We start from the raw sequence: 56,233 nt of genomic DNA, 5'->3' as shown, positions 1-56,233 counted from the left end.
ATCGACGAGTTCGCCGTGCAGTCGGGTGCGATCCAGCCGGACTCCCGGCGTACCGTCCTGACGCAGACGCAGCCGTACGAGAACCACAACGGCGGCGACATCAAGTTCGGCCCCGACGGCTACCTCTACATCGCGCTCGGCGACGGCGGCGCGGGCGGCGACCCGCACGGCAACGGCCAGAAGCTCGACACCCTGCTCGGCAAGATCCTGCGGATCGACCCGAGCGGCGGCGAGCCGTACGCCATCCCGGCGGACAACCCGTTCGTGGACGACCCGAACGCGAAGGACGAGATCTGGTCGTACGGGCTGCGCAACCCCTGGCGGTTCTCCTTCGACTCGGGCACGGGCGACCTGCTGATCGGTGACGTCGGCCAGAGCGACTGGGAAGAGATCGACTGGGCCTCGGCGGACAGCGAAGGCGGCGAGAACTACGGCTGGGCCTCGATGGAGGGCACCCACCCCTTCCGGGGCGGCACCGAGCCGGCGAACCACGTGCCGCCGGTCTTCGAGTACGACCGCAACGGGCTGGGCTGCTCGGTGACCGGTGGATACGTCTACCGGGGCGACGCGATCCCGGCGCTCCAGGGGCAGTACCTGTACAGCGACTACTGCGACGGCACCGTGCGCGGTCTGACGATCGAGAACGGCCAGGTGACCGGCCAGAGCGACCTCGGGGTCAACGGCGGCGAGGTCATCTCGTTCGTGGAGGACGGCGACGGCGAGCTGTACGTGCTCGGGCTCGGCGGCACCATCTCCCGTATCGACCCGGCGTAACGGCTCCAGTCGCCGCGGCGGAGCCTCGGCGCGTCAGCACGCGTCAACTGTTCACGGCATCCCGTCCGATCCCTCCGATCGGGCGGGATGCCGTCGTTTCCCCGCACGTGACTGCCCGCACGTCACTGCCCCGTCGCCACCGGCCCGCCGGTCCACAGACGGCAGGAGACGGCCACCACCAGCGGCCACAGAGCCTGTACGAAGGTCACCACCCGCTCCGCGACCCCCGGCGCCTTCCCGCTCCGCAGCTCGAACACGAACCACAGCGCGCACACGCACATCAGCGCGCTCGCGACGACCGCCACCTTGAACCGCAGCCCCCACGGCACCGTCCTCCTGCGTCTCGCGGCCAGCGCCGGCCACAGCGCGAGCAGTACGAAGCCGACGGCTGCCACCGCCCCGTGCCCCAGGGCCCCACCGCTGATGGGCGCGGGCACCAGGGTCAGGGCCATCGCGGACAACCCGCCGCCGGCCAGGGCGATCCGTCCGGCCGGCGCGGCCTCCCGCAGTCCGTGCGCCGTGGCCACGTAACAGGTCCCCAGCACGATCAGTATTCCCGTCATCAACCAGTAGCCGCGGGCGCCGTAGGACGCCAGCACGCTGAGCGTGTCGACCGTGGGGTTGTAACCGGGGCCTTGCAGCAGCTGCGCAATCATCCAGGCACCGACAAGCAGCAGAGGGGCGCCCCCCGAAGAGAGGAGAACCCACCAGGGGGCACGTCGCATCAGCCCACCGTAAACAGCACTCGCCCTCTCTTCCCGGTGACACACCACCACCTGAACCACCCCGCCCCCGCGTCCGTGCCTCCTGTACAGATCCGCGGCTCAGGCCGTCACCCTCACAGGAGAAATCACATGGCCACGGCGCCCCCACCAAAGCCGGAACCGAAACCGGAACCGCCCACGACGTCGAGCAGGGACAAGCCGAGCAAGGACAAGCCGAGCGGGGACAACTGGCTCGCCCGCATGGCGCTGCGCTTCACCGCGTTCACCGAGAAGTGGCTGCCCGACGCCCTCGGGTTCGTCCTCGTCGGTACGTTCGCGGTCTTCGCGCTCGGACTCGCGACCGGGGAAGGGCTGTACGGACGGCCCGACGATCCCGCGGACACCGCCGGGTTCGGGCTGGTGGACGCTTGGGGACAGGGCTTCTGGTCGCTCATCACCTTCACGCTCCAGATGGCGATGATCATCATCGCCGGTTACGCGGTCGCGGTCTCCCCGCCGATGAGCCGGCTGATAGCCAGGATCGCGCGCGTGCCCCGTACCCCGCGCGGCGCCATCGCGTTCACCGCCGCCGTCGCCATGGCGACCTCGTACCTCAACTGGGCCTTCAGCCTGATCTTCACGGCGATCCTCGCCAAGGAGATCGCCCGCCGGATCCAGGGCGTGGACTACCGGGCGCTCGGCGCGATGGCCTTCCTCGGGCTCGGGACCGTATGGGCCCAGGGGCTCTCCGGGTCCGCCGCGCTCCAGGTGGCCAGTGAGGCGTCGAGTCCGCCCGCGGTCCAGGAGGTCATCGCGGACGGGCGCGGCAGCGGGCTCATCCCGCTCACCGACACCATCTTCCTGTGGCAGGGCATGGTGGCCACGGCGATCATCTTCGTCATCGCGGTGGTCATGGCCTGGTTCCTCTCGCCGTCCCCCGAGCGGGCGAAGACCGCGGAGCAGCTCGGTATCGAGCTGGGGCCGAGCGTCGCCGAGAAGCGTACGGAGACCCGGCGCAACCGGCCGGGGGAGTGGATCGAGTACAGCCCCGTCTTCGCGATCCTGCTGTTCTCGCTCGGCGCCTGGTACCTCGTACGGCACTTCGCCCTCGCGGAGGGCGACCCCCTCAACGCGCTGGACCTCAACACCGTCAACCTCATCCTGATCCTGCTGGCCCTCATCCTGCACTGGCGCCCCGTCCGGCTCGCCCAGGCGGTCAAGGAGGGCACGCCCGCGGCTTCCGGTGTGCTGCTCCAATTCCCCCTCTACGGCGGCATCTTCGGCATGATCGCCTTCACCGGGCTGAGCAAGACGATCGCCGGCTGGCTGGTCTCGGTGTCGAACGAGTTCTTCTATCCGGCCCTCATCGCGATCTACAGCATGGTGCTGGGCGTCTTCGTGCCGAGCGGCGGCAGCAAGTGGGTGATCGAGGCGCCGTACGTCCTGGAGGCGGCCAACCAGCTCCAGGTCAACCAGGGCTGGATGGTCGTCGTGTACGACCTCGGTGAGGCCAGCGCCAATCTGCTCCAGCCGTTCTGGATGCTGCCCACGCTGACGATCCTCGGCCTGAAGGCGCGCGACATCATGGGCTACACCTTCGCCATGTTCCTCGCCTGCTTCCCGGCGGTGCTGATCCTCGTGACCCTCTTCGCCCGTACGCTTCCCTTCCCGTAGGGAAGAAGGACGGCTCGGGCGCGAAGGAGTGGGCGGACGTGCGGCGTATCGACGTGGCGGAGCGACGGGCCCGGATCGGCGTACGGCACCGGCTGGCGGTGGCGGCCCGCGCGGAGGATCCGGTCGAGGTGGCACGCGACATGGTCGCGCTGCACAGCACCGACCCGTCCTCCGTGTACGTCGCCACCTGGGCGCGGACGAACGGCGGTTCGGTACGGGAGGTGGAACAGGCCCTGTACGAGGACCGCTCCCTGATCCGCCTGCTGGGCATGCGCCGCACGGTCTTCGTCACCTCCCTCGACGTGGCCCCGGTCATACAGGCCGCCTGTTCGCACGCGGTGGCCGCGCGTGAACGCCGGAAGCTGCTCGGATTCCTGGCGGCGTCGCGGGTCGCGGACGACGAGGCGGGAGTACGGACGTGGCTGGCCGGGACGGAGGACATCGCCGTGCGCGCGCTCGCCGCGCGCGGCGAGTCCACGGCGGCCGAACTCGCCGGGGACGACGCCCGCCTCAGTACGGAGGTGGTGCTCTCCGCGGGCAAGAGCTACGAGGGCACCCAGAAGGTCGCGAGCAGGCTGCTGCTCCTGCTCGCCGCCGAGGGCCGGGTCGTACGCGGCCGGCCACGCGGCTCGTGGACCTCGCACCAGTACCGCTGGGCGCCGTTGACCGACTGGTTCCCCGGCGGCCTCGCGCACTGGGACACCCACCGCGCGGAGGAGGAACTGGCCCGACGCTGGCTGCGCACGTTCGGCCCGGCCACGGCGGACGATCTGCGCTGGTGGGCGGGGTGGACGAAGACGCAGGTCAAGCGAGTGCTGACGGAACTGCGGCCGGTCGAGGTCGATCTGGGCGGCGGCACGAGCGGTCTGCTCCTGCCCGACGACCTGGAGGAGACCGCGCCGCCGGAGCCGTGGGCCGCGCTGCTGCCCGCGCTCGACTCCACGCCGATGGGCTGGCACGAACGCGGCTGGTTCCTCGGCGACCACGGGCCGCGCCTCTTCGACGGCGTGGGGAACATCGGCCCCTCGCTCTGGTGGGACGGCCGGATCGTCGGCGGCTGGGCGCAGGACAGGAGCGGCGAGATCGTGTGCCGTTTCCTGGAGGACGTGGGCGCGGACGCGGAGGCGGCGGTACGAAGCGAGGCCGAGCGCCTCGCCGAACCACTCGGCACGGTCCGCCTCAGCGCGCGCACACGGGGCCGCACCTGGCTGGAGGACGAGTTGGCGGCCAACTAGCGGGTGTTCGCCGGACAGGACCTGGGCCCGGACAGGGGCGGTACGCGCCCCCGCCCGGCCTCGCCGAAGGTTACGGAAAATGGGCGGTCAGCGGTCTCCCGCGAACGCGCACGGCATCGAGCGGACCCGGTTGTCGAAGTTCGACGGCACCAGCACCGGCGCGCCCACGGCGCGCAGTTCGGGCATCCGCGTCAGCAACTCCCGGAACAGCGCCTTCATTTCCTGCTTCGCCAGGAACGTGCCCAGGCAGTAGTGCGGGCCGCCCCCGCCGTAGCCCACGTGCGGGTTGGGGCTCCGGGTGATGTCGAAGCGGTCCGGGTCGGTGAAGACCGACTCGTCCCGGTTGGCGGAGGCGTAGAAGAGCACCACCCGCTGGCCCCGCCGGAAGTCGTGCCCGTTCATCCGGTGGTCCTCGGTGAGCCTGCGCCGGAACTGGATGATCGGTGTCGAGTGACGCACGATCTCCTCGACGGCGCCGTCCGCGTACCGGTCGAAATCGCTGAGCAGCAGGGCGCGTTGGTCGGGATGGTCGGTCAGCAGGGACAGGCCGTGCGCGATCGCGTTCCGCGTGGTCTCCACACCGGCGACCATCAGCAGCGAGAAGAACGAGCCGAGCTGCCGGCCGTTGAGCGACTGTCCGTCGATATCGGCGTTCACCAGCGCGGAGATGAGATCCCCGGTCGGATTCCTGCGCCGTTGCCGACCGAGGTCCGCGACCATTCCCTGCATGGACGCCAGCGCCCGGAGGCCCTTTCCGGGTACGCGAATTCGCTGCCGTACCGTGCGTGCGACACCCGTTTCGACTGAGGCCCGATTCACCTGCGCGAGAATCGACGGACGCTCCTTCTCGGGGATACCCATCAGATTGCAGATGATTTCGAACGGCATGCGCGAGGCGACCGCCGTGACGAAATCGGCCGGACGTTCCCGGAGCATGTCGTCCACGATGCGGGTGGCAACCGAGCGGACGTCTTCCTCCGTCGCGGCGAGAATGCGCGGAGTGAAGGCCCGGGAGACGATCTTGCGCAACTGGGTGTGCTGCGGCTCGTCGAGATTGACCAGGGACTCCCCGAAGAGCGCCCGCACCCAGCGGGCCGGCTCGGGGGTCGTGACGCCCGGCGCGCTGCCGAACACCCGCGGATTACGGCTGGCCTCCACCACGTCGGCGTGCCTGACCAGTGCGGTGAAGCCCCGCTCCGGCCGCAGCCGGCTTCCGGGGCGCTCCACGAAGTACTGCGGCACCCCGAGGGCGCGCAGCCGGGCGAAACCCTCCAGCCTCTCGGAATGCGGTAGTTGCCAGAACGTGGGATCGGCGAGATTCGGCGTCATTTTTTCCATTCCTTCCGTGACTTGGAGCTTCCCACGGCCGACATGCCATCAGCATGTGTCGGATGTAGGGCAGACGGGGGTGTCGAAGGACCGCTTTCGCACTGGGGAACGAATGCTCCGCCAGTCGGGTGACGTGAAATCACTCCGGGCGCCGACGGGCCACTACTGTGCCGAAGCATGACCTCTACCAACACCGCGCGGGGAAACCAGCAATACGCCTCCCTGCTCGGCACCCTCACGGTAATTCCCTGGACCGGCGAAGCCTCCGACGGCGAGCGCAACCCGCCTTTCCTGCTGGCCTATTCACTCGGTGACGGCCGCGACGGCGCGGAGGCCGGAGGGGAGGCCATGCGTGCCGTCATCGAGGAGGTCGGGCTCCACACCGGCGCCGGGCTCGTCGATGTGGGGGAGTCGCCCAACGTCCCGATCACCCTCCTCGTACAGGCCGGGCGGGCCGTGCTGACCATGCCGTATCTCAAGGCCCAGTGCGCCGTCCCGCCGGAGTGGGAGGAGGACGCGCGCTCGACCGGCGGGGTGTACTTCATCATCGCCACCCAGCCGTGGCCCGAGGGCATTCCCGGCAAGCCGGTGAGTGAGGAGGCGCTGCGCGCCTTCGTCGGCGACGAGGCGGTCCTCACCGGCGCCGCGCACTGTCTGGTGCCGGTGAGCAGCCTGCGCGGCTGAGCGCGGCCGGCGGGGTACGGCCCCGAGGGGCGCCGGCCCCGGCCCGCGCCCCCGGCTCACCAGCCCTTCCGGCCGGCCCCGCCGTCCGCGGGGACCGTACGTCCCGCCGCGCCCCACTCCCGTACGAGAGCGCTGTAGATGGGAGTGGGGACCGGCGCGGGTGCGGGAGGAGGCGGCGAAGGGGGCGGGGAGACGTCTTCGCCGCGGAAGTCGGGTACCGCTGAGAGGCGCTGCCATTTGGGCGCTCGCACGGAGTTCATGCCGTGGAAACGCCGTACTCGACCCCGGAGTCACTGCGCCCGGCGTGTCGCGGGAAGTTAAAACGTTTATTCGAATGTGTGACCGAACCGGTGGAGCACGCCATGACGACAGTAGTGATCGGCAACGCGTCGCAGTCCGACGCGCACAGCGACGGGACCCTGCGGGACGGGCCGCGCCGCTTCGGGGCGGGGCGGGTGCTGGCGTGGTTGTTGGTGGTGACGGGTGCGGCGGGTGTGCTGGCGTCGTGGGTGATCACGATCGACAAGTTCAAGCTGCTGGAGGATCCGGGCTTCACGCCGGGGTGCAGCCTGAACCCGGTGGTCTCGTGCGGGAACATCATGACGAGCGAGCAGGCGGCGGTGTTCGGGTTCCCGAATCCGATGCTGGGGCTGGTGGCGTACGGAATCGTCGGGTGTGTGGGCGCCGGGTTGCTGGCGGGGGCGCGGTACCGGCGCTGGTTCTGGCTCGGGCTGAACGCCGGGATGCTGTTCGGCGTCGGCTTCTGCACCTGGCTCCAGTACCAGTCGCTCTACAGCATCGGCTCGCTCTGTCTGTGGTGCTCGCTGGCGTGGGTGGCGACGATCGTGATGTTCTCCTACGTCACCACGCACAACATCACGCACCGGATCCTTCCGGCGCCCGCGGGACTGCGCAGCGCGCTGGGTGAGTTCCACTGGGTGCTGCCCGTGCTGTGGATCGGCACCATCGGGATGCTCGTCCTGACCCGCTGGTGGGACTTCTGGACCAGCTGAAAGCGGCCGTCCGGTGTCCCCGCACATGAGAGCGGGGACACCGAACGGCCGCCGGTGGTGAGGGAGTTACGGGGACTGCCGACTACCGGCCGAGCGGGATCCCGCCGAGCATCGCGCCGCCCTTGCCCTTGGCCTTGCCGCCCTTGCCCTTGCCCTTGTCCCCCTTGGCACCCTTGCCTCCGTTGGCGCTCTTGCCGCCCTTGTCGCCGCTCAGACCCTTCGCCACATCGCCCACGCTGTTGACGAGGGAGCCGTCGTTCTTCGGGTCCAGCGCGTTCGTCCGCACCGGCTGGGCGTCGAGCGTCTCCTGGTTGGTCACCGTTTCGAGGGCCCCGCCCAGTCCGCCGTTCAGGCTCGTCGGGAGGTTCTGGGCGGCGAACGCCGGGGCGGCGGCACCCAGCGTCAGTACGGAACCGACGACGACCGCGGCGACCTTGATGGGCTTCATGGTGAATCCTTCTTTCAACGGTTGTTCTGTCCTGGCCTCGCCCTCAGTAACGATCTCCGGGCTTCCCGGACACGACGAACGGCCGTGCGGCCCCGTGTGACGGGACCGGCACGGCCGCTCTGGCGTACGCGGTGTTACTGGTTCTGCGGCGTCGTCGGCACGCCCGGAAGCTCCGGAGCCGGCGCGGGAAGCTCGGCGGCCGGGAGCTTGGGCAGCTCGGGCAGGCCCGGCAGGTTCGGGGCCGGCATGCCGCCGTTCATCACGAGCGCGGTGGTGAGGTTGACCAGCGAGGTCACGACGGCCTGCGACTGGGTGGCGACGGCCTTCGCGTCCTTGGTGGCGGCCGTCTTGAGAAGCGCGTCCGTCGACTTCTGTACGGAGTCGACGGCACGGGCCGTCAGGTCGGCACGGGCCGTCAGGTCGGCCGGGGCCGACATGTTGCCGTCGGCGCCCACGGCGTTCACGGGGCTCATCACGTCCGCGTTGTTGGCGTTGCCGGCGTTGTCGGCGGGCTTGGCGGGGGCGGCCGGGGCGGCGTTCTTGACGGCCTCCAGCCCCTTCTGGATGGCCGCCTGGTGCTTCTGGATGTCCGCGGCGACGAGCTGACCGTTGTCCGCGGCGAGCACGTCGGCGAGCAGGTCGGTGACCGGCGTGATGGCGCCGGACAGCGAACTCAGGGCCTCGGCCTGCTGCTTGATGGCAGCGGCGTCGGCGACCGGGGCAGGGGCCGCCTCGGCGCCGACACCGACCGGCTTCTCGTCGGCGGTGATGGCGACGGCGGTTCCGGCGGTGCCGAGAACGAGTGCGGCGCAGACGGCGGCGGCTGCGGCGCGGGAGGAAACGTGGGAACGCATGAAAAGTCCTTTCAGGACAGAGTGGGGGTTTCGTCTTCACCGTGAGTCGCGGGGCCGTGACCCGCAACTGATCCGGAGTGCCGTGCGGTGTCCGCCAATCGGCCGCCTCGACCCCTCTGACCTGCGCCGGACCTTCAGAAAACGCCACACGTCCGAGGCTCGTGTCGCAGCCGAAAGGGTGGCCGGATGTGCTCTCGTGCAGCGGAAGAGCCGCCCACCCCTGGATGGGGAGAGCGGCTCTGGCCGTGGGTGACGGCAGTCGGGGCTGCGGTCAGATTCAGGCGTTGACGCAGGTGTTGCCGAAGGCCGGGTTGAGCAGGCCGATGACGTTGATGGTGTTGCCGCAGACGTTCACGGGGATGTGCACGGGGACCTGGACGACGTTGCCGGAGATGACACCCGGGGAACCGACAGCCGCGCCCTGGGCGCCGCTGTCGGCGATGGCGGCACCGGAGGCGCCGACGACGGCGGCGGCGGCCGCGGAGGACAGAACAACAGCCTTGGCGATACGCGACATGGGGATGAGCTCCTCGGTCTTAAGGGGAATGGCGCTACGGGCGCAGTTGCCCGACTTACCGATCAACGCGGGGCGTGCTGATCGGTTGCGGCCCGAATGAGTGAAGAAGGGTGCCGGGTCCGGCGGCGGTGCCGCCGGACCCGGTGCGTCGGCCGTGGGCCGACGGAGCTCGGGCTCCGTCGAAGGTCAGGCGTTGACGCAGGTGTTGCCGAAGGCCGGGTTGAGCAGGCCGATGACGTTGATGGTGTTGCCGCAGAGGTTGACCGGCACGTGGACCGGGATCTGGACCAGATTGCCGGAGAGGACGCCCGGCGAGTTGGCCGCGACTCCCTCCGCGGAGGCGCCGCTGTGGCCGGTGGCGGAAGCCATTCCGGCTCCGGCGAGGAGGAAGGCGGCGCTCGACGTTGCCATGACGACGGACTTAGCGACTCGCTTCATCACCATATCCTTTCGATTTACCAATGGTGCGACAGGCTCAACGACCGTCGGCCGTTCGGGAAACGCGGGATAGCCCGAAGAGTGCTAAAGGGCGCGCGAGAAGGTTTGCGGGCGGACCGAATCCGGGAAAGCGACTGTGCCTTGACACGGTCCGGGCGGTTGACGTGATTTTCAGTCCGCGTCTGTAAGGGTGCACTGTCGATTCATACTTGGGGTCGGAGAGTCTCAATGCGTGATCTGGTACTTCATGGTGTAAGGCGGGGTCTGTTGTTCGCCGTCACGGCGACGGCTGTCGTGGCCGTCACCGCAATGGCCCCGGCCTCCGTCTCGACGGCGTCGACCGCGCCGGATTCCGGTGTCCGGGCGGCGAAAGAGGCCACTCGAATTCCGTTCGCCGAGCGCTACCGCGCCGTTCAGCACGGCGGGATCGTCCGGGCGGCCAACTCGGCCATCACCTGCCGGACCACGGGTGAGCTCACGGTCGTCACCGCGGCCGACGCCTCCGCATGCGTAGCCGCGCGGGACGGCGCCACGGCCTCCAACGACCAGTTCGACATGTTCTACACGGACCTCGACGAGGACCCGAACACCTACAACTCGACCCGGAGCGAACTGCGCGTACCGGCCGGCGCCACGGTCAGCTACGCCCGTCTCTACTGGGGCGGGAATCTCCGCGTCGGTGAGCAGAAGCCGCCCGAGGACAACGGCCGTGTACTGATGGCCGAACCCGGCGGCTCGTACAGGGAAGTCCTGTCCGACACCCTGATCGGCCACCGTACGGCCGGTGGCGCCGATGCCTACCAGGCGTCGGCGGACATCACGCCGCTGGTGCGCTCCGCCGGTTCGGGTCTGTACACGGTGGCGCAGATCAATGTCGCCATGGGCCGGACGGCTGTGGGCGCTTGGGGCGGCTGGACGATGGTCGTCGCGTACGAGAGGGCCGAGGACCCGCTGCGTCATCTGGCGATCTGGGACGGCTTCGAGGCGCTCGACGCCAAGAACCAGGAGTTGCGCGTCGGGCTCGGGAAGTTGCGTACGCCGGCCGGTGGCACGGGCGCCATGGGCGTCGTCTCGTACGACGGGGACCCCGGGACCGCCGGGGATTCGCTGACGGTCGGGACGGGGCGCGGGAAAGCGCGTTCGGTCGGCGACACCGCCAACTCGACCGACAACGTGATGAATTCCAGCATTACCGATGTGGGTGTCAATCAGATTAAACGACAACCCGCTTACAAGAACAGTCTCGGATATGACTCCGATCTCTTCGACCTGCGTGAAGCACTCGTCCCGGGAGGCGACACTATGAACGTCAGTTTCCGGACCGGGCGCGACTCGATCTGGCTCGGCGCGCTCTACGTAGCGGTGGACGCGCGGCGCTGAGCCGGTTCATTCGTCTGCGCGTCAGCAGCGCTTACGCGTTTTCCTGATTGTCCGATCCACGACACCAGAGACCACGAGTGGAGTGACTTACGCGTGCCGCCACCAAGTAACTGTCCGAGTTCCGGCTTCACCGTGCTCCATCTCGTCCAGCCGGTCGACGGGGGAGTGGGCCGGGTCGTCGCCGATCTCGTCCGCGCGCAAGTCACCGCCGGAATGCGGGTGGTCGTCGCCTGCCCCGACCGTGGCCCGCTCACGGCGGACGTCGCCGCGCTCGGCGCCGAGACGGAGGTCTGGCGCGCGACCCGCGACCCCGGCTTCGGACTGCCCGCCGAGATCCGCCGGGTCACCGAACTGGTCGGACGGATCCGCCCCGACGTGGTGCACGCGCACAGCGCGAAGGCCGGATTCGCCGGACGCCTGGCCGTACGGGGCCGGATCCCGACCGTGTTCCAGCCGCACGCCTGGTCGTTCGAGGCGGTCAGCGGTACGACGGCGGCCCTCGCCCGCGGCTGGGAGCGGCTGGCCGCCCGCTGGACCGCGCGCGTCGTCTGCGTCAGCGAGGCCGAGCGCGGCCGGGGCGAACGCGCCGGAGTACGAGCCCCCTGGTCCGTCGTCCACAACGGAGTCGACGCCGACCGCTTCCGCCCGGCGGACCCCGCCGACGCTCTCTCCTCGACCTCCGCCGGCCGTGCCGCGCTCCCCATGCTCGCCGGACTCCCTCCGGATACGCCCCTCGTCGTGTGCGTGGGCCGGCTCTGCAGACAGAAGGGGCAGGACATCCTGCTCCGAGCCTGGCCACTGGTTCTCCGGGACCTGCCCGAGGCCCGTCTCGTACTCGTCGGCGACGGCCCCGACGCCGAGCGGCTGCGCGAGGACGCCCCGCCCTCGGTGCTCTTCGCCGGAGGCGTGGCGGACACCGCGCCCTGGTACCGGGCCGCCGACCTCGTCGTCCTGCCGTCCCGCTGGGAGGGCATGGCGGTGGCGCCGCTCGAAGCGATGGCCAGCGGGCGGACCGTACTGCTCAGCGACGTGGACGGGGCACGCGAAAGCCTGCCGCCGCGCCAGCGGGCACACTGCCTGACCGCGCCCGAGGACCACACAGCCACGGCGAAGGCGATCACCACGCTCCTGCGCGACCGGTCGCTGCGCGACACCTTCGGCCGCGAAGGCCACGAGCACGTACGCGGGACCTATGACGTGCGGCGGACCACAAGGGCCATCGCCGATGTGTACCGCGACGTGGCCGCCGTGCCGCGCTCCGAGCGCAGGGAGCCGATTCCCCAGTGAACACGGAAAGCACCAGCGTCCCCGCACCCTCCGGACGCGGATCGACAGCGCGCGGGCCGGCCGGCCCCGGGCCCACGACCGTCACGGCGGACGGCCCCTCACCATTCGGGTACCCCTCGGTCGCGTCCCCGCAGGACGCGACCGACCGCCTCGCGCTGCCGCCCCGCCGCCGTACGGCCGCCCCCCTGCGCTTCGGGCTGCCGCTCCTCGCCTCCGACTGGGCGTCCGCCCTGGTCGGCACGGTATTACTCGACTCCGGACAGCGACACGCGGTGCTGATCGCGCAACTCCTCGTCTGCGTCGCCGTTCTCAACGCGTACGCCGGTCTCTACCGCCCGTCGGGCCCACGAACCGCCCTGGACGAATTCCCCGCACTGGCCGCGCGCACCCTCGTCGCCTGGTGCGCCTCCGCCGCGCTGCTCGCCGCGCTCCACCCCTCGCACGCGCTGAGCGTCACCGCCCTGCTGGCCGGGAGCGCGACGCAACTGCTCCTCGCCTGCTGCGGCCGGGCCGTCGTCCACGGATACCGGCGGCGTACGGCGCGCAAGCGGCTGACGTCCGCGCTGATCGTGGGCACCGGGCCGGCGGGCAGGCGGTTCGCGGCACTGTTCGCCCGGCATCCCGAGTACGGCCTGCGGCCCGTCGGCATCGTCGCCCCCGTGGAGGGGGACGCGCCCGGCGAACCGGACGCCGACCCACAAGGCGAGAGCGTCGGCGAGGACCACCCCGCCGACGCCGACACCCCCGCCCCCGGGCTCCCCGTACTGACCACCGTCGAGGAGATCCACCGCGCCGTCATCCAGAACGGTGTCCGGCAGGCCGTGTTCGTCGACGGCCCGGCCGGCGCCGACGGTGAAGAGGACCGGGCCGCGCTCGTCTCCCTCTTCCACGAATACGGCTGCGCCACCTGGTTCATCGGCGCCGGCCCCTGGGACACGGTCGTCAGATCCGGCGCCGGCGCTCGCCGCGCCATGTCGCAGCACGTGTGGGGCTACGCCTGCCACCGCGTCAACCCGCCCACCGCACCCCGCGGCACCCTCGCCAAGCGCCTGCTCGACATCGCGGTGGCGGCAGTCGCGCTGGTCGCCATCTCACCGGTGCTGCTGGCCTGCGCGCTCGCCGTACGGTTCCTCGACGGGCCCGGTGTGCTGTTCCGTCAGGAACGCGTCGGACAGAACGGCCGCCCGTTCACCGTGCTGAAGTTCCGCACCCTGCGCCCGGCCGACGACACCGAGGCCGCCACCCGCTGGTCCGTCGCCAACGACCGGCGGATGAGCACGGTAGGCCACATCCTGCGCCGTACGTCGCTGGACGAACTCCCGCAGATCTGGAACGTCCTGCGCGGCGACATGAGCCTCGTCGGACCCCGACCCGAACGCCCCTTCTTCGTCGCCAACTTCAGCAAGACCCACCCCGGCTACGCGGCACGCCACCGGATGCCCGTCGGTATCACCGGTCTCGCGCAGGTCAACGGGCTGCGCGGGGACACCTCGATCGAGGACCGCTCCCGATTCGACAACCACTACATCGACCACTGGTCGTTGTGGCAGGACGTGTGCATCATCATCCGAACCGCCCTCTCGCTCGTCCGCCCGGCGGGGAGCTGACGTGGCCCACGCCCGAGGCGCGCCGCTCCTGGCCCCCCGTACCGAATCGAATCCCCTCCGCCCTCCCTCCTTCTCCTCCGCCTCCGAACGCGACGGGCGCAACTGGCGTAACTGGCGCGACACGCTGCGCCGGGTCGCCCCTCTGCTGCCGGCCCTCGCCGTCGTGGCGCTCCTCGCCGTCCCCGTGGCGGGCACCGCCTCTGACGGATCGGCCGGTTCCGGGACGGTGGCCGACGCCGCGTCCGCGCTGCTGGTCCTCTTCTGCCTGGTACGCGTCGTGCGCGAGCGCGCCCGGCCGCTGACCCGAACGGCCGCGCTGGTACTGGGACTTCCCGTATTCGGCGTCTGCGTCGCCGCGATCACGTCCTACGACCCCGTTTCCAGCCTGCCGGGCGTGGTGCGCTACCTCCAGATCTTCGTGCTGGTGCCCGGCGCCCTGCTCCTGTTGATCAGGGACCGCCGGGACTTCCGGCTCGTCGCCTGGGCGATGGTGGCCCTCGCGCTGGTGCAGGGGCTCATCGGCGTCGTCCAGTACCTGACCGGCACCGGTGCCTCGTACATGGGCGAGGACATCCGCGCCGTCGGCACGTTCGGTCCCACCGACGTCATGGGCATGGCCACCGTCGTGTCGTACGGCCTGGTCGCCGCGGTCGGACTGGCCCTGGGCGCGGGAGCGGAGAGCGGTCCGGGGGGCGCGCGTGAGGTGCCGCGCGGACAGCGCGCCGCCGCGCTCGGCTGCGCCGCACTGCTCTTGCTGCCGCTCGTGGTCTCCTTCAGCCGGGGCGCGTGGATCGCGACTGTCGTGGCCGTCACGCTGCAACTCGTGCTCTCCGGGCCGCGCCGCGCCGCCCGGGTCGCGCTCGTGACGGCGGCCCTCGGTGTCGTACTCGTCGGCGGACTCGGCATCGGCTCGCAGATGATCTCCGAACGGCTCGGCAGCATCACCGAAGTCACCGAGGCACCCGACCGGTCGGTCACCGACCGGTACACGATGTGGGCGGCGGCGGGCGGGATGTGGCGCACCGACCCGGTCACCGGCGTCGGGCTGAAGGCCTTCCCCGCCTACCGCGACAGCCACTCCTCGATCGCGCTGTCGTCGGGCAGCGACACGGCGGGCGCGGGGAAGGCCTTCCAGCGCCAGCCGCTGCTCTCCCCGCACAACATGTATCTGCTGGTCCTCAGTGAGCAGGGAGTCGTCGGCCTGCTGGCCCTCGCCGGGAGCTGGGCGGCGCTGCTCGTCCTGGCCCTGCGGCGACTGCCCCGCGCACGCCGTGGAGGCAGGGGCGCCGACTGCGCGCTCGTCGCCGTCGGGCTGCTGATCTGGCAACTGGTGGACTTCGGTTACGCGGACATCGGCGGACCCTCCACGGTGCTCACCGCCGTCGTGCTCGGTCTGGCGGCCTGGTGGGCGCTCGACCGGCGGGCCGACCGGGGACCGGGTGCCGCGTGACCGATCTGACGGACGCGACACAGTCCCCGACGGCGAAGACCGCGGAGCCCGCGAACAGCACGGAGCCCGCGAACAGCGAGAACAGCGCGAAGACCACGGAGCCTGCGGGGCCCGCCGTCCCCGGCCGGCGGCCGCCGCCCCCATCTCCGACCACGCCCGCGCACACCACGACCTCGCCTGCCGAGAAGGCCGACCAGGAGACCGCCGGTCAGGAGAAGGCCGAAGCGGGCAGCCGCGGCGGCCACCTCTCCAACCGCTTCCTCGCCCGCGCCGCCCTGCTCACCGCCATCCTCACCGCCGCCGGCGCGCTGCTCGGTCTCGTACGCGACCAGACCATCGCCCACCTCTACGGCGCGGGCCCCGACACCGACGCGTTCCTCGTCGCCTGGACCGTTCCCGAAGTCGCCTCGACGCTGCTCATCGAGGACGCGATGGCGCTCATCCTGGTGCCCGCCTTCAGCCTCGCGCTCGCGCGCCGGGCCACGGACCGGCCGCTCCTCGACCGCGACCCCGTGCACGCCCTGCTGCGTACGACCCTGCCGGGTCTGCTGCTCGCTCTCAGCGCGGGCGCCGTCCTGCTGATGCTCGCGGCCCCGTGGGTCGTCGCCGTACTGGCACCCGGCCTGCCGGACACCCAACTGGCCGTCGACTGCACCCGGTTGACGGCGACCTGCGCCTTCAGTTTCGGTATCGCCGGATACTGCAGCGCCGCGTTGCGGGCGCACGGCAGTTTCGTACCGCCCGCGATGATCTACGTCGCCTACAACATCGGCATCATCGTCACGATGCTGGTCCTCAGCGACCGGCTCGGTGTGCGGGCGGCCGCGGCCGGGGTCGCCGTCGGCGGGGTCCTCATGGTCCTCGTCCAGGCCCCGGTCGTCTGGCGGCGACTGCGCGAGCGCCGCGCGACGGCGGAGCAGACGCGGGAGCACGCACCGGAGAAGCCGAGCGTGGCGGCCGGGAAGCAACCGGCCGACGGACAGCCGGCCGACGGACAAGCGGCCGGCGAAAAGACGGCGGACGAGCGACCGGCCGGGGAACAGCCCGGCGGCGCCGCCCGGCCGCTCGTCGCCCTCGGACTGCTGGCCCCCGTCATCGTCTTCGCCCTCACCCGCCAGTCCCAGGTCCTCATCGAACGCTTCCTCGCCGCCCCCCTGCCCGCCGGCGCCATCTCGCATCTCAACTACGCGCAGAAGGTCGCGCAGATGCCGATGGTCCTGTCCCTGATGCTCTGCACGGTCACCTTCCCGGTGGTCGCCCGCGCCATGGCGGCCGGGGAGACCGACCGGGCCAGGCGCCGCGTCGAGCGAGACCTCGCACTCGCCGGCGTCATCGTGCTGGTGGGCGCCGCGACCGTCGTCGCATGCGCGCCGCAGATCATCGAAATCCTCTTCCAGCGCGGCGCTTTCGACCGTGCGGACACGGCGGCCACCGCCACCGTGATGCGTGTGTACGCACTGGGGCTGCTCGGCCACACCCTCGTCGGGGCCCTCGTCCGCTGCTACTTCTCCGCCGCGCGTCCCCTGTGGTTCCCGGCTCTCGCCATGTTCCTCGGCCTCGTCCTCACCACCGTCGGCGGCGCACTGCTCGTCGGCGTCTGGGGCGTCCTCGGGATCGCGGCGGGCAACGCGCTGGGCATCACCGTCACCGCCGTACTGCTGCTGCACGGCGTCGCCAGGCACAGCGTTCCGGTGCGAGTCCGCCACATGACCGGAGGGCTCGTCAAACTCAGCGCCGCCGCGGCTTCCGCGACCGGCGCCGGATGGCTCTGCGGCGCCCTCATCCCCGCACCCGTGCCGGCCGCGGCCGTCGCCTGCGTGGTGGTCGCCGCCGTGTTCCTCGTCATCGCCCGCGCCGTCCAGGCACCCGAGATCGACTCCGTCATCCGCTCCGTCACACGAAAGTTCATCGATGTCCGCTGACACGGTGCCCGCAGGCCCCTTGTGGGCAGCCATGTACCACTCGATCACCGACCCCACCGACGACCCCTACCAAGTAACCGTCTCGCCCGACCGGCTCGACCGGCAACTGCGCTGGCTGCGCCGCCGCGGGCTCACCGGCGTGAGCATGGAGCGCCTGCTCCTGGCCCGAGCGCGGGGCGGCCACGCCGGACTCATCGGCCTCACGTTCGACGACGGCTACGCCGACTTCTTGACGAACGCCGTGCCGCTGCTGCACCGGTACCGGTTCACCGCCACCGTCTACGCGCTCCCCGGCCGCCTCGGCGGCACCAACGAATGGGACCGCCTCGGCCCGCGCAAGCCCCTCCTTACGGAGGACGGCATCCGCGAGGCAGCGGCGGCGGGCATGGAGATCGGCTCGCACGGACTGCGCCACACCGATCTCACCAAGGCCGACGACGCGCTGCTCGCCGACGAGACGCGCGGCAGCCGGGAGGCGCTGAACGCGATCACGGGCGCCGAGGTGACCGGGTTCTGCTATCCGTACGGCACGGTCGACGAGCGCGCCATGGCCGCCGTACGGAACGCCGGTTACCGGTACGCCGTCGGCATCGACCCCGGCCCGCTCACCGGCCTGTTCGCCCTGCCGCGCCTCCACATCGGCCAGGAGGACACCGGGCCCCGGCTGTTCCTGAAGCGCGCACTGCACGGCCGCCGACGCGAGCCGGTGCCGTACGGCCCGTATCCGGCCGCCGCCACGGGCGCCGAGCGGCCGGGGACCGCGACCGTACCCGAGGGCGGCGGCGCATGAAGGTACTGCACGTCATCACCGGCCTCGGCATCGGTGGTGCCGAACAACAACTGCGCCTCCTGCTCAGCCGGTTGCCCACGGACAGCGCCGTCGTCACGCTCACCAACCCGGGCGCCGTCGCGCGCGGCATCGTCGCCGACGGCTTCCCCGTCACGGACCTCGACATAAGAGGCAACCGCGACATCGGCGCGCTGCCCCGGCTGACGGGACTGATCAAGGACGGCCGGTACGACCTCGTCCACACCCACCTCTACCGCGCCTGTGTGTACGGACGCCTCGCCGCCCGCCTCGCGGGCGTACGGACCGTCGTCGCCACCGAGCACTCGCTGGGCGCCACCCAGATCGAGGGCCGCTCGCTGACCGCCGGGGCCCGCGCCCTCTACCTCGGCAGCGAACGCCTCGGCACGGAGACCGTCGCCGTCTCGACGACCGTGGCGAACCGGCTGCGCCGCTGGGGCGTACGCCGCGACCGTATCCATGTCGTGCCCAACGGCATCGACGTGCCGCGCTTCTCCTACGACGAGACGGCCCGGCACAAGGCGCGGGCCGAACTCGGTCTGCCCGCCGACGCGTTCGTGGTCGGCGGCATCGGTCGGCTCAGCGAGGGCAAGCGCTTCGACACCCTCGTCAGAGCCGTCGCCGCCCTGCCCGGAGCCCGCCTCCTGCTCGTCGGCGAAGGCCCCGAGCGTGACCGACTGCTCGATTTGGCAGCGGAGTTGGGCGCCGCCGACCGCGTCCTGCTCCACGGCGCGTGCGAGGACCCGCCGCCGAAACCCGCCGACGGCACGGGACCCGACCTGCCGTCACTGCTCGCCGCCATGGACCTCTTCGTCTCCACCTCCGCGGACGAGGCCTTCGGGCTCGCCGTGATCGAGGGCCTGGCCGCCGGGCTGCCCGTCCTGTACGTCACCTGCCCCGCCCTGACGGACCTGCCCGCCGACGCGGCGCCCGCCGCGCGCCGGATCACCGGATCGGTGGACGGTCTCGTCGCCGAACTGGGCGCGGCGCAGGGGCGGTTCGCGGCCGGAGACGGCCCGCCCCGGCTGCCGGTACCACCCGCCGCCCGCCACTACGACATCTCCCGCAGCGCCGAACAGCTGATGTCCGTCTACGACCGCGCCCTGCGCCGGACCGGCTCGTCCGAGCCCACCGTCCGGCGCCCGGCCACCCCCGAGGAGTGAGTTACCGATGACCGACAACGAGAACGGCCGACGCCACGTGGGCACCAGGCCCGGCAGCGTCCCGGCGAAGGCAGCGCCCATCTGGTGGATCGTGCCCGTCGCCGTCCTGATCGGGGCGCTCGCGGGCGGCGGGTACGGCATGCTGCGCACCCCGCAGTACTCCGCCACCAGCTATGTCCTCGTCGTACCCACCGACAAGACCGACCCGGCCGCCGCGCTCGGCTTCGCGCAGGCGTACGGGCGGGTCGCCTCGCAGGTCGCCGCCGTCGGCGACGCCCAGGTGTGGGCCGGGGTCTCCAAAAAGGTCCTGAAGGAGAACGTCACCACGGTCACCTCGCCCGACGCCCCGATGATCTCGGTGACGGCCACGTCGAGCGGCGCGCAGGCGGCCGTCAGCATGGCCGACGGCGTCGCCCGCTCGCTGGTGCTCAACGGCACGCAGATGCAGGGCAGTACGAACGTCCGGGTGGTCCAGTTCGCCCGCGCGGTCAAGCCCACCAGCCCGGTGTCGCCGTCGGTGCCGCTGGCCGCGCTCGTCGGCGCCGCCGCGGGCGGGCTGCTCGGCGGACTCGGTGTGCTGGTCCGCCCCAAGCGACGGCGCGAAGAGGTCCACGCGACGGTCCCCGGCCCATCGACGGCGTCCGTGCCGCAGACGGAGAGCGTGTGATGGCGACGGAACCGAGCACCCGGAACCGAGGACCTGTCCGGCGGATCTTCGTGCGCGCGCGCACGGCCCCGGCCACGCCCGTCGGCAGAGGCACCTTCACACCACTGACCTCGGAGATCTGCCGGGACCCCGACCGGTTCGGCGCGCTCGCGGCCGAATGGACCGCGCTGCACCGCCGCTCCGGCCAGGCCACCCCGTTCCAGAGCCACGCCTGGCTGCACTCCTGGTGGCTGTCGTACGGCACACCCGGCCGGCTCCGCGTCGTCCTCGTACGCCGGGGCGGCACCCTCGTCGCCGCGGCCCCGCTGATGCTGACGCACCGGCCGGTCCCCGTCCTGGTGCAGCTCGGCGGCGGCATCTCCGACTTCTCCGACGTCCTGCTCGACGACGACTGCGCCGACATCGCGGCCCCGGCGCTCGCCAAGGCCCTCGCCGTCGCCGCGCGCGGCGCCGTCATCGACCTGCGGGAGGTACGGCCCGGAGCCGCCGTCGAACGTGTCTACGAGTGCTGGGACGGCCCGCGCGACCGGCTGGCGGACTCGTCCTGTCTCGAACTGCCCGCCGTCCCCATGGACGAACTGCTCGGCCGCCTCTCGTCGTCGCGTGCCCAGCGCGCCAGGGCCAAGATCCGCAAGATCGACTCGCTCGGCATCGAGGCGCGCGTGGCGCCCGCCGACGAGATCCCGACCGCCGTCGAACGCCTCCTGCATCTGCACCGGCTCCAGTGGCAGGGACGCGGCGTCACCACCGAACACCTCAGCGCCCGCTTCTCGGCGCATCTGACCCGCTCGGTGCGGACCATGGTCGAGCACGGCGACGCGATGGTCACCGAGTTCCTGCTCGGGGGCGAAGTGGTGGCCGCCGACCTCACGCTGATGTCACCGCGGCTCGGGGGCGGCTATCTGTACGGCGCGGACCCGATGCTGCGCGACCGGAAGGTCGACGTGGCCACGATGCTGCTGCGCGAGAGCGCCCGGCGGCTCAGCGCCGACGGACGCTCGACGCTGAGCATGCTGCGCGGCAACGAGCCGTACAAGCACCACTGGCGCCCGGAGACCGTCCGCAACCAGCGACTGCTGATGGCACGCGGCCTGCTCGCCCCCTCGCTGCGGCTGGTCGCCACCCAGGCCGCCGCGCGCGACCGGGCGGCCGTCCTGGTCAACGAGCGGCTGCCGGCGATGAAGGCGGGCCTGGCGAAGCGGACACGCCGCGGCGGTGACGGCAAGGGCTGATCCCGAAGGGATCCTTGCCGTCACCGCGACGAGGCGGTCAGGAGAGCCAGCGCTCCCAGCTGCCGACCCGCAGACAGACCTTCTCGCCGAGAAGGGCCTCGACCCACGAACTGAGCGTCAGCTGCTTGCAGTTCGAGGGCGCCCCGGGCTTTCCCGGGGTGCTGGGCCCGGGCCGGGGCACCGTGGGAGTGCTCGGCTCGGGCTCCGGCTTCAGCCCGTACAGCGTGGAACGGAACACCTTCGAGGACTTCGGATTCGTACCGCACTGCCACACGCCGTGCGGACAGTAATCCGTGAGCGTCTGATAGAGCGGCCGGTGCTGTTCGAACCACTTGAGCATGCCCCGCATGTACGTGGGGTTGTCGCCGTTACGGAAGAGGCCCCACTCCGGATAGGAGATCACCTTTCCATGTTCAGCGGCGAACTCCACATGCTTACGGAGTCCGAAAGGCTCATTCACCTGCTCTTCGAATGTCCCTCCCGGCGGCTGGTCGTAGGAGTCCATTCCCATGATGTCCACGACGTCGTCGCCCGGGTAGCACTCGGTCCAGGCGATGGCGTCCTTTCCGCGGTTCGGAGCGAAATCGAAACGGAATTTCTGGCCCGGCACCGCGCGCATGGCGCCGACGATCCGCTTCCAATACGCCTTCCACGCCTTCGGGTCGGGGCCGCAACGGTGCGTGTACGTCGTGCCGTTCATCTCCCAGCCGAGTACGAGGACGGTGTCCGGCACACCGAGCGAGACAAGGCGCTCGGCCAGCACCTTGAAGTGCCGGTCGTAGTCGCCCCGCGCGCCCCGGCGCAGCTCCTTGGCAACGAGCAGGTCGTGGACCCGGCCCTCGTTGCGTTCGAGCATGGGGACGTTGAGCACGAACATGCGGTCGGCGTCGGCCTTCTTCCAGAGGGCCCAGTCACGCAGGAAGCTCGGGCTGCCCTCGATGTTGGACCACACGTCGCCCGGCAGGTAGGTGTGCCCGACCCGCAGTTCCGTACCGCCGAGCCACTTCTGCAAATCGGCCATGCGGCGGACACCATCGGGGCCGTAATTGAGGTACGCGCCGACCGCCGTTGATTTGATTTCCGGTGGTGCGGGGCTGCCGGAAGCCTCGGGGCCGACGACGTCGGTCGCCATCGGCAGCACGGAACCTGAAACGAGGAGGCCGGCCGTGATGACACCCAGACAGGTGCTGATCATCCGTCGGCGCCGATAGGACATGTGTGCTCCTCATGAGGGGACGCGTTCCTTGGTCGCACTGATCCAAAAGTATTTGTAATAAGACGATCGGGAATCCGGTCGGCCGCTTTGATAGACCGTTCGTGAATTCCATCCCTCGCATGGGCCATCGAAAATGAAGGACACCGCCGTGGTGAGCTTTGACAGCACCGTCCCCGCCGTGCTCGTGCGGCTCGACCGGAATCCGTTCCACCACGGGACCCTCGGCGCCGTCAGATCCCTCGGCCGGGCCGGAATCACGGTGCACGCGGTGATCGAGTCGCTCCGCAGCCCGGTCGCCGGATCCCGGTATCTGCACAGCGCGCATCCGCGTCCTGACCGGGCCTCGGGCGACGGGGCGGATCCCCGGGCGGCCGAGCCCGAGGACGAGAAGCTGCACGGCTTGCTGCTGCGGATCTCCGAGCGGCTCGGCACCCCCGCCGTCCTCGTCCCGCTCGACGATCTGAGCGCGATCTCCGTCGCCCGGCTGCGGCCCCGGCTGGCCGGCCACTACCTCCTGCCCGAACAGCCGTCAGGGCTGCCGGAGCGGGTCGCCGACAAGGCGGAGCTGGCCGCCATCTGCGGCACGCTCGGCCTGCCGCATCCCCGCACGATCGTCCCCGACGACCCCGGGGAGGCCGCGCGGGCGGCGTCGGCGCTCGGGCTGCCGGTGGTCGCCAAATGGAGCCGGCCCTGGCTGCTGCCCGAGGGGTCCGGGCTGCGCAGCACCGTCGTCGTCCGCTCGCCCCGGGAGGCCGGGGAACTCTTCGCACACGGTACGGAGGCGGGAAGCCGGCTGCTGCTCCAGCGGCGGCTGCCGCCGGGCCCCGACCTCGACTGGTTCTTCCACGGCTACAGCGGTCGCGACGGCACCCTCCTGATGGGCGCGACCGGACGCAAGGAACGGTCGTGGCCGGTCGGGGCGGGGCTGACGGCCGTCGGCCGATGGCTGCCCAACCCCGCCGTGGATCACCTCGCGCGCGAGGTGATCGCCGCGCTCGGCTACCGGGGCATCGTCGATCTCGACTTCCGGCTCGATCCCGCCACCGGCGCGTACCACCTGCTCGACTTCAATCCGCGGCCCGGAGCCCAGTTCCGTCTCTTCACCGACGCGTCGGGCCTGGACGTCGTACGGGCGCTGCATCTGGACCTCACCGGGCGCCCCGTCCCGCCGCCGGTCCCCGCGTACGGCCGGACCTTCGTGGTCGAGAACTACGCGCTGCTGTCCCTGCTGTCCCCGCTCCCCCCGGCCGGGCGCCGGGACCGGTCGAGGGGGCGTGAGGGGGACCGGCGGGTCCGGGCACAGGGCACGGAGAGGGCGTGGTTCGCACGGGACGACCCGCGCCCGGCTTATGCCATGACAGCGGCCTGGCTCCGGCGCGCGGCATGTGGCCGCGGCCGGCGCCCCAGCAACCCCCCAGAGCGGTCAGAGAACAGAGAGAGCGGTGAACTCCTATGCAGGACTTGGTAGTTGTGGGTGCGGGACCGTACGGGCTGTCCATCGCCTCGCACGCGACGGCGGCCGGCCTCCAGCCACGCGTGTTCGGCAGGCCGATGGCGGCCTGGCGGGACGGGATGCCTTCGGGCATGTTCCTGAAGTCGGAGCCGTGGGCGTCGAACCTCTCCGACCCCAAGCGCGCGTTCGGGCTGGCCGCCTACGCGGCCACCAAGGGGATCCAGGTCCGGCACGGTGTCCCGCTGCCGGTCGGCTTCTTCGCCTCGTACGGCCTCTGGTTCGCCGCCAACGCGGCGCCCCCGGTGGAGGAACGGACCGTCACCGCCGTACGGCCCCGGGCCGGCGGCGGGTTCGAGGTCACCGTCGACGACGGCGACGGTGCGGGCGCGGGCGGCGGTGAGACGTTCCTCGCCCGTACGGTGGTGCTCGCCGTCGGCGTCCGGCCCTTCGCCGACGTCCCCGGCCCGCTGCGCGCACTGCCGCCCGAGCGGGTGTCGCACAGCACCGACCACGCGGACCTGACGCGCTTCAAGGGCATGGACGTGACGGTCGTCGGGGCGGGCCAGGCCGCGCTGGAGACCGCGACGCTCCTCGCGGAACAGGGAACGTCCGTACGCGTGGTCGCCCGGTCCCGCGACCTGAACTGGAACACCCTCCCACCGCCCCTGGAACGCCCCTTCGGCGAGGCCGCCCGTGCCCCGCACACGGGCCTGGGCTGCGGCTGGCGCAACTGGCTCTACGCGCGGACCCCCGGCGTCTTCCACCGGCTGCCCACCTCGACGCGGGCCCGCGTCTTCACCTCGGCGCTGGGCCCGGCCGGCGCCTGGTGGCTGCGCGAGCGGTTCGAGCCCGCGGTGGAGGTCCGGCTGGGCGAGAGCGTCGCAGCCGCCGCCCCGGCCGGGGGCCGCGTACGGCTCGACCTGGTCTCCACCCGCGGATCCGTGGACTCGGTCACGACGGACCATGTCATCGCCGCCACCGGCTTCACCCCGGGCCTGGACCGGCTCGGGCTGCTCGACGAGCGGCTGCGCCGCAGACTGCGCACCGTGGGCGCGAGCGCCGCCCCCGACACGGACACCGTCTTCGAGACCTCGCACCCCGGTCTGTTCGTGACCGGTCTGCTGAGCGCCCCGTCGTTCGGCCCGTCGATGCGGTTCGTGTTCGGCGCGACGTACACGGCGGGCCGGGTGGTACGCGGGGTGCGGCGCCGGCTGGGAACGGGGCCCCGGGATACGCGGCCGGGAGAGCCCCGCGAGATTCTCCCGGCCGGCGCGGCGCAGACGAACTGGATGGAGCGGTTCTGACGGACGGGCACGGAGCCCGCCCGGTTATCGAGTACAGGCCCGGCCGGTAGAACTAGACGCGCGCGCCGGAGCGGTTGCGGCGGTAGAGGATGCCGCCCCCGATCAGCAGCCCGGCGCTGAGCGCGGCGCCGGCGAGCAGGTTCGTGTCCGCGCCTGTATGGGCCAACTGGTCGAAGGCGCCCGCCTCTTGGACGGCACGCGGCTGCTCCGGGAGTCCATGGGGGCCGGGCGCGTTCGGGGGCTCGACGTTGCGGTCCCCGGGCGGCTTCGACGGGTCGCGCGGGTCGGGCGGGTCGACCGGGGTCGGCGGGAGCACCGGGGCTTCCGGGGTCTTCCCGTCGACGCCGTTGGCGCAGGAGTTGCCGAAAGCCGGGTTCAGCACGCCGACCACGTCCACGCTGTTGCCGCAGATGTTCACCGGGACGTGGAGCGGGGCCTGGAGGTGGTTCCCCGACAGCAGACCTGGGGAGTTGAGGGCCGCGCCGGAGGCCGACGAGCCGCTGTGGTCCGTGTGGCTTGCGGGGGCCGCGTGCCGACCGTGCTTCTTGGGCGAACCGCCGCCGTGCCCCTGGGGGTTGGCGCCGTGTGTCGAGTTGGCGTGGCTGTTGTTGCCGGTACGTGCCGGGCCGCCGTGCGGGGCCTGCGCGTGGGCCGCGGGCTCGGTGCGCGGCCCGTGGTGCTGCGTGTGGGGGGCCTGGTGGTGCTTGGGCGCCGCGTGCGCACCGGAAGAGTTGCCGCAGCCGTTGCCGAAGGCGGGGTTGCCCGCACCGACGGGATTCACCGTGTTGCCGCACACGTTGACCGGGATCTCGACGGGCGCCTGGACGCTGTTGCCCGACAGCAGCCCCGGGGACCCGGCGGCTGTGGCACTGCTGTCGGTGGCCTGGGCGTACCCACCGCTCATGGTCAGCACGCTCGACGCCGCCGCGGCGGTGAGCAGTCCTTTGCCGATGAGTTCTCGCATCTGTTCTCCTGATATCGCCGGTGTCTCGCCGGTGCGTCGGTGTATCTGTGTATCGGTGTCGACTGAGGCCAATCCCGAGGCGCGTTTCGCCGTACGCCTCGGGACCGGCCGATGCCCCTCAGGGCGATTCAGTGCCTGTCATACGTCGGACGTAGGAACGTCAGGCGTTGACACAGGTGTTGCCGAAGGTGGGGTTCAGCAGACCGATCACGTTGATGCTGTTGCCGCACGCGTTGATGGGAATGTGTACGGGGATCTGGACGACGTTGCCGGACAGGACGCCCGGGGAGCCGACAGCGGCACCTTCCGCGCCCGCGTCGGCCATCGCCGGCGACGCGGCACCGACGGCCAGGAGAACGCCCGCGACGATGGTCGCTGCCTTCTTGCCATTCATTATTGAGCCCTTTCCGCAACGGGGGTCGCGCGCGCGGCTCTTGTTTGCCACGCGAACACAGCTCTATCGGCCCGCACCGCCGTTGCTGGAACTCCAACGAGTACGCGCTTATGAGGAAACTGCCCTGATTTATGGCGTTTGTTGGTTCACTCGATCGCCGCGAGAAATAATGATTCCGCAAGGGCGCGGGAACTTCATATGACATGAAGGTCGGCCGGGGTGAATTCTCCCCGGCCGACCTTCGTCGGTCCGGAGTGCCGCCGCGAATGGCAGTGGCTGTCAGCCGTTGCCCGAACCGTTGGCCGAGAGGAGGGCGATGTCCTCCAGGATGTGCGAAAGGGGCTCGTCGCCCTTCGCCTGCGTGGAGTTCTCGACACACTGCTGGTTCTGCGGGGAGGACAGAACGTTGATGTCCTGGACCGCGATCGGCGTGGCACCCAGCAGGGACCCGGCGTTGATCTTGGCCGGCAGGCCGATGCAGGGCTTGTTGAGCGTGCCCTGCACGAGGCTGAGCTGGGGGCTCATGTCCCCGTGGGTCTCCGAGTTGCCGAACGACTGCTTGGCACCGTTGCCGCTGAGCGACGTCGTGCCCGTGTCGTTGCCGATCGCCAGCGCCGGCGAAGCGGCGGCGGCGAGACCGCCGACCACGGAGGCGCTGATCGCCGCGGCCGTCAGGATCTTCTTGATCACGGCTGGTTCCCTTTCTCAAGAAATGCAGGTGGTGACGCCTGCCCAACCGAATGCCCTGGGTTTGGTTCCGTGGCTTCACTCGTTCGGCTCACGGGCGGCATGCGGGCTGATTGGGTGCCTAATGAGCCGTTGGAGTGAATCGCGATAACCAAACCTGCGGAGTTTAGTTGCTCATGGAGCCCCGGGGACTTTGGGGCATCCTTCGGAAGGGTACTGATCGTGATCAAGAAGATTATGGCTACCGCAGCCGTCGCTGCTTCCTTCGTCGGCGTGTCGGCAATGGCCGCGCCGTCCGCTTTCGCCGTCGGTGACGACACGGGCACCACGTCGCTCAGCGGCAACGGTGCCACGCAGGCGTACGGCAACTCCGCGACGTACGGGAACATGAGCCCGCAGATGGCGCTCATTCAGGGCTCGCTCAACAAGCCCTGCATCGGTCTGCCGGCCAAGATCAACGCCGGGTCCCTGCTGGGTGCCACGCCGATCGCGGTCCAGGACATCAACGTTCTGTCCTCCCCGCAGAACCAGCAGTGTGTCGAGAACTCCACCCAGGCGAAGGGCGACGAGCCCCTTTCGCACATCCTGAACGACATCCCGATCCTGTCGGCCAACGGTGCGGGCAACGGCTGATATCGCCCCCGAATCGCCTCTGCCGGGTCACCGCTGAATTCGGCGGTGACCCGGTCGTTTCTGTAAATGCCATGACGTGCCGATATGCCTTATGGGCCGTTCGGGGGAGCGGGCGTAACCAAACGTCGCGTGGCGGGTTGAATATATCGGAACTCCGCCGGTGGGTTCCGGATTTCTGGAAAGGCAACAAAATGAAGAAGCTGTGGGCAACCGCCGCTGTAGCCGCCACGATGGTCGGCGGTCTCGCCGCCACCGCTTCGCCGGCGCTGGCGATCGGCAACGACACGGGCACCACGTCGCTCAGCGGTAACGGTGCCAAGCAGTCGTTCGGCAACTCGGAGACCCACGGGGACATGAGCCCCCAGCTCAGCCTCGTGCAGGGCACGCTCAACAAGCCCTGCGTCGGCCTGCCGGTCAAGGCCAACCTCGGCGGGCTCGCGGGTGCCGTCCCGATCACGGTCCAGGACGTCAACGTTCTGTCCTCCCCGCAGAACCAGCAGTGCACCGAGAACTCCACCCAGGCGAAGGGCGACGAGCCCCTGTCGCACATCCTGGAGGACATCGCCCTCCTCTCGGCGAACGGCGTCGGCAACGGCTGACCTTCCGTCTCGGAGCCCGGTCCGGCAGCTCGGCTGCCGGGCCGGGCTCTGTCGTGTGCCGGGGCCCCTCAGCCCAGCGGCTTCGCCAGGCAGACGCTGAGCGGGTCGTGCCGGTAGTGGCCGAACTTCGCGCAGTCCGTGTAGCCGCTGGACCGGTAGAGGGCGATGGCCTCCGGCTGCTTGGTGCCCGTCTCCAGCACCATGCGGGTACGGCCCGCCGCACGGGCGTCCTCCTCCAGGCGCGCGAGGATACGGCGGGCCAGCCCGAGGCCGCGCGCCTCCGCCGTCACGTACATCCGCTTGATCTCCGCGTCGCCGTCCGAGTAGCCCTCGTCGTTGGTCTCCTGCGACCGCCAGCCGCCGGTGGCGACCGGGCGGTCGTCGGCGTCGTAGGCGAGGAGGTAGAGACCGTGGGGCGGGTCGAACATCCGGGGGTGGAGCACGGTGGCGTCACCCTCGCTCTCGTAACGCACCGCGTATTCGAGCTGGACCTCGGCATCGAGCTTCACGGCGTCGGGGTGGTCGGCGGGGACCTGACGTATTTGGATGGCCACGGCATCGATCGTAGAGCCTGGGTAGGGTGCCGGAATGCTCACTGTGACATCCGTGAATGTGAACGGGCTCCGGGCCGCCGCGAAGAAGGGTTTCGTGGAGTGGCTGGCCGGGACCGGTGCCGATGTGGTCTGCCTCCAGGAGGTGCGCGCCGAGGAGGATCAGCTCGCCGAGGCGGTGCGGAAGCCCGAGGGGTGGCACACGGTGTTCGCGCCGGCGGCCGACAAGGGCCGGGCGGGCGTCGCGCTCTACTCGCGGCGCGAGCCGGAGCGGGTACGGATCGGCTTCGGGAGCGCGGAGTTCGACACGAGCGGGCGGTACGTCGAGATCGATCTGCCCGGTGTGACGGTGGCCAGCCTCTATCTGCCGTCGGGTGACGTGGGCACGGAGCGTCAGGACCAGAAGGTCCGGTTCATGGACGAGTTCCTCTCGTACCTCGTCGGCCTCAAGGAGCGCGCGGCGGCCGACGGCCGGGAGGTGCTGGTCTGCGGCGACTGGAACATCGCGCACCACGAGGCCGACCTCAAGAACTGGAAGGGAAACCGCAAGGAGTCCGGCTTCCTGCCCGAGGAGCGGGCGTGGCTGACGCGGGTCTTCGACGAGGCGGCGTACGTGGACGTGGTCCGCGCGCTGCACCCGGACGAGACCGGGCCGTACACCTGGTGGTCCTACCGGGGGCGCGCCTTCGACAACGACACGGGCTGGCGCATCGACTACCACGTGGCGACGGCGGGGCTGGCGGAGCGCGCGGTGAAGGCGTGGGTGGAGCGGGCGGCGACCCACGCGGAGCGCTGGAGCGACCACGCGCCGGTGAGCGTCGTCTACGAGCAGGGGTAACGGGCCTCAGGGCTTGCGCAGCCGGCGGTCCAGGGCCATCGAGAGTTCCGCGTCCACCACGCTCTTGGCGAGGGGGCGCAGGGTCTGCGGGTCCGTCGCGCCCGCGTGGGTCTGGAGCGTCGTCGCGAAGAGTTCGGCCAGCGCGTCCGCGTGGGTGCGGACCTGGCGGGCCGCCTCGAAGACCGCCGCCAGGGGGACACCCTCGCGGACCAGGGCGGCGGAGACGTCCAGCAGGCGGCGGCTGATGTGAACGAGGTCGTCGCCGTCGGTGGCGAGGTAGCCGAGTTCGAGCGCGGTGGCCAGGTTCTCCGCCGTCACCTCGCCCTCGAAGTGGTCGGCCAGGGCCTCGGGGGTGAGACGGACCGGTGTCTCCTCGGTCGGTTCGCCGAGGCCCAGGACCTCGCCCACGTCGCGTCCGCTCTCGAAGGCGGTGGCGAGGTCGGCGATGCCGTTGAGGGTGTGGCCGCGTTCCAGCAGGGCGGCGATCGTACGGAGCCTGGCCAGGTGGTGGGTGTCGTACCAGGCGATCCGGCCCTCCCTGCGGGGCGGCGGGATCAGGCCGCGTTCGCGGTAGAAGCGCACCGTACGCACCGTGATGCCGGCCGCGTCGGCCAGCTCCTTCATGCGGTACTCGCGGGGCTCCTCGCGGACTTCCTCCTGGTCGGACATGGCGTCCAGCCTATGTCTCGCCACCGGCTCGTACCGTCGGTAACTTTTCTCGTCCGCCCCCTACCCATGAGTAAGGAGCTGCCCTACTCTCCCAACAGTGCCAGTGATTACTGGCGCGGTCCGGTGCGGAACTCCGGCGGGAGGCGGCGGCATGGCCAAGCACGAGCACGTACGGGTGGCGGTGATCGGATCCGGATTCGGTGGCCTGGGGGCCGCCGTCCGGCTGCGGCGCGACGGGATCACCGACTTCGTCGTCCTGGAACGGGCCGGCTCGGTCGGCGGCACCTGGCGCGACAACAGTTATCCGGGCTGCGCCTGCGACGTGCCCTCGCACCTGTACTCGTTCTCCTTCGCGCCCAACCCCGACTGGCCGCGCGTCTTCTCCGGCCAGTCGCACATCCGCGCCTATCTGGAGCACGTCACCGACACCTTCGGTCTCCGGCCGCACATCCGGCTGAACCACGAGGTGCTGCTGATGCGCTGGATCGCCGACGCGGCGCACTGGGAGATCGAGACCTCGCGCGGGATCATCACGGCGGATGTCGTGGTCTCCGCCACCGGGCCGCTCTCGGACCCCAAGGTGCCGGACGTGCCCGGACTCGACTCGTTCCCCGGCAAGGTCTTCCACTCCGCGCGCTGGGACCACGGTTACGACCTGCGGGGCAAGCGCGTCGCCGTGATCGGGACCGGGGCGTCGGCGATCCAGATCGTGCCGGCCGTCCAGCCCGACGTCGCCAGGCTGACGCTCTTCCAGCGCACGCCGCCGTGGGTGCTGCCGCGCGCCGACCGGGCCATCTCCGATGCCGAGCGATGGTTGCACCGCAAGGTGCCCGCCACCGCCGTCGCACGGCGCGGACTGCTCTGGGGGATCAGGGAGTTGCAGGTCCAGGCGTTCACCAAGCGCCCCAATGAGCTGGGGCTCGTCGAGCGCGTCGCGAAGGCCAACATCGCGCGGGCGGTCAAGGACCCGGCGCTGCGGGCCAGGCTGACCCCCTCGTACCGCATCGGCTGCAAGCGGATCCTGCTGTCCAGTACGTACTATCCGGCGCTCGCGCGGCCCAACGTGGACGTCGTGTCGTCCGCGCTCGCCGAGGTGCGCGGGTCGACGGTGGTCGCCGCGGACGGTACGGAGACCGAGGTCGACGCGATCGTCTTCGCCACCGGCTTCCATGTCACCGACATGCCCATCGCCGACCGGGTGGTGGGGGCGGACGGGATCACGCTCGCCGAGGCGTGGAAGGACGGCATGGAGTCGCTGCGCGGCGCGACCGCCGCCGGTTTCCCCAACTGGATGACCGTCATCGGGCCCAACACCGGACTCGGCAACTCCTCGATGATCCTGATGATCGAGGCCCAGCTCAGCTATCTCGGCGACTATCTGCGCGCCCTCGGCTCGCTCGGCGCGGGCGCCGCGCTCACCCCCCGGCCCGCGGCCGTCGACGCCTGGAACCACCGTGTGCAGGAGCGGATGAAGCGCACCGTGTGGAACACCGGCGGCTGCACCAGCTGGTACCTGGACGCCAACGGGCGCAACACCACCATCTGGCCGGGCACGACGACCGAGTTCCGCCGGGCGACCCGGGCCGTGGACCTGGAGGAGTACGACGTTGTACGGGCACGGACCGGGAAGCCGCGGGACAAGGAGGCACTTCGATGACGACGACACCCAACCCCCGTGAAGTGAGCGCGCGTTCGGCCGACGGCTCGCGCCTGCACATCGAGGTGTACGGCTCCGAGGGGGCGCCCGCGATCGTTCTCAGTCACGGCTGGACCTGCTCGACTCTCTTCTGGGCCGCGCAGATAGACGCGCTGTCCGCCGACCACCGCGTGATCGTCTACGACCAGCGCGGGCACGGCCGTTCACCCGCCGTCGGCCGGAGCGGCTACACCACCGACGCGCTCGCCGACGACCTGGAGGCGGTGCTGGGCGCGACCCTCGCGCCGGGCGAGAAGGCCATACTGGCGGGGCACTCCATGGGCGGCATGACGCTGATGGCCGCGTCGGCGCGGCCCGCCTTCCGGGAGCACGCCGCTGCCGCGCTGCTGTGCAGCACGGGCAGTTCGAAGCTGGTTGCCGAGTCGCGGGTGGTGCCGATGCGCCCCGGGCGCGTACGGACCCGGCTGACGCGGCTGATACTCGGCGCGCGGGCCCCGCTGGGGCCGGTCACGCCGGTCTCGAAGCGGATCCTGCGGTACGGGACCATGGGGCCCGGTACGGCGCCCGACCGGGTCGCCGCCTGCGCCCGAATAGTGCACGCGTGTCCGCGCGCCGTCCGGGTGGCCTGGTCGCACGTCCTCGGCGAACTCGATCTCGACGCGGGCGTGGGCGAGTTGAGGGTCCCCACGGCTGTCGTCGCGGGGACGGCCGACCGGCTGACGCCGCCGGTGCTGGCGCGCCGGCTCGCCGAGGCGCTGCCCGACTGTGTCGGCCTCACCGAGCTGGCGGGTATGGGTCACATGACGCCCGTGGAGGCGCCCGAGGCGGTGACCGCCGTGCTCCGGGGGCTGGCGGACGACCACCTGCGGACCGAGCGGGCGGCGGACAACGCGACCGAGGAGAGTGCCGTATGAGCAGGGTCAGCCTGGAGGGGCAGGTCGCCGTCGTCACGGGCGCGGCCCGCGGCGTGGGCGAACTGCTGGCGCGCAAGCTTTCGGCGCGCGGCGCCAGGGTGGCGCTGGTGGGCCTGGAGGCCGACGAACTCAAGGACGTGGCGAGCAGGCTCCACACCGAGTGCGAGCACTGGTACGCCGATGTCACCGACCACGAGGCGATGACCCGCGTCGCCCAGGAGGTCAAACAGCGCTTCGGGAAGGTCGACATCGTCGTGGCCAACGCGGGTGTGGCGGCGGGCGGTCCGTTCCTGGACTCCGACCCCGTCGCGTGGCGGCGGGTCATCGAGGTGAACCTCATCGGCGGCGCGGTGACGGCGCGCGCGTTCCTGCCCGTACTGATGGAGAGCCGCGGCTACTTCCTCCAGATCGCCTCGCTCGCCGCGATCACACCGGCGCCGATGATGAGCGCGTACTGCGCCTCCAAGTCGGGCGCCGAGGCCTTCGCGCACAGCCTGCGCGCCGAGGTCGGCTACAAGGGCGTCCGCGTCGGCGTCGGCTATCTCTCCTGGACCGACACCGACATGGTGCGCGGTGCGGACGAGGACGAGGTGATGCGCGAGATGCGGCGGCGGCTGCCGTGGCCGGCCAACAAGACGTACCCGCTCGGGCCCGCCGTCGAGCGCCTGGTGACGGGGATCGAGCGGCGTTCGGCGCATGTGTACGCGCAGTGGTGGCTGCGGGGCATGCAGTCCGTACGCGGATATCTGCCCGGCGTCGTCGCGACCGTCGGGAGCCGGCACATGCGGAGCCTCGACGCACGGCTCGGCGGGGTCGGCAAGGGGCTCGTGGGTGCGGGCGGGGCGGCCGACGAGCAGGCGCGTACGCAGCGTAATTGATCGAAATGCGAGCTATGTCGGGGCGTGTAAGTCTGGTCGAGGCCCAGGGACTCATCCACGGGCCTCACCGGACTTCCAGGAGTGACTTCCCATGGGCATCGCGGACCAGTTCAAGGACAAGTCGCAGGCGCTCGCCGACCAGGCGAAGAAGAAGATGAACGACAAGCAGGACGACTCGTCGGAGCGTTCCTCGCGGGACGAGGACGGGACGCGGGACGAGCAGGCGCGGGCGCGGCAGCGTGCGCAGGACGCGCGTGACCGTTTCGACGACAACTACGACGCCTGAGCGTGTAGTTCGGGGCGGAGCGCACCTGGTGACTTGTGCACCAGGTGCGCTTCCACGTTCGGGCCGGGGCGGGTGTCCTCAATCGCCGGACGGGCTCCGTGTGGTGTCCTCAATCGCCGGACGGGCTTATCAAGCCCGTCCGGCGATTGAGGACGATCCGGCCACCGGGCGGGCCCGGTCGAAGAATGCCGGTCGGCGAGGATCAGCTTCGCGGCGGTAGCGCGGGGCGGCGGCGGTCGGGGACGTTCGTGTAGTCCGGGGGTGTCGACGCCGGCTGTTTCGCCAGCAGTTCCAGCGCCACCCACACCGCGTCGTCCAGCTGTGCGTGCCGCCCCTCCGCCCAGTCCAGCGGCGTGCGCAGCGCCTCGATGTCCGGTTCCACGCCGTGGTTCTCGACCGACCAGCCGTACGTGTCGAACCAGGCCGCGTTCATCGGCACCGTGATCACCGTGCCGTCGCCCAAGCGGTGTCTGCCGGTCATGCCGACCACACCGCCCCAGGTGCGCTGTCCGACCACCGGGCCCAGTTTCAGCAGCCGGAACGCGGCGGTGATCATGTCGCCGTCGGAGGAGGTGGCCTCGTCCGCGATCGCGACCACCGGGCCGCGCGGGGCGTTGGAGGCGTAACTGACCGCTTGGGCGTTGCGCGTCAGGTCCCAGCCGAGGATGCGCCGGGTCAGCTTCTCCACGACGAGTTCGCTGATGTGGCCGCCGGCGTTTCCGCGTACGTCCACGATCAGTCCGGGCCTGGACACCTCCAGCCGCAGGTCCCGGTTGAACTGCGCCCAGCCGGAGCCGCCCATGTCGGGGATGTGGAGATAGCCGCACTTGCCGCCGCTCATCTCGCGGACGACCTCGCGGCGTTTGGCCACCCAGTCCTGGTAGCGCAGGGGCCGTTCGTCGACGAGCGGGACGATCGCCACGCGCCGTGAACCGCCGTTTCCCGTACCGCCGTTGGCCGTCGACAGGTCCTCGGCGGGCCGGAAGGTCAGCTCGACCGTCGTGCCGCCGGCGGCGGACAGCAGCGGGAAGGGGCCGGTCACCGGGTCGACGGGCCGGCCGTCGACATGGGTCAGGACCGCGCCCTCGCGGATGCCCGTACCGGCCAGCGGGGAACGGGCCTTGGAGTCCGAGGACTCACCGGGCAGGATCCGTTTGATCAGCCATTCGCCGTCCCGGCAGACGAGGTTGGCGCCGAGCAGGCCCATGGCGCGCTGGTAGTGCGGCGGTCCTTCGTTGCGGCGGGCGGGGGTGACGTAGGCGTGCGAGGTGCCCAGCTCGCCGAGTGCCTCGCGCAGCAGATCGGCGAACTCGTCGGGTGTCGCGACGCGTTCGACCAGCGGGCGGTACTGGTCGAGTACCGCGTCCCAGTCGATGCCGCACATCTGTGGCTCCCAGAAGTACGCGCGGATGATGCGGCCCGCCTCCCCGTACGCCTGGCGCCACTCGGCCGCCGGGTCGACCTCGTGCAGGATGCGGCGCAGATCGAGATGGACGGTCGAGTCGCTGTCGCCGGGTTCGTTGGCGGGCACGGCGCGCAGATCGTCGTCGTCCACGACCACGAGCCGTGAACCGTCCCGGCTGATCGCGAACCAGTCGAGGTGGTCGACGAGTTCGCTCTTGCGCGCCTTGGTGATGTCGAAGTGTTCGAGCGTCGGCCGGCCCGAGGTGTCGGCGGGGTTGGCGAACGTCTCACCGAGCGCGCCGGAGATCGGCCAGCGCAGCCAGACCAGGCCGCCGCCGCTGACGGGTTGCAGGGCCGAGTACTTGGACGCGGTGACGGGGAACGGCGTGACGCGGCTCGCGAGTCCTTCGACCTCGACCGTCACCGTCCCTCCCCCGGAGCCTTCGGCCTGGGAGGCGCCCCCCGTGCCGTCGGACACGACGGCCGCCACCGGGTCGAGTCCGCCCGCGGCCGGCCGGCCGTCCGGGGACAGCGCGAACGGCGAGGGCGTCGCCGACGACAGCGGTACGAGATAGGGGCGGCAGCCCAGCGGGAAGGAGAGGTCGCCGGTGTGGACGTCGTACACGGGGTCGAACCCACGCCAGGAAAGAAAGGCGAGATATCGGCCGTCCCGCGTGAAGACCGGATTCTCGTCCTCGAAGCGGCCGTTGGTGACGTCGATGATCGTACGGTCGGCGATCCGCGCCATCTTGATCTGCCGCAGCGAGCGGCCGACTCCGGGGTGGGACCAGGCGATCCAGTCCCCGCCCGGGGAGAACGCGAGGTCGGTGACGGGGCCGTTGACGGAGCGGATGAGTTCGGTGACGTCTTCGGTGACGTCCTCCGTGACGGGCTCGGCCGACTCCGTACCGGTCATTTCTGACGGTGCGTCAGTTGGTGAGTCGTCAGGAACCGTCAGTATCAGCAGTCTTCCGTCGTGCGTCGTCAGCGCCAGCCGTTCGCCGTCCGGGTCGGCGATCAGTTCATGCACCCTTCCCAGCCGCCCGGAGGCGAGCCGCACCGGCGGCCGGTCGCCGCTCGCGCGGGGCAGGTAGGCGATCTCGATCGCGTCCTCGCCGTCCGCGTCGGTGACGTAGGCGACCTTGCCGCCGCTGCCCAGCATCTCGGGGAGCCGGACCCGTACCCCCGGAGTGTCGGTGATCGTGCGGGCCGGGCCGTCGCGGTGGGTGAGCCAGTACAGGCTGCCGCGTACGGAGACGGCGCTGGCCCGGCCGGTGGTGTCGACGGAGATCGAGTCGACGTGGTGGGCGGCCGGGACCTGGTAGGTGCGCCGGCCGGCGCGCGGGCCGCCGAGCCGTACCGACAGCTTGCGCGGCACCGAGTCGGGCGCCAGCGAGTCGACCAGCCACAGGTCTCCCGCGCACTGGTAGACGATCCGGCGCCCGTCGGACGAGGCGTGGCGGGCGTAGAACGCGTCGTGGTCGGTGTGCCGGCGCAGGTCGGTGCCGTCGGGGAGCGTCGAGTAGAGATTGCCGACGCCTTCGTGGTCGGAGAGGAAGGCGATGCGCCCGTCGACGAACATCGGGCAGTCGAGGTGGCCGGGCAGATCCTCCAGCAGCCGCTCGCCGTGCAGCCAGAGCCGGCCCATGGCCCCGCCCCGGTAACGCTTCCAGGCGGCCGGCTCGTGCGGCGGCTTTCCGGTGAGCAGCAGCGTGCGCCGCTCGCCCCCGATGTCGGTGACGGCTATGTCGGCGACCGGGCCCCAGGGGAGTTTGCCGCCGGGGGAGCCGTCGGTGGGGACGCTGTAGGCCCAGGAGTAGTACGAGAACGGCTGCCCGTGCGAGGAGACGGCGAGGATCTGCGCCGAGCCGTCCTTGTCCGGCGGTGTCCAGCCGCAGACGCGGGTGTCGGTGGAGCCCCAGTAGCTGAGCCGGCGGGCGGGGCCGCCGGCCACCGGCGCCAGATGGATCTCGGGATCGAGGCTGCGCCAGGTCGTGTAGGCGATCTGGCTGCCGTCGGGCGAGAACCGCGGATGTCCCACTCTGGTGCGGTCGACGGTCACCCGCCACGCGCGGTCCGGGCGGTGCTTGGCCGACGAGAGGGGGGCGACCCAGAGATCGTCCTCGGCGGCGAAGCACAGCAAGTCGTCGTGCAGATGCGGATAGCGGAGATACGCGACGTCGTCACTCACCCCCCAATGCTTTCCGTGCGTGAGGGGTGGGGCAACTCGTGGGCACCGGTCAGTTGGCCGGATGTGTTCGGCGGGCGCTCGGTCGTGTGTGTGGGGGTGTGGCGGAGCCCACAAGCGAAACGTTGCCGTTTCGATGAAGGTGGGGTTATCTTCGTACTGTACGAAACCGTTTCGTTCGGTTCTTCGATTCCTCGAGGGAGGTCGACCATGGCACGCACCAGACTCACGCCGGAGCGCGAGAGCGAGTTGTACGGAGCCGTGCTCGACCTGCTGCGCGAGGTCGGCTACGACGCCCTCACCATGGACGCCGTCGCCGGTCGCACCCACTCCAGCAAGGCCACCCTCTACCGCCAGTGGGGGAGCAAGCCGGAGCTCGTCGCACGGGCCCTGCGCCACAACAAGCCGGCCGATGTCGCACAGATCGACACCGGCTCGCTGCGCGGGGACTTCCACGCCATGGTCTCGATGGCCGACGACTGTCAGATGGAACGGGACACCGCGCTGATGCGGGGCCTGGTCCATGCCGTCCACACCAACCCCGATCTCCACCAGGCCCTGCGGGAACTCCTCATCGAGCCCGAGCTGAACGGGCTGAGCGTGTTCCTGCGCCGTGCCGTGGACCGGGGTGAGATCAGTGCGGACCAGCCCGCGCTGAAGTACGTCACACACATGCTGGTCGGCGCCTTCGTCGCCCGGCAGCTCGTCGAGGACCGCTCTGTCGACCAGGCGTTCCTCCGCGATTACCTCGACGCCGTGGTTCTCCCCGCCCTCGGCGTCTGACCCTCCCCGCAGCACCGCAGCTCCGCCTCCCTGGGCCGCTCGCCCATCTCCGGGGTTCCCCAGCAGTACCCAGCACCGCACGCGTGTCGCTCTCGCGCCGTCGGTCGGCTCCCCATGCCCTGATCCACCCCCAGACCGGGAGTACGCCTCGTGGCCACGTTCCTGTACAAACTCGGACGGTTCGCCTTCCGACGCCGAAATTTCGTCGCCCTCGTATGGGTGGCGCTGCTGGCCCTGGCCGGCGTCGGCGCCGCATCCGCGTCCACCGCGACCTCCAGCTCCTTCTCCATTCCGGGGACGGAGGCCCAGAAGGCCTTCGACCTCCTTGAGGAGCGCTTCCCCGGCGGCAGCGCCGACGGAGCGACAGCCCGTGTCGTCTTCAAGGCGCCGGACGGCGAGAAGATGACCTCCGCCGCCAACAAGGCCGAGGTCGAGAAGATCGTCGACGAGCTGCCGGCCGGCTCGGACCAGATCGCGCGGGTCACCGACCCGTACACGGCCAAGGCCGTCTCGCAGAACGGTTCGACGGCCTACGTGTCCGTCACGTACAAGGTCAGCTCGATGGAGCTGACCGAGGAGACCCGCACGGCGCTGGAGGAGACCGGGGCCGACGCGCGGGACGCGGGCCTGACGGTCGAGATCGGCGGGGACGCGCTCCAGGCCGTACCGGAGACCGGGGCCACCGAGGTCATCGGTGTCTCCGTCGCCGCAGTCGTACTCGTCATCACCTTCGGCTCGCTGATCGCGGCGGGGCTGCCACTGCTCACCGCGCTCATCGGCGTCGGGATCGGCGTCTCGGCCATCACCGCGCTGGCGAGCGTGATGGACCTCGGCTCCACCACCAGCATTCTCGCGATGATGATCGGCCTCGCCGTCGGCATCGACTACGCCCTGTTCATCGTCTCCCGCTACCGGGCGGAGCTGACGGAGGGGCGTGAACCCGAGGAAGCCGCCGGGCGGGCGGCCGGGACGGCGGGATCCGCGGTCGTCTTCGCGGGGCTCACCGTCGTCATCGCGCTCGTCGGGCTCTCCGTCGTCAACATCCCGATGCTCACCAAGATGGGCATCGCCGCCGCCGGCACGGTCGTCATCGCCGTCCTCGTCGCGCTCACGCTCGTCCCGGCCATGCTGGGATACGCGGGCAGGCGCGTACAGGGCAAGAAGGTGCGCGAGCGGCACGAGCGGGAGCGGGCGGCATCGGCCGACGGCAAGGTGGCCGAGGGCAAGCCCAACATGGGCACCCGCTGGGCCCGCTTCGTGCTGCGCCGCCCCGTCGCCGTACTCCTCGCCGGAGTCGTCGGCCTCGGCGTCATCGCCGTACCGGCGACCTCGCTGGAGATGGGTCTGCCCGACGACGGTTCGCAGCCGACGAGCACCACGCAGCGCAAGGCGTACGACATGTTGTCCGACGGCTTCGGCCCCGGCTTCAACGGGCCGCTGATGGTCGTCGTGGACGGCAAGGGCGACGACAACGCCAAGCAGACCGCCGGTCAGGTCACCGACGCGGTGAAGGATCTGAAGGGCGTCGCGGCCGTCACCCCGGCCACGTACAACAAGGCCGGTGACACGGCGACGATCACGGTCGTCCCGAAGGACCGTCCCTCGTCGGTGGAGACGGAGAACCTGGTCCACGCCATCCGCGACGCGGGCGGCGAGATCGCCTCCGACAGCGAGGCGAAGGTCCTGGTCACCGGCGCCACCGCGATGAACACCGACTTCTCCGAGAAGATGAACGACGCGCTGCTGCCCTACCTCGCGCTCGTCGTGGGTCTGGCGTTCCTGCTGCTGATGCTCGTCTTCCGGTCGGTCCTGGTACCGCTCAAGGCGGCCCTCGGGTTCCTGCTGTCGGTCGTCGCCGCGCTCGGCGCGGTGGTCGCGGTCTTCCAGTGGGGCTGGCTCTCGGGTCTGTTCGGCGTCGAGCAGACCGGTCCCGTCATGTCGATGATGCCGATCTTCATGGTGGGTGTGGTCTTCGGTCTCGCCATGGACTACGAGGTCTTCCTGGTCACCCGGATGCGGGAGGCGTACGTCCACGGGGAGCGGCCCGGCCAGGCGATCGTCACCGGCTTCCGGCACGGGGCGCGGGTCGTCACCGCCGCCGCGGTGATCATGATGGCGGTCTTCGCGGGCTTCATCGGCTCCGGCGAGTCCATGATCAAGATGATCGGCTTCTCGCTCGCCATCGCGGTCTTCTTCGACGCCTTCGTGGTCCGGATGGCCATTGTCCCGGCGGTGCTCGCACTGCTCGGCAACAAGGCGTGGTGGCTGCCGCGCTGGCTGGACAGGCTGCTGCCGAACGTCGACGTCGAGGGGGAGCAGCTCCGGAAGATGCTGGAGAAGGAGTCCGACGGCGCCGGCCGGGACGCCGGGCCCGGCTCGGACAAGGAGCTGGTGCGGGTCTGAGGTGACGGGTCCGAGGTGACCCGGAAGAGGTGACCTAGGAGTTGTGCAGCAGACGGTCCAGGCCCCGCTTGGCGCGCAGAGGGTAGCGCTCCTCGCCGGCCGGGACCGTCTGGTGTGTCAGCCGCAGGAAGCGGCGCAGCGCGGCGGTGTCGAACTGGACCAGTGCAACGCCGTCCGGCGAGTGGAATTCGAGCATCGTCTGCGCCCGGCCGCAGGGCCAGACGCGTACGTCGCCCTCGCCGGACGGCGTACGCAGGCCCGCTTCGAGGAGCTCGCGGGCGAAGGCCCACACCACCTCGCCGTCGTCGCGCGACACCTCGGCGGGGAAGGCGACGCGCACGGCCAGAGGATCGGCGCTGTCGTAGCGGAGGGTGACCGAGAGGCACCTGTGGTCGGGGGCGTCCGTGATGAGACGGACCTTGGCGGGCTGCTCGACGACGGCTGGCATCGCTTCGCTCCTCTGCGGCGGTCTTCGACCCTGTATGTAGTGCTTTATAGAACAACATACCTTTTGTCAGATATTTAACGCCGTGCGTCCCGGAATCCTCAAACTTTCCGTGCCGTTCGGTGCCCGTACACCGGTTCGCATGGGCCACGCTCTTGCAACTCGTTCGCAAGAGAGGACTATCTATTCGAACGGTTCACTTCGAGCGGTTCACCACGCCTGCCGGAAGCGGAGCCCGCCCATGCATGTCCCCGACGGAATGATCAACCTGCCGGTGTCGGCCGCCGCCGGCGTCGTCGCGGCCGGAGCCGTGGCGGTCAGCCTGCGCGGCGCCCGCCGCGAGCTGGGCGACGGACCCCTCGCCGAGGGCCACGGCGCGGAGCGCACCGCGCCCCTCGCGGGCCTCGTCGCGGCGTTCGTCTTCGCCGTACAGATGCTGAACTTCCCCGTCGCGGCCGGCACCAGCGGGCATCTGCTCGGCGGGGCGCTGGCGGCGATACTCGTCGGCCCCTTCACCGGGGTGCTCTGTATCGCCGTCGTCCTGCTGATGCAGGGCATCCTCTTCGCCGACGGCGGACTCACCGCGCTCGGCGTGAACATCACGGTCATGGGCGTCGTGACGGTGCTCGTCTCGTACGGGATCTTCCGGGCCCTGCTCCGGGTCCTGCCGCGGGGGCGCCACTCGGTGACCGGATCGGCCTTCGTCGCCGCGCTGGTGTCCGTGCCGGCCGCCGCGGCGGCGTTCACCCTCCTCTACGCGATCGGCGGGACCACCGACATCCCGATCGGCAAGGTGCTCACCGCGATGGTCGGCGTGCACGTCCTCATCGGCATCGGCGAGGCGGCGATCACCGCGCTGACCGTGGGGGCGGTCATCGCCGTACGCCCGGACCTGGTTCACGGGGCGCGCGGGCTCGCCGCGCCGCTCAAGCTGCGGGTGGACGGTGAACTGATCGACGCCCCTGCCGTGCCCGCCGCCCCCGCGCCGGCCGCCTCGCGCTCGCCGCGCGGGCTCCTGGCGGCCGGCCTCGGCACGGCCCTCCTGCTGGCCGGCGTCGTCTCCTTCTACGCCTCCGCCAACCCCGACGGACTGGAGAAGGTCGCCGCCGACAAGGGCATCGACGAGAAGGTCGAGGAGCACGCCGCAGCCGACTCGCCCCTCGCCGACTACGGCATCGCGGACATCTCCAACTCCCGTCTCTCCGGCGGCCTCGCGGGCGTGATCGGCGTCGGCGCGACGGTCGTCGTGGGCAGCGGGATCTTCTACGTCGTCCACCGCCGCCGTACGGAGAGCGCGTCCTCCGCGTCCTCCGCCGAGCGGGCCTGACATGGGGGCGGGCCACGCCCACAAGCTCTACCGGCAGGGGAACTCACCGGTCCACGCGCTGCCGCCGCACTGCAAGCTCGCCGCCGTCCTGTGCTTCGTGCTCGTCGTGGTCTCCACCCCGCGCGAGGCCGTGTGGGCCTTTGGTCTGTACGCGCTGCTGCTCGCCGCCGTCGCCGCGCTCGCCCGCGTCCCGGCGGGGTTCCTGCTGCGCCGGATGCTGATCGAGGTCCCGTTCGTGGCCTTCGCCGTCCTCATGCCGTTCGTGGTGCCCGGCGACCAAGTCCGGTTCCTCGGGGTGTCGTTGAGCGTCCCCGGCCTGTGGGGCGCCTGGAACGTGCTGGCCAAGGGCACGCTGGGCGTGGCAGCCTCCGTACTTCTCGCCTCCACCACGGAACTGCGCGCGCTGCTGCTGGGGCTGCAACGGCTCAGGCTGCCGCCGATGCTCGTCCAGATCGCGTCGTTCATGATCCGCTACGGCGACGTGATCACCGACGAGTTGCGCCGGATGTCGATCGCCCGCCGTTCGCGCGGCTTCGAGGCGCGCGGCGTACGGCACTGGGGTGTGCTCGGCAAATCCGCCGGCGCCCTGTTCATCCGCTCCTACGAGCGCGGCGAGCGGGTGCATCTGGCGATGATGAGCCGCGGCTACACGGGCACGATGCCGGTCATCGACGAGATGACGGCGTCCCGTGCGCAGTGGACGTCGGCCGCCGCACTCCCGCTCTCGGCGCTCGCGGTCTGTCTGCTTGGCTGGACGCTATGAGCACGCAGTCCCAGGAACAGCCGCAGCCGCCGACCCCGCCGCCCTCTCTCGAAGTGCGCGGGCTCGCCTACGCGTATCCCGACGGTCACCAGGCCCTCTTCGGCGTCGACCTGACCGTCGCGCGCGGCGAGCGGGTGGCTCTGCTGGGGCCCAACGGCGCAGGGAAGACCACCCTCGTCCTGCATCTCAACGGCATCCACGCGGCGGGCGCCGGGTCCGTCACCGTCGCCGGGCTGCCCGTCGCGAAACAGCACCTCGCCGAGATACGCCGCCGGGTCGGCATCGTCTTCCAGGACCCCGACGACCAGCTCTTCATGCCCACGGTGCGCGAGGACGTGGCCTTCGGCCCCGCCACGTCCGGACTGCGCGGCCCCGAGCTGGAGGCCAGGGTCGTCGCCGCGCTCGACCAGGTCGGCATGGCCGAGTACGCGGACCGGCCGCCGCACCATCTCTCCTTCGGCCAGCGCCGCCGGGTCGCCGTCGCCACGGTCCTGGCGATGGAGCCCGAGATCCTCGTACTCGACGAGCCCTCGTCCAACCTCGATCCGGCGTCCCGCCGCGAACTCGCCGACATCCTGCGGGCGTTGGACGTCACCGTTCTGATGGTCACCCACGACCTGCCGTACGCGCTGGAACTCTGCCCGCGCGCCGTGATCCTCAGCGAGGGCGTCATCGCGGCGGACGGGCCGACCCGCGAACTGCTGGGCGACCCGGAGCTGATGGGCGCGCACCGGCTGGAGTTGCCGTTCGGTTTCGATCCCACGTCGGTCCCGTCCGGCTGAGCCCGTGCTGAACCCCGGTGGCCCGCACGGCCCCCGGAACCGTGCACCATGGAGGGATGAGCGGGATGGTAGGCGTCGCTGACGTCCAGGGCACGGTGGCCGCGGGCTTCGAACCCGTCAAGGACGCCTTCGTACGGAACTTCCAGGAGCGCGGTGAACGGGGCGCCGCCGTCGCCGTGTACCGGGACGGGCACAAGGTCGTCGACCTGTGGGCCGGCACGCGCGACGTCGACGGCGCGGAGCCGTGGGCCGTGGACACCGCGCAGATCGTCCACTCCGCCACGAAGGGCGTCGCCGCCGCCGTACCGCTGCTGCTGCACCAGCGCGGGCGCATCGACCTGGACGCTCCGGTGGGCACGTACTGGCCCGAGTTCAAGGCGGCGGGCAAGGAACGGGTCCTCGTACGGCACCTGTTGTCGCACCGTGCGGGCGTGCCCGTGCTCGACCGGCCGCTCAGCCCCGCCGAAGCGCTCGACGGTGAGTCGGGCGCCCACGCCCTCGCCGCCCAGCGGCCCGTCTGGGAGCCGGGCACCGACCACGGCTACCACGCCTACACCTACGGCTGGCTCGTCGCCGAGCTGGTGAGACGCGTCACAGGTCGCTCCGTCGGCCGCTGGATCGCGGACGAGATCGCCCGCCCGCTCGGCCTGGACTTCTGGATCGGGCTGCCCCCCGAAGAGGCGCACCGGGTGGGCCGGATCGGCCGGATCGAGGAGCCCGCCGGTGGCGGTGGTGAGCTGAGGCTGCGCGTGAAGCGCTCGGTCGCCGAGGCGTACAAGGACCCGGAATCGCTCACCCGGCGGGCGTTCGGCGCGATCGATCCGCTGCCGGACCTCAACAGCGCCGCCTACCGTGCCGCCGAGATGCCCGCGAGCGGCGGGATCTCCACCGCGCGTGCGCTGGCGCGCTGTTACGCGGCGATGATCGGCCCGGTCGACGGTCCGGGACGCGGCTACCGGGGCGGCGAACGGCTGTTCGCCCCCGCGACGCTGACCCTCGCCCGTACCGAGGAATCGGCCGGCCCCGACCGGGTGCTGGTCGTCGGCACCCGCTTCGGCCTGGGTTTCATGCTGCACGGCGCGGGCGCGCCACTACTGGGCCCCGGCTCCTTCGGGCACCCGGGGAGCGGCGGCTCGCTCGGCTTCGCCGATCCGGAATCGGGCATCGCCTTCGGCTACGTCACCAACGGGATGCGGAAGGGAGTGACGGCGGACCCCCGGGCCCAGGCCCTGGTGCGAGCCGTCAGGTCGGCCGCATGATCGTCGTATGAGGCGATTCTGGTGAGGCGATTCGAGAATCACGGCGTACTGATCACGGGAGCCGGGCGCGGTATCGGCGAGGCCATCGCCCGTCGGCTTGCCGCCGAGGGTGCGCGGGTGCTGATCACCGACGTGGACGGTGAACGGGCTTCGCGGGCCGCCGAGTTGATCGACGGCGCGGAGGCGTACGTCTGCGACGTCGGCGACCGCGCGTCGGTCGAGGCGGCCGTGGCGTACGCCGTCGAGCGCTTCGGCTCGCTCGACGTCCTGGTCAACAACGCGTACTCGTGCACGGTGGACGCGCCGCTCTTCGAGGACGAACCGGACGAACACTGGGCCCGTGACCTCGACCTCACCCTGACCGGGGCCTTCCGCTGCGCGCGGGCGGCGCTGCCGCACCTGGCGGCGTCGGGGCGCGGCGCGATCGTGAGCATCGGCTCGGTCAACGGCGAGCAGGACTTCGGCAACCACGCCTACAGCGCGGCGAAGGCGGGCCTCGCGAGCCTGACCCGCACCCTGGCGGGCCACGCGGCACCGCGCGGGGTGCGCGTCAACCTCGTCGCACCCGGCACGATCCACACGGAGGGCTGGCGGGGCCGCGAGGCCAACCTGGAACGCGCGGCGCCCCACTACCCGGCGGGCCGGGTGGGCCTGCCGGACGACGTCGCGTCGGCGGTGGCGTTCCTGGCGTCCTCGGACGCGGGCTGGATCACCGGGGTGACGCTGCCGGTGGACGGGGGGATCCTGACGTCCAACCTGGGGCTGCGCAGGGCGCTCAGGGGGGAGTAGCGCCGCCGCGGCCCGGCGGCCGGTGCCCGGCACGCGGAAGCGGCCGGGAAGCGATGAGTTCCGCCCCGCGGCAGGGTCCTACCTTTGTCACCCCGATCCAGCAGGCTTCCAGGCAAGGACGGCACCACCATGGTCACCACCCGCACACTCGACGTCCCCGGCGCGCACCTGCGCTACGAGGTACGGGGCTCCGGCCCCTTCCTGGTACTCACGGGCGCGCCCATGGGCGCCGTGCACTTCGCGCCGCTGGCCGACGCGCTCGCCGACGGGTACACCGTCGTCACCCACGACCCCCGGGGCATCTCCGGCAGCACACTGGACGACCCCGAGCAGGACTCCACCCCCGAACTGCGGGCCGACGACCTCGCCGCGATCCTGGACGACCTCGGCGCGGGGTCGGCCGATGTCTTCGGCAGCAGCGGCGGCGCCGTGACCGGGTTCGCCCTGGTCGCCAGGCACCCGGCGCGGGTGCGGACCCTCGTCGCGCACGAACCGCCCGTGCTGGGGCTGCTGCCCGACGCGGCCGAGCGGCTCGCGGAGACGGACGACATCGTCGGGACGTTCCACCGGGAGGGCCCCGGACCGGCGTTCGCGAAGTTCATGGCCTTCGCCGGGCTGGACACCGGCGGCGAATCCGGCGCCCCCGCCGAACCGCCCGCCGAACCCTCCGCCCAGGACATGGCGGACGGGGCCCGCTTCCTCGGCCATGAACTGCGCGGCACCGCCCGGTACCTGCCCGACATCCAGGCGCTGAAGGCCGGACCCGCCCGCGTCGTGATCGGTTTCGGCGCGACGTCCGGCCAATTGGTCACGTACCGCACCTCCAAGGAACTGGCCGGCCGCCTCGCCTCGGCCCCGGCCGAATTCCCGGGCGGCCACGGCGGGTTCGTGGAGGCACCGGGGGAGTTCGCGGAGGTGCTGCGGAAGGTCCTCGTAGGCTGAGGGCGTCCCCGTGCTCCGGGGTGCGTCCGCCGTCGAGAGGGTCCGTACATGTCCGCGCTGACCGCGTCCCGGCTCGCCGCGATTCTTGAGGCCGCCGGGGCGCGGGCGGGCGTCGGGCACGAGGTGTTGGGCGGGGGAACGTACAACTCCCTCTACCGGGTGCGGCTGGACGACGGGGGGCGGCTGGTTCTGAAGCTGCCGCCGGAGGCCGGGACGCCGCGTCTGACGTACGAGAGTGAACTGCTCGTCAACGAGGGCGAGTTCTATCGGTCGGCCGGTGGCTCCGGTGTGCCGGTGCCCGAGGTGGTGCGTCTCGCGGCGGATTCGCTGCTGATGACGGAGTGTCCGGGGCAGCCGTGGTCCGACCTGGCGAACGGGCTCGGGGATGTGGAGCACGAGCGGTTGCGGCGCGAACTCGGGTCTTGCGTGGCCCAGTTGCACACCGTCACCGGTACGCGCTTCGGGTACCCGTCCCGGGCCGTGCCCACCGCCGATACCTGGCGGGAGGCGTTCATGGCCATGCTGGAGGCGGTGCTGGCGGACGCCGAGCGGTTCGGGGCCAAGCTGCCCGTGTCCGGGGAGCGTGTGCGGGAGCTGGTACGGGCCGCCGTACCGGCGCTGGACGAGGTCACCGTTCCCGCGCTCGTGCACTTCGATCTGTGGGAGGGCAACATCCTGCTGACGGGTGAGGCGGGGGAGCGGCGGATCGGTGGGGTCATCGACGGTGAACGGATGTTCTGGGGCGACCCGTTGGCGGAGTTCGTGTCGCTCAATCTGTTCGGCGAACCCGAGGACGACCCGGCGCTGCTGGCCGGCTACCGGGCGGGTGGCGGCGTCGCCGGCTTCGACCGGTCCGCCCGGCTGCGCATGGCGCTCTACCGCTGCTACCTGTACCTGATCATGCTGGTCGAGGGCGTACCGCGCGGCTACCCGCCCGCGCGGACCGCGGTGACCCGCAGGACCGCCGGGACCGCGCTGATCCTCGCCCTCGGGCTGATCTCCACCACCGCGTAGGGGGGATCAGACGCCCGGCGTGGGGGTGCCGCCCTGGAGGCGTTCGAGGTCCGAGGCCCGTACCTGGATCACGAACACCGCGATCACGGCCGATACGGCGGCGAACACCGCCGCCACGATGAACGCGTTCGACACACCGTGGGCCAGCACCTCGTCGCTCCACGGTTTCGGCAGCGTCCCCGTCTTCTGGAACGTCATCTTCTGGGCAGGGGTCGCGTGCGCCAGGAAGTCCGGGACCTGGCTCTTCGCCTCGTCCTTGCTGGCGGTGCCGAACACCGTCACCAGGATGGACAGCCCCAGCGAACCGCCCACCTGCTGCGTCGCGTTGAAAACGCCGGAGGCCGCGCCGGCCTCCTCCTGCTCGACACCCGAGAGCGCCATCAGGGTCAGCGACACGAACTGGAAGCCCATACCGAGGCCGAAGATCAGCATCGGCCCCAGAACGCTGCCCAGATAGGTGCTGTTCACGTCCGTCAGCGTCAGCCACGCGAGACCCCCGGCGGCCAGGATCGCGCCGGACACCATGAACGGTTTCGGACCCCAGCGCGGCAGCAACTGCGAGGCGATGCCCGCACCGACGGCGATGATCACACTCACCGGGAGGAAGGCGAGACCGGCCCGGAGCGGGCTGAAGTTGAGGACTTCCTGCACGAAGAGCGTCAGGAAGAAGAACATGCCGAACAGCGCCGCGGCCAGGCTCAGCATCATCCCGTAGACGCCCGAGCGGTTGCGGTCACGGAACATCCAGAGCGGGGTGATCGGCTGCCGCGAACGCCGCTCGATGACGATGAAGAGGGCCAGGAGCACCACGGCGGCGCCGAAGGACCCTAGCGTCAGGCCGTTGGTCCAGCCCTCCTCGGAGGCCCGGATGAAGCCGTAGACCAGACACACCATGCCGAGTGTCGCGGTGAGTGCGCCGACGACGTCGAAGTGACCGGGGCGCGGCACGGATTCCTTGATGAAGCGGGGCGTCAGGCCGATGATCACCAGCCCGATCGGCGCGTTGACGAAGAAGATCCACCGCCAGTCCAGCCACTCCACCAGGATGCCGCCGGCCAGCAGCCCGATCGCGCTGCCGCCCGCCGAGACCGCCGCGAACACACCGAACGCCCTGTTGCGCGCGGGCCCTTCACGGAACGTGGTGGTGATCAGCGACAGTGACGTCGGGGACGCGATCGCGCCGCCGACGCCCTGGATGGCACGGGCCGCCAGCAGTTGCCACGACTCCTGCGCGAAACCGCAGAGCAGAGAGGCGAACGCGAAGAGCGCCACGCCGAACATGAAGACCCTGCGCCGTCCCAGGACGTCGCCGAGACGGCCGCCGAGCAGCAGCAGGCCGCCGAAGGTGAGGGTGTAGGCGTTGACCACCCAGGACAGGTTCTGTGTCGAGAAGTCGAGCGCGCTCTGGATGTGCGGGAGCGCGATGTTCACGATGGTGATGTCGAGGACCACCATCAGCTGGCAGGAGGCGATGATGGCCAGCGCGATTCCGTTGCCGCGGTCCCCGTCGGGGGCGGCGGCACTCTTCGTGGTGGTCGGCGGCGTGCCCTGTGAATCAGTCATAGGTGTGGGGTGGTGGAACGGGGTGGTGCGCGCCCTCGGACAGGGAGCGCCGTCGTTCACCGGATCTGACTCTAAGTGGGGCGAACCGGACCCGCGACTCGGCCGCGACCGGGCGGGGAACGGTCATCGGGGGGCCTGCGGGGCGTCGTCGGCCGGAGGCTGTTCGGCGTCGTGTTCGGCGAGCGCGCGGTCCACGAGGGCCGGGGCGGAACCCGTGTAACCGGCCGGGTCGGTGAGGGCGCGCATCCGCTCCTCCCCGATCAGCTCGGCGACCGCCGGATCGGTCTCCGTCAGCGCCTGCGCGAGCGGGATGCCCGCGCGTGTCGCGAGCCGTTCGGCGGCGCCGAGCAGTTCCTTCGCGCGGGCCCTGCCGACGGCGGGGGTCAGGGCCGTCGCGAGCCGTTCGGCTGCGAGCACCCCGTGGGTGAGCGCGAGGTTGTCCCGCATCCGGTCGGGGAAGACGCGCAGACCGTGGGCGAGTTCGGCGGCGTCACGGGCGGCTCCGCCGGTCAGCCGCAGCAGCTCACGCAGCGGCTGCCACTCGGCGTGCCAGGGACCGGCGGGGCGTTCGTCCTCGGCGACGAGCGCGCCCAGTAGTACGGAGGCGAGTGCGGGAGCCTGTCGCGCGGCGGCGGCGATCAGGGCGGCCCGCACCGGGTTACGCCGGTGCGGCGGCGTGGCCGGACCGCCGCCGCGCGCCTCGGCGACCTCCCCGATCTCGGTCCGGGACAGCACGAGCACGTCGGCGGCCACCTTCCCGAGCGCGCCCACGGTGAAGGCCAGGGCCGAGCCGAGATCGGCGACGGGGGTACGGAGGGTGTGCCACGGGAGCGTCGGTTCGGCGAGACGCAGCCGGTCGGCGTACGCGGCGAGGAGACGCACGCCGGTGTCGGTTTCGGGGCGGTCGCCGGTGGCGGCGCCGGTGTGGGTGTCGGCGGCCGTGCCGGTGCCGGTTGCGCCCCGGTCCGCCTCCCGGGCCCCGCTCCCGTCCCTGCTCTCCGTCGCGGCCTCGGCCGAGTGGTTGGGGGCCGCGCCCGGCAGGTCGTAGATCGGCTCGTCGGGCGCGGGGTCGACCCCGAGGCCGGGCTCGAAATCCCCCTCCGGGCCGGGGCCGGTGGCGGGCGGGTAGTCGGGCAGCGGCTCGGGAGGGCTGTCCAGCGTGGTGTCGAGCGGGCCGGTCAGGTCGTAGACGGGCTCGCAGGACGCGGCGGTGGAGGTCCTGCCCGGTGCCCCGTCCACCGCGACGTCGTCCGGCGCGAAAGCCGCCAACGTACCGGCCTCGCCGCCCAGTTGGGCCGGGAGCCGGACTGCCGCCAACCGGGTGCGGGCGGCCCGTACCGACGAGAGCCAGCCCGCCGCCTTCAGCCCGAACGTCGTCGGGGCCGCGTGCTGTGTGAGGGTGCGCCCCGCCGCCGGGGTCGTGCGGTGGGTCGTGGCCAGGGCGGCGAGCGCGTCGGCCGTACGGTCCAGGTCCGCCAGGATCACCGGCACCGTGCGGGCGGCGACCAGCATCATCGCCGTGTCCACGATGTCCTGGCTGGTCGCGCCCCGGTGCACGTACTGCGCCGTGTCCGCGTCCCTCCCCGCCCTCGTGTCCTCGTCGTCGACCGCCGCCGTCAGATCCGCCACCAGCGGGGTCACCGGATTGCCCGCGGAGCGCGCCCGCAGTGCCACGTCCCGTACGTCGAACCGCCCGGCCGCCGCCACCGCCGTGATCGCGTCGGCCGCCGCCTCCGGCGCGAGGCCGACCGCGGCCTGCGCGTGGACCAGCGCCGCCTCGGCGTCGAGCATGGCCCGGAGGAACGCGGCGTCGCCGGTGGCCGCCTCGGCGGCGGATCCCGCCCGGCCGGGCGAGAGCAGCCCGGTGTCATCGGTGTGCCCGTCGGACTCGCGGCGGTCGGCGTCGGCGTCGGCGTGCTCGGCGTCGACGCGCTCGGTGCGGTCGTCGTCGGTGCGGTCGGCGGAAGTCAAGGGAGACCGTCTCCTCGGTACGCGCCGGGCGTGGGCCCGGCCTGCTGGTACCAAGGTCCCCCGCCCGTCCGTGCCGGGCGAGGCGAACGATGGATGTTTAACACCCTTTAACAGGGTCTGGGTAAGGGACCGATTGAGTGAATGAACCCTGCGGGAGCAGGGATCGGACCGGCAACGGTCAGGAAGTGGGCGGTGATGAACATCGAGACCATTCGGGGGCGCAGGGTCGGCGAACGGCGGTGACCGAGATACGTGGAACGAACGGAACACTCCGTCATATCGCCGTCGTCGGCACATCTCTCGCGGGCGTGCGCTCCGGCGAGGCGCTGCGTCGGCTCGGGTTCGACGGCCAGCTCACGCTGGTCGGCTCGGACCCCGAATTCCCGCCGTACGACCGTCCTCCGCCCTCCCAGGCCGTGCTGACCGGCGGGTACGTGGACGGCGCGCGGCTTACGGTCGCGCCGGACCTCGACGCCGAGTTGCTGATGAACACGACGGCGGAAGGGCTCGCCCTCGACCGTACGTCTGACGGCACCGGTGGCACCCTACGGCTGTCCGAGGGCCGGACCCTGGACTTCGACGGGCTGGTCATCGCGACCGGCGCCGCGGCCCGGCAGCCCGCTCCCCTGAAGGGCGGGCACCCGGACGTGTTCGTCCTCCGTACTTTCGAGGACTCGCTGGCGCTGCGCGCCGCCCTCCTCCACGGACCGCGGGTCGCGGTCGTGGGCGCCGGATTCGTCGGCTGCGCGGTCGCCTCGCACTGCCGGGCCCTGGGGCTCGACGTCACCGTCATCGAGGAGGGCCCCGGTCCGCTGGGGCACGTGCTCGGTACGGCCATGGGGCGGGAGCTTGCCGAGCTGCACCGCGACCACGGCACGGTCATGACGACCGACGCCTCGGTCGCCGGGCTCCACCCCGACGGGGTCGAGCTGGCCGACGGCACCCGCGTACCCGCCGATGTGGTGGTCGTCGCGGTCGGCCGCGCACCGCGCACCGAATGGCTGCGGGGGAGCGGCCTCGACGTGGCGGACGGAGTTCTCCTGGACGCGACGTGCGCGGCGGCGGGAGCCTCGCGCGTCGTCGCGGCCGGGGATGTGGCCCGCTGGTTCAACCCGCTGTTCGGCACGGTGATGCGGGTCGGGCGGCGGAGCGACACGGTCGAGCAGGCCGCGGCCGCCGCCGACACCCTGCTGGCGGACGGCGAGAACGCGGTGCCGTTCGAATCCGTGCCGTACTTCCGGTCGGAGCAGTACGGGACCACGATCCAGTTCGTCGGACGCGGGAACGGTGTCCCGCACGTGGTCGCGGGGACGCTCGCCGAGCGTCAGTTCGTCGCCGTGTACACCGACGGGCAGCACATCACCGGCGCCCTGTGTGTGAACAGGCCCTCCCAGCTCATCCGCTTCCGGCGGATGGTGGCGGCGCGTGCGCCGGCGGATCTCGTCCTCACGCCGGAAGGCGGTCAAGTCGGCACTGTGGCAGCGAACTTGACCGCCTACGAGGCGGCCGACACCCTGCCTCAGACCGCATGACGTTCTGTCGGACCGCTTGACGTCTGTCAGGCCGAGACGCAAGGCCGGGCCGAAGTGGGTTACGCCGCGGCAGCGGGTTACGCCGCGGCCCGGTCGTCCGTCGGCCTCCGACGGAGCGACGCGTCGGTGAGTACGGGCGGGCGCCAGGCGCCGTCCGGGTGGTAGACGTTCGTCCCGGGCGGCACGATCTCGTCGATACGGTCGAGCGTCGCGTCGTCCAGACCGATCGAGGCGCCCTTCAGCAGCCCGTCCAACTGCTCCATCGTGCGCGGGCCGATGATGACCGACGTCACGGCGGGATGCGCGACGGTGAAGGCCACCGCCAGCTCGGGCAGTGAGCAGCCGATGCTGTTCGCCAGCTCGACCAGTCGCTCCACGATCTCCAGCTTGGTGATGTTCACCGGCAGCGTCGGATCGAACCGCGCCGGGGTGAGCGCCGCGCGGCCCGTGGTCAGGTCGATCGCGCCGCCCATGCGGTGCTTGCCGGTGAGGAAGCCGGAGGCGAGCGGACTCCACGTCAGCACACCCATCCCGTACCGCTCGCACACCGGCAGGACGGACGTCTCGATGCCGCGCGCCAGGATCGAGTACGGCGGCTGCTCCGTCCTGAACCGCATGAGCGCGCGGCGCTCGGCGACGACATGCGACTCGACGATCTCCTCGGCGGGGAACGTCGAGCAGCCGAAGGCGCGGATCTTGCCCTGCCGTACGAGATCGGTCAGCGCGGAGAGCGTCTCCTCGATGTCCGTCGTGTTGTCGGGGCGGTGGATCTGGTAGAGGTCGATCCAGTCGGTGTCCAGCCGCTTCAGGCTCTCCTCCACCTCCTTGACGATCCAGCGCCGCGAGTTGCCGCCGCGGTTACGGCCCTCGCCCATCGGGAAGTGCACCTTGGTCGCGAGTACGACGTCGTCGCGGCGGCCCTTGAGGGCCTTGCCGACGATGAGTTCGGACTCACCGGCGGAGTACATGTCCGCCGTGTCGAGGAAGTTGACGCCCTGGTCGAGGGCGGCGTGGATGATGCGTACGGAGTCGTCGTGGTCACTGTTGCCGACGGAGCCGAACATCATGGTGCCGAGGCAGTGGACGCTCACCTCGATACCGGTGCCGCCGAGAGTGCGGTAACGCATGTCGTGCTCCCTTGCTGGTCAGGCCTCCGCTGGGGGGTACGCGGGCACTCTAGGACTTGGAGTGCGATCAAGGTCAAGGCGCGACGGGCCGTCAGGAGAGCCCGCGTGGCGGACCCGATGGCTCCGTATCGCCATGGACCCGATCACTCCGGATCGGTGCGGGCCCGATCCCTCCGGATCGGTGTCGGCCCGACCACTCCGGAGGCTCCCGATACTTTGGTCACACCCGCGGATCCCTTCGGCCGATACCCGCCCCGGCGTCCGCTTCCTAACCTCGGCGTATGAAGTCAACCGCCAAGGACCGCGACGCCACCGTACTGGCCCAAGGGGTCTGGATCGTCCCGGCCTTCGCCGCGCTCGGAGCGGTCGTGGGCTGGCTGGTCAAACTCCTCGCCAACTGGCTGGTGACGCTGCGCTGGGCCCCGTTGAAAGGTCCGGCGGAGCTCCTGAACTCGATTCCCGAGCCCTGGCTCACCGTCCTCGGCGTGACGGCGGGCGTGCTGCTCGGCGTGTTCGTGGCGTTCATCGCGCTGCACGAGGCGCTGGCCGTACGGCTGACCGACACCCGGGTGACGCTGACGATCCGCGACGAGCCCCAGGAGCTGAACCACGCCGACCTCGGCCCGGTCTTCCTGGACGGCAAGTTCCTCGTACTGCTCGGCCACCACGCCGAGGAGATGGCACGCGAGCCCTGCGACCTGGACGCGGCGGAGCTGGCCGCCGCCTTCACCGCCCACGGCTACACCTGGGTCGCCGAGGACCCGTACAAGGCCGACTTCCGGCTCTGGGTCCCGGACACGCCGGGGCTTCCGGTGGGTGCGAACGCGCTGATGAGCGCCCGTGCGACGGCGATGCGGAAGACGGGTACGGAGGAGGATGTCCGGGCGCTGCGCGGCGAGTTGAACAGGCTGGGCCTGGCGGTCCGCGACGAGAAGAAGCGCCAGTACTGGCGGCTGCCGCCGCGGCCGTCCGCGTAGGGCGTGCCGGCCGGGACCGTCGCGCCCGGGTGGCGACCGGCTGATCAGCCTCCCCTGAATGACCCGCGTCCGGTGGTTGGCTTGAGGGGAGACGCGAGAGAGGCAGGCAGCCCCATGACCACCGACTCCAACGGCCCGATCACCACCCCCTTCAACGCCGGGTCCACCGCGGCCGAGGTCGTCGCCGGTGTCGATCTCACCGGCCGGCGCACCGTCGTGACCGGCGGTTCCTCCGGCATCGGCGTCGAGACCGCCCGCGCGCTGGCCGACGCGGGCGCCGAGGTGACCCTCGCCGTACGCGACGTCCGGGCCGGCGAGAGCACGGCCGAGGACATCACCGCCACGACCGGCAACGAGCGCGTGCTCGTGGCGCCGCTCGACCTCGCCGATCTGCCGTCGGTCGCCGCGTTCACCGCCGCGTGGGACGGTCCGCTGGACATCCTGATCAACAACGCCGGTGTGATGTACACGCCCGAGCTGCGGACACCGGAGGGCTGGGAGCTCCAGTTCGCCACGAACCACCTCGGCCACTTCGCGCTCGCCACCGGCCTGCACCCGGCGCTCGCCGCCGCCGACCGGGCACGGATCGTCGCGCTCAGCTCGGTCGGGCATCTGCGGCAGGCGGTGGACTTCGACGACATCGACTACCGCCGCCGGCCGTTCGACACCCGGCTCGCCTACGGCCAGTCCAAGACGGCGAACGTGCTCTTCGCGGTCGAGGCGAACCGCCGCTGG

General features: G+C 71.2%; 52 protein-coding genes (2 of these 52 only partly in view). 35 read left to right on the top strand and 17 right to left on the bottom strand.

Annotated elements, in window-relative coordinates:
* Positions 1-774, top strand: partial view of a PQQ-dependent sugar dehydrogenase gene (locus ACFWHU_RS23300; protein WP_387226842.1) — the 3' portion only. 369 nt of this gene lie to the left of the window's left edge; the window shows 774 of its 1,143 coding nt (coding positions 370-1,143); its start codon lies off the left edge, out of view; the stop codon is at positions 772-774.
* Between the two features lie 122 nt (positions 775-896).
* Here ACFWHU_RS23300 and ACFWHU_RS23295 read toward each other — a convergent pair whose 3' ends face one another.
* The gene (locus ACFWHU_RS23295) at positions 897-1,499 is read right to left on the bottom strand and encodes a DUF998 domain-containing protein (protein ID WP_385793634.1); all 603 of its coding nucleotides are present in this window, start codon (positions 1,497-1,499) and stop codon (positions 897-899) included.
* A 129-nt stretch (positions 1,500-1,628) separates the two neighbouring features.
* Here ACFWHU_RS23295 and ACFWHU_RS23290 point away from each other — a divergent pair, with 129 nt between their 5' ends.
* Together ACFWHU_RS23290 and ACFWHU_RS23285 are read left to right on the top strand one after the other, a co-directional pair.
* Positions 1,629-3,152, top strand: a complete 1,524-nt coding sequence (locus ACFWHU_RS23290) for a short-chain fatty acid transporter (RefSeq protein WP_387226840.1) — start codon at positions 1,629-1,631, stop codon at positions 3,150-3,152.
* A gap of 47 nt (positions 3,153-3,199) precedes the next feature.
* Positions 3,200-4,387, top strand: a complete 1,188-nt coding sequence (locus tag ACFWHU_RS23285; RefSeq protein WP_385793893.1) for a winged helix DNA-binding domain-containing protein — start codon at positions 3,200-3,202, stop codon at positions 4,385-4,387.
* Between the two features lie 87 nt (positions 4,388-4,474).
* On the opposite strand, the gene ACFWHU_RS23280 is transcribed toward ACFWHU_RS23285, so the two are convergent.
* Entirely contained in the window at positions 4,475-5,716 is a 1,242-nt protein-coding gene (locus ACFWHU_RS23280) for a cytochrome P450 (RefSeq protein ID WP_387226838.1), read from the bottom strand.
* Positions 5,717-5,893: 177 nt separating this feature from the next.
* Between ACFWHU_RS23280 and ACFWHU_RS23275 the strand changes: the two genes are divergently transcribed.
* Positions 5,894-6,400: a DUF5949 family protein gene (locus ACFWHU_RS23275; RefSeq protein ID WP_385793627.1), complete on the top strand. Its 507-nt coding sequence runs from the start codon at positions 5,894-5,896 to the stop codon at positions 6,398-6,400.
* 362 nt (positions 6,401-6,762) lie between these two features.
* Positions 6,763-7,413, top strand: coding sequence for a vitamin K epoxide reductase family protein (locus ACFWHU_RS23270; protein ID WP_387226835.1), 651 nt, complete (start codon positions 6,763-6,765; stop codon positions 7,411-7,413).
* Positions 7,414-7,495: 82 nt separating this feature from the next.
* Here the strand turns inward: ACFWHU_RS23270 and ACFWHU_RS23265 are convergent, their stop codons facing one another.
* The 4 genes from ACFWHU_RS23265 to ACFWHU_RS23250 all read right to left on the bottom strand — a co-directional run bounded on the left by ACFWHU_RS23265 (position 7,496) and on the right by ACFWHU_RS23250 (position 9,670).
* A complete protein-coding gene (locus ACFWHU_RS23265; RefSeq protein WP_387226832.1) occupies positions 7,496-7,861 on the bottom strand; it encodes a hypothetical protein in 366 nt (121 codons plus the stop codon).
* A gap of 134 nt (positions 7,862-7,995) precedes the next feature.
* Positions 7,996-8,715 (bottom strand): hypothetical protein, encoded by a 720-nt coding sequence (locus ACFWHU_RS23260; protein ID WP_387226830.1) that lies wholly within the window; start codon positions 8,713-8,715, stop codon positions 7,996-7,998.
* 277 nt (positions 8,716-8,992) lie between these two features.
* Entirely contained in the window at positions 8,993-9,232 is a 240-nt protein-coding gene (locus tag ACFWHU_RS23255) for a chaplin (RefSeq protein ID WP_364463945.1), read from the bottom strand.
* 186 nt (positions 9,233-9,418) lie between these two features.
* The gene (locus tag ACFWHU_RS23250) at positions 9,419-9,670 is read right to left on the bottom strand and encodes a chaplin (protein ID WP_385793618.1); all 252 of its coding nucleotides are present in this window, start codon (positions 9,668-9,670) and stop codon (positions 9,419-9,421) included.
* Between the two features lie 228 nt (positions 9,671-9,898).
* Between ACFWHU_RS23250 and ACFWHU_RS23245 the strand changes: the two genes are divergently transcribed.
* The 9 genes from ACFWHU_RS23245 to ACFWHU_RS23205 all read left to right on the top strand — a co-directional run bounded on the left by ACFWHU_RS23245 (position 9,899) and on the right by ACFWHU_RS23205 (position 21,186).
* Positions 9,899-11,050 carry a DUF3344 domain-containing protein gene (locus tag ACFWHU_RS23245; protein WP_385793615.1) on the top strand — a complete coding sequence of 384 codons (1,152 nt, stop codon included), beginning with the start codon at positions 9,899-9,901 and terminating at the stop codon, positions 11,048-11,050.
* A gap of 93 nt (positions 11,051-11,143) precedes the next feature.
* Positions 11,144-12,337 carry a glycosyltransferase gene (locus tag ACFWHU_RS23240; RefSeq protein WP_385793613.1) on the top strand — a complete coding sequence of 398 codons (1,194 nt, stop codon included), beginning with the start codon at positions 11,144-11,146 and terminating at the stop codon, positions 12,335-12,337.
* Positions 12,334-13,944 (top strand): sugar transferase, encoded by a 1,611-nt coding sequence (locus ACFWHU_RS23235; RefSeq protein WP_387226827.1) that lies wholly within the window; start codon positions 12,334-12,336, stop codon positions 13,942-13,944. The genes ACFWHU_RS23240 and ACFWHU_RS23235 overlap by 4 nt, the downstream gene beginning before the upstream one ends.
* Before the next feature lies 1 nt (position 13,945).
* A complete protein-coding gene (locus tag ACFWHU_RS23230; protein ID WP_387226825.1) occupies positions 13,946-15,394 on the top strand; it encodes an O-antigen ligase family protein in 1,449 nt (482 codons plus the stop codon).
* Positions 15,391-17,316, top strand: a complete 1,926-nt coding sequence (gene murJ / locus ACFWHU_RS23225; RefSeq protein ID WP_387226823.1) for a murein biosynthesis integral membrane protein MurJ — start codon at positions 15,391-15,393, stop codon at positions 17,314-17,316. The genes ACFWHU_RS23230 and murJ overlap by 4 nt, the downstream gene beginning before the upstream one ends.
* Positions 17,306-18,106 (top strand): polysaccharide deacetylase family protein, encoded by an 801-nt coding sequence (locus ACFWHU_RS23220; protein ID WP_387226821.1) that lies wholly within the window; start codon positions 17,306-17,308, stop codon positions 18,104-18,106. Before murJ ends, ACFWHU_RS23220 begins: the two co-directional genes overlap by 11 nt.
* On the top strand, positions 18,103-19,287 hold the full coding sequence (locus ACFWHU_RS23215; RefSeq protein WP_387226819.1) for a glycosyltransferase: 1,185 nt from the start codon (positions 18,103-18,105) through the stop codon (positions 19,285-19,287). The genes ACFWHU_RS23220 and ACFWHU_RS23215 overlap by 4 nt, the downstream gene beginning before the upstream one ends.
* 7 nt (positions 19,288-19,294) lie before the next feature.
* Entirely contained in the window at positions 19,295-19,954 is a 660-nt protein-coding gene (locus ACFWHU_RS23210) for a lipopolysaccharide biosynthesis protein (RefSeq protein WP_385793596.1), read from the top strand.
* A complete protein-coding gene (locus ACFWHU_RS23205; protein WP_387226817.1) occupies positions 19,954-21,186 on the top strand; it encodes a GNAT family N-acetyltransferase in 1,233 nt (410 codons plus the stop codon). Before ACFWHU_RS23210 ends, ACFWHU_RS23205 begins: the two co-directional genes overlap by 1 nt.
* 37 nt (positions 21,187-21,223) lie before the next feature.
* Here ACFWHU_RS23205 and ACFWHU_RS23200 read toward each other — a convergent pair whose 3' ends face one another.
* Positions 21,224-22,402, bottom strand: coding sequence for a glycoside hydrolase family 26 protein (locus ACFWHU_RS23200; protein ID WP_385793593.1), 1,179 nt, complete (start codon positions 22,400-22,402; stop codon positions 21,224-21,226).
* Between the two features lie 148 nt (positions 22,403-22,550).
* On the opposite strand from ACFWHU_RS23200, the gene ACFWHU_RS23195 reads away from it, so the two are divergent.
* Both ACFWHU_RS23195 and ACFWHU_RS23190 read left to right on the top strand, forming a co-directional pair.
* Positions 22,551-23,870, top strand: a complete 1,320-nt coding sequence (locus ACFWHU_RS23195; protein ID WP_387226814.1) for an ATP-grasp domain-containing protein — start codon at positions 22,551-22,553, stop codon at positions 23,868-23,870.
* Positions 23,855-25,159, top strand: coding sequence for an FAD-dependent oxidoreductase (locus ACFWHU_RS23190; RefSeq protein ID WP_387226812.1), 1,305 nt, complete (start codon positions 23,855-23,857; stop codon positions 25,157-25,159). The genes ACFWHU_RS23195 and ACFWHU_RS23190 overlap by 16 nt, the downstream gene beginning before the upstream one ends.
* 52 nt (positions 25,160-25,211) lie before the next feature.
* Here the strand turns inward: ACFWHU_RS23190 and ACFWHU_RS23185 are convergent, their stop codons facing one another.
* The 3 genes from ACFWHU_RS23185 to ACFWHU_RS23175 form a co-directional block, all read right to left on the bottom strand.
* Positions 25,212-26,123: a chaplin gene (locus tag ACFWHU_RS23185; protein ID WP_387226810.1), complete on the bottom strand. Its 912-nt coding sequence runs from the start codon at positions 26,121-26,123 to the stop codon at positions 25,212-25,214.
* A 160-nt stretch (positions 26,124-26,283) separates the two neighbouring features.
* Positions 26,284-26,517, bottom strand: coding sequence for a chaplin (locus tag ACFWHU_RS23180; RefSeq protein ID WP_385793584.1), 234 nt, complete (start codon positions 26,515-26,517; stop codon positions 26,284-26,286).
* Between the two features lie 279 nt (positions 26,518-26,796).
* Complete coding sequence (locus tag ACFWHU_RS23175) at positions 26,797-27,207, bottom strand: rodlin (protein ID WP_387226807.1); 411 nt, start codon at positions 27,205-27,207, stop codon at positions 26,797-26,799.
* 219 nt (positions 27,208-27,426) lie between these two features.
* On the opposite strand from ACFWHU_RS23175, the gene ACFWHU_RS23170 reads away from it, so the two are divergent.
* A complete protein-coding gene (locus tag ACFWHU_RS23170) occupies positions 27,427-27,837 on the top strand; it encodes a rodlin (RefSeq protein ID WP_385793579.1) in 411 nt (136 codons plus the stop codon).
* A gap of 191 nt (positions 27,838-28,028) precedes the next feature.
* Entirely contained in the window at positions 28,029-28,436 is a 408-nt protein-coding gene (locus ACFWHU_RS23165) for a rodlin (RefSeq protein WP_385793577.1), read from the top strand.
* 68 nt (positions 28,437-28,504) lie between these two features.
* Here the strand turns inward: ACFWHU_RS23165 and ACFWHU_RS23160 are convergent, their stop codons facing one another.
* The gene (locus ACFWHU_RS23160; protein WP_387226927.1) at positions 28,505-28,984 is read right to left on the bottom strand and encodes a GNAT family N-acetyltransferase; all 480 of its coding nucleotides are present in this window, start codon (positions 28,982-28,984) and stop codon (positions 28,505-28,507) included.
* A 40-nt stretch (positions 28,985-29,024) separates the two neighbouring features.
* Here ACFWHU_RS23160 and ACFWHU_RS23155 point away from each other — a divergent pair, with 40 nt between their 5' ends.
* Positions 29,025-29,825 (top strand): exodeoxyribonuclease III, encoded by an 801-nt coding sequence (locus ACFWHU_RS23155; protein ID WP_385793575.1) that lies wholly within the window; start codon positions 29,025-29,027, stop codon positions 29,823-29,825.
* Between the two features lie 6 nt (positions 29,826-29,831).
* Here the strand turns inward: ACFWHU_RS23155 and ACFWHU_RS23150 are convergent, their stop codons facing one another.
* Positions 29,832-30,494, bottom strand: a complete 663-nt coding sequence (locus ACFWHU_RS23150) for a MerR family transcriptional regulator (protein ID WP_385793573.1) — start codon at positions 30,492-30,494, stop codon at positions 29,832-29,834.
* 151 nt (positions 30,495-30,645) lie between these two features.
* Here ACFWHU_RS23150 and ACFWHU_RS23145 point away from each other — a divergent pair, with 151 nt between their 5' ends.
* From ACFWHU_RS23145 to ACFWHU_RS23130, 4 genes are all read left to right on the top strand, one after another.
* Positions 30,646-32,151: a flavin-containing monooxygenase gene (locus ACFWHU_RS23145; RefSeq protein WP_387226804.1), complete on the top strand. Its 1,506-nt coding sequence runs from the start codon at positions 30,646-30,648 to the stop codon at positions 32,149-32,151.
* A complete protein-coding gene (locus ACFWHU_RS23140; RefSeq protein WP_385793569.1) occupies positions 32,148-33,065 on the top strand; it encodes an alpha/beta fold hydrolase in 918 nt (305 codons plus the stop codon). The genes ACFWHU_RS23145 and ACFWHU_RS23140 overlap by 4 nt, the downstream gene beginning before the upstream one ends.
* A complete protein-coding gene (locus ACFWHU_RS23135; RefSeq protein WP_385793567.1) occupies positions 33,062-33,943 on the top strand; it encodes an SDR family oxidoreductase in 882 nt (293 codons plus the stop codon). Before ACFWHU_RS23140 ends, ACFWHU_RS23135 begins: the two co-directional genes overlap by 4 nt.
* A 91-nt stretch (positions 33,944-34,034) precedes the next feature.
* A complete protein-coding gene (locus tag ACFWHU_RS23130) occupies positions 34,035-34,229 on the top strand; it encodes a hypothetical protein (RefSeq protein ID WP_385793565.1) in 195 nt (64 codons plus the stop codon).
* Between the two features lie 202 nt (positions 34,230-34,431).
* Here ACFWHU_RS23130 and ACFWHU_RS23125 read toward each other — a convergent pair whose 3' ends face one another.
* On the bottom strand, positions 34,432-37,824 hold the full coding sequence (locus ACFWHU_RS23125) for a S41 family peptidase (protein WP_387226800.1): 3,393 nt from the start codon (positions 37,822-37,824) through the stop codon (positions 34,432-34,434).
* Positions 37,825-38,031: 207 nt separating this feature from the next.
* On the opposite strand from ACFWHU_RS23125, the gene ACFWHU_RS23120 reads away from it, so the two are divergent.
* The gene (locus ACFWHU_RS23120) at positions 38,032-38,604 is read left to right on the top strand and encodes a TetR/AcrR family transcriptional regulator (protein WP_385793559.1); all 573 of its coding nucleotides are present in this window, start codon (positions 38,032-38,034) and stop codon (positions 38,602-38,604) included.
* Between the two features lie 150 nt (positions 38,605-38,754).
* Entirely contained in the window at positions 38,755-41,007 is a 2,253-nt protein-coding gene (locus tag ACFWHU_RS23115; RefSeq protein WP_387226797.1) for an MMPL family transporter, read from the top strand.
* Between the two features lie 34 nt (positions 41,008-41,041).
* Here the strand turns inward: ACFWHU_RS23115 and ACFWHU_RS23110 are convergent, their stop codons facing one another.
* The gene (locus ACFWHU_RS23110; protein WP_385793554.1) at positions 41,042-41,455 is read right to left on the bottom strand and encodes an SsgA family sporulation/cell division regulator; all 414 of its coding nucleotides are present in this window, start codon (positions 41,453-41,455) and stop codon (positions 41,042-41,044) included.
* A 238-nt stretch (positions 41,456-41,693) separates the two neighbouring features.
* Here ACFWHU_RS23110 and ACFWHU_RS23105 point away from each other — a divergent pair, with 238 nt between their 5' ends.
* The 7 genes from ACFWHU_RS23105 (at position 41,694) to ACFWHU_RS23075 (ending at position 48,328) form a co-directional block, all read left to right on the top strand.
* On the top strand, positions 41,694-42,779 hold the full coding sequence (locus ACFWHU_RS23105; protein ID WP_387226794.1) for an energy-coupling factor ABC transporter permease: 1,086 nt from the start codon (positions 41,694-41,696) through the stop codon (positions 42,777-42,779).
* A 1-nt stretch (position 42,780) separates the two neighbouring features.
* Positions 42,781-43,542, top strand: a complete 762-nt coding sequence (cbiQ, locus tag ACFWHU_RS23100; protein WP_385793548.1) for a cobalt ECF transporter T component CbiQ — start codon at positions 42,781-42,783, stop codon at positions 43,540-43,542.
* On the top strand, positions 43,539-44,324 hold the full coding sequence (locus ACFWHU_RS23095) for an energy-coupling factor ABC transporter ATP-binding protein (protein WP_387226792.1): 786 nt from the start codon (positions 43,539-43,541) through the stop codon (positions 44,322-44,324). Before cbiQ ends, ACFWHU_RS23095 begins: the two co-directional genes overlap by 4 nt.
* 56 nt (positions 44,325-44,380) lie before the next feature.
* Positions 44,381-45,583, top strand: a complete 1,203-nt coding sequence (locus ACFWHU_RS23090; protein WP_387226790.1) for a serine hydrolase domain-containing protein — start codon at positions 44,381-44,383, stop codon at positions 45,581-45,583.
* Positions 45,584-45,604: 21 nt separating this feature from the next.
* Positions 45,605-46,372, top strand: a complete 768-nt coding sequence (locus ACFWHU_RS23085) for an SDR family NAD(P)-dependent oxidoreductase (RefSeq protein ID WP_387226787.1) — start codon at positions 45,605-45,607, stop codon at positions 46,370-46,372.
* Between the two features lie 129 nt (positions 46,373-46,501).
* The gene (locus ACFWHU_RS23080; protein ID WP_387226785.1) at positions 46,502-47,314 is read left to right on the top strand and encodes an alpha/beta fold hydrolase; all 813 of its coding nucleotides are present in this window, start codon (positions 46,502-46,504) and stop codon (positions 47,312-47,314) included.
* Between the two features lie 48 nt (positions 47,315-47,362).
* A complete protein-coding gene (locus ACFWHU_RS23075) occupies positions 47,363-48,328 on the top strand; it encodes a phosphotransferase family protein (RefSeq protein WP_387226783.1) in 966 nt (321 codons plus the stop codon).
* A 6-nt stretch (positions 48,329-48,334) separates the two neighbouring features.
* Here ACFWHU_RS23075 and ACFWHU_RS23070 read toward each other — a convergent pair whose 3' ends face one another.
* Together ACFWHU_RS23070 and ACFWHU_RS23065 are read right to left on the bottom strand one after the other, a co-directional pair.
* Positions 48,335-49,891, bottom strand: coding sequence for an MFS transporter (locus ACFWHU_RS23070; protein ID WP_385793534.1), 1,557 nt, complete (start codon positions 49,889-49,891; stop codon positions 48,335-48,337).
* 123 nt (positions 49,892-50,014) lie between these two features.
* Positions 50,015-51,862, bottom strand: coding sequence for a lyase family protein (locus ACFWHU_RS23065; RefSeq protein ID WP_387226781.1), 1,848 nt, complete (start codon positions 51,860-51,862; stop codon positions 50,015-50,017).
* Between the two features lie 239 nt (positions 51,863-52,101).
* On the opposite strand from ACFWHU_RS23065, the gene ACFWHU_RS23060 reads away from it, so the two are divergent.
* Positions 52,102-53,394 (top strand): NAD(P)/FAD-dependent oxidoreductase, encoded by a 1,293-nt coding sequence (locus tag ACFWHU_RS23060; RefSeq protein ID WP_387226779.1) that lies wholly within the window; start codon positions 52,102-52,104, stop codon positions 53,392-53,394.
* Positions 53,395-53,471: 77 nt separating this feature from the next.
* Here the strand turns inward: ACFWHU_RS23060 and ACFWHU_RS23055 are convergent, their stop codons facing one another.
* Positions 53,472-54,521 (bottom strand): aldo/keto reductase, encoded by a 1,050-nt coding sequence (locus tag ACFWHU_RS23055; protein WP_387226777.1) that lies wholly within the window; start codon positions 54,519-54,521, stop codon positions 53,472-53,474.
* 281 nt (positions 54,522-54,802) lie between these two features.
* On the opposite strand from ACFWHU_RS23055, the gene ACFWHU_RS23050 reads away from it, so the two are divergent.
* Entirely contained in the window at positions 54,803-55,498 is a 696-nt protein-coding gene (locus ACFWHU_RS23050) for a hypothetical protein (protein ID WP_385793525.1), read from the top strand.
* A 114-nt stretch (positions 55,499-55,612) separates the two neighbouring features.
* On the top strand, positions 55,613-56,233 hold the 5' portion of the coding sequence (locus ACFWHU_RS23045) for an SDR family NAD(P)-dependent oxidoreductase (RefSeq protein ID WP_385793523.1). It continues 330 nt past the right edge of the window; 621 of the gene's 951 nt are visible here — the first part of the coding sequence; its start codon is at positions 55,613-55,615; its stop codon lies off the right edge, out of view.

Origin of the sequence: Streptomyces sp. NPDC060366 (assembly GCF_042725135.1) — a bacterium.
Taxonomy (GTDB): domain Bacteria; phylum Actinomycetota; class Actinomycetes; order Streptomycetales; family Streptomycetaceae; genus Streptomyces.
Note: the sequence above shows the minus strand (reverse complement) of the source record. Positions and strands in the feature narration are given on the sequence as shown.

Excerpts from the sequence above, each read along its gene's own strand:
- ACFWHU_RS23110 (WP_385793554.1), bottom strand. The coding sequence starts at position 41,455 with ATGCCAGCCGTCGTCGAGCAGCCCGCCAAGGTCCGTCTCATCACGGAC.
- ACFWHU_RS23095 (WP_387226792.1), top strand. The coding sequence starts at position 43,539 with ATGAGCACGCAGTCCCAGGAACAGCCGCAGCCGCCGACCCCGCCGCCC.
- ACFWHU_RS23135 (WP_385793567.1), top strand. The coding sequence starts at position 33,062 with ATGAGCAGGGTCAGCCTGGAGGGGCAGGTCGCCGTCGTCACGGGCGCG.
- ACFWHU_RS23260 (WP_387226830.1), bottom strand. The coding sequence starts at position 8,715 with ATGCGTTCCCACGTTTCCTCCCGCGCCGCAGCCGCCGCCGTCTGCGCC.
- ACFWHU_RS23265 (WP_387226832.1), bottom strand. The coding sequence starts at position 7,861 with ATGAAGCCCATCAAGGTCGCCGCGGTCGTCGTCGGTTCCGTACTGACG.
- ACFWHU_RS23150 (WP_385793573.1), bottom strand. The coding sequence starts at position 30,494 with ATGTCCGACCAGGAGGAAGTCCGCGAGGAGCCCCGCGAGTACCGCATG.
- ACFWHU_RS23220 (WP_387226821.1), top strand. The coding sequence starts at position 17,306 with ATGTCCGCTGACACGGTGCCCGCAGGCCCCTTGTGGGCAGCCATGTAC.
- ACFWHU_RS23290 (WP_387226840.1), top strand. The coding sequence starts at position 1,629 with ATGGCCACGGCGCCCCCACCAAAGCCGGAACCGAAACCGGAACCGCCC.
- ACFWHU_RS23155 (WP_385793575.1), top strand. The coding sequence starts at position 29,025 with ATGCTCACTGTGACATCCGTGAATGTGAACGGGCTCCGGGCCGCCGCG.
- ACFWHU_RS23190 (WP_387226812.1), top strand. The coding sequence starts at position 23,855 with ATGCAGGACTTGGTAGTTGTGGGTGCGGGACCGTACGGGCTGTCCATC.
- ACFWHU_RS23070 (WP_385793534.1), bottom strand. The coding sequence starts at position 49,891 with ATGACTGATTCACAGGGCACGCCGCCGACCACCACGAAGAGTGCCGCC.
- cbiQ (WP_385793548.1), top strand. The coding sequence starts at position 42,781 with ATGGGGGCGGGCCACGCCCACAAGCTCTACCGGCAGGGGAACTCACCG.
- ACFWHU_RS23215 (WP_387226819.1), top strand. The coding sequence starts at position 18,103 with ATGAAGGTACTGCACGTCATCACCGGCCTCGGCATCGGTGGTGCCGAA.
- ACFWHU_RS23280 (WP_387226838.1), bottom strand. The coding sequence starts at position 5,716 with ATGACGCCGAATCTCGCCGATCCCACGTTCTGGCAACTACCGCATTCC.
- ACFWHU_RS23200 (WP_385793593.1), bottom strand. The coding sequence starts at position 22,402 with ATGTCCTATCGGCGCCGACGGATGATCAGCACCTGTCTGGGTGTCATC.
- ACFWHU_RS23145 (WP_387226804.1), top strand. The coding sequence starts at position 30,646 with ATGGCCAAGCACGAGCACGTACGGGTGGCGGTGATCGGATCCGGATTC.
- ACFWHU_RS23080 (WP_387226785.1), top strand. The coding sequence starts at position 46,502 with ATGGTCACCACCCGCACACTCGACGTCCCCGGCGCGCACCTGCGCTAC.
- ACFWHU_RS23105 (WP_387226794.1), top strand. The coding sequence starts at position 41,694 with ATGCATGTCCCCGACGGAATGATCAACCTGCCGGTGTCGGCCGCCGCC.
- ACFWHU_RS23120 (WP_385793559.1), top strand. The coding sequence starts at position 38,032 with ATGGCACGCACCAGACTCACGCCGGAGCGCGAGAGCGAGTTGTACGGA.
- ACFWHU_RS23075 (WP_387226783.1), top strand. The coding sequence starts at position 47,363 with ATGTCCGCGCTGACCGCGTCCCGGCTCGCCGCGATTCTTGAGGCCGCC.
- ACFWHU_RS23270 (WP_387226835.1), top strand. The coding sequence starts at position 6,763 with ATGACGACAGTAGTGATCGGCAACGCGTCGCAGTCCGACGCGCACAGC.
- ACFWHU_RS23165 (WP_385793577.1), top strand. The coding sequence starts at position 28,029 with ATGAAGAAGCTGTGGGCAACCGCCGCTGTAGCCGCCACGATGGTCGGC.
- ACFWHU_RS23295 (WP_385793634.1), bottom strand. The coding sequence starts at position 1,499 with ATGCGACGTGCCCCCTGGTGGGTTCTCCTCTCTTCGGGGGGCGCCCCT.
- ACFWHU_RS23210 (WP_385793596.1), top strand. The coding sequence starts at position 19,295 with ATGACCGACAACGAGAACGGCCGACGCCACGTGGGCACCAGGCCCGGC.
- ACFWHU_RS23250 (WP_385793618.1), bottom strand. The coding sequence starts at position 9,670 with ATGAAGCGAGTCGCTAAGTCCGTCGTCATGGCAACGTCGAGCGCCGCC.
- ACFWHU_RS23185 (WP_387226810.1), bottom strand. The coding sequence starts at position 26,123 with ATGCGAGAACTCATCGGCAAAGGACTGCTCACCGCCGCGGCGGCGTCG.
- ACFWHU_RS23255 (WP_364463945.1), bottom strand. The coding sequence starts at position 9,232 with ATGTCGCGTATCGCCAAGGCTGTTGTTCTGTCCTCCGCGGCCGCCGCC.
- ACFWHU_RS23050 (WP_385793525.1), top strand. The coding sequence starts at position 54,803 with ATGAAGTCAACCGCCAAGGACCGCGACGCCACCGTACTGGCCCAAGGG.
- ACFWHU_RS23140 (WP_385793569.1), top strand. The coding sequence starts at position 32,148 with ATGACGACGACACCCAACCCCCGTGAAGTGAGCGCGCGTTCGGCCGAC.
- ACFWHU_RS23275 (WP_385793627.1), top strand. The coding sequence starts at position 5,894 with ATGACCTCTACCAACACCGCGCGGGGAAACCAGCAATACGCCTCCCTG.
- ACFWHU_RS23090 (WP_387226790.1), top strand. The coding sequence starts at position 44,381 with ATGAGCGGGATGGTAGGCGTCGCTGACGTCCAGGGCACGGTGGCCGCG.
- ACFWHU_RS23055 (WP_387226777.1), bottom strand. The coding sequence starts at position 54,521 with ATGCGTTACCGCACTCTCGGCGGCACCGGTATCGAGGTGAGCGTCCAC.
- ACFWHU_RS23205 (WP_387226817.1), top strand. The coding sequence starts at position 19,954 with ATGGCGACGGAACCGAGCACCCGGAACCGAGGACCTGTCCGGCGGATC.
- ACFWHU_RS23130 (WP_385793565.1), top strand. The coding sequence starts at position 34,035 with ATGGGCATCGCGGACCAGTTCAAGGACAAGTCGCAGGCGCTCGCCGAC.
- ACFWHU_RS23245 (WP_385793615.1), top strand. The coding sequence starts at position 9,899 with ATGCGTGATCTGGTACTTCATGGTGTAAGGCGGGGTCTGTTGTTCGCC.
- ACFWHU_RS23180 (WP_385793584.1), bottom strand. The coding sequence starts at position 26,517 with ATGAATGGCAAGAAGGCAGCGACCATCGTCGCGGGCGTTCTCCTGGCC.